Source organism: Pseudidiomarina terrestris (assembly GCF_030466375.1).
Lineage (GTDB): Bacteria > Pseudomonadota > Gammaproteobacteria > Enterobacterales > Alteromonadaceae > Pseudidiomarina > Pseudidiomarina terrestris.
This window is the reverse complement of sequence record NZ_JAGGJE010000001.1, coordinates 1-57,671: the sequence shown is the minus strand read 5'-3', so window position 1 is coordinate 57,671 and position 57,671 is coordinate 1. Positions and strand designations below refer to the sequence as shown.

44 protein-coding genes and 1 tRNA gene (1 of these 45 running past the window's edge) are annotated in these 57,671 nt (G+C 53.5%); 21 read left to right on the top strand and 24 right to left on the bottom strand.

The genetic code is table 11. The features are described from left to right. Together J6J28_RS00220 and J6J28_RS00215 are read right to left on the bottom strand one after the other, a co-directional pair. Window positions 1-69: the start of a hypothetical protein gene (locus J6J28_RS00220; RefSeq protein WP_301719242.1), read on the bottom strand. 867 nt of this gene lie to the left of the window's left edge; 69 of the gene's 936 nt are visible here — the first part of the coding sequence; it begins with the start codon at window positions 67-69; its stop codon lies beyond the left edge, outside the window. 339 nt (window positions 70-408) lie between these two features. Next, window positions 409-1,152, bottom strand: a complete 744-nt coding sequence (locus tag J6J28_RS00215) for a ferredoxin--NADP reductase (RefSeq protein ID WP_301719241.1) — start codon at window positions 1,150-1,152, stop codon at window positions 409-411. A gap of 92 nt (window positions 1,153-1,244) precedes the next feature. On the opposite strand from J6J28_RS00215, the gene J6J28_RS00210 reads away from it, so the two are divergent. Next, window positions 1,245-1,922 (top strand): hypothetical protein, encoded by a 678-nt coding sequence (locus J6J28_RS00210; RefSeq protein ID WP_301719240.1) that lies wholly within the window; start codon window positions 1,245-1,247, stop codon window positions 1,920-1,922. Here the strand turns inward: J6J28_RS00210 and J6J28_RS00205 are convergent. Then, window positions 1,919-2,164 (bottom strand): accessory factor UbiK family protein, encoded by a 246-nt coding sequence (locus J6J28_RS00205; protein WP_301719237.1) that lies wholly within the window; start codon window positions 2,162-2,164, stop codon window positions 1,919-1,921. The genes J6J28_RS00210 and J6J28_RS00205 overlap by 4 nt on opposite strands. Before the next feature lie 117 nt (window positions 2,165-2,281). On the opposite strand from J6J28_RS00205, the gene rep reads away from it, so the two are divergent. After that, window positions 2,282-4,291, top strand: coding sequence for a DNA helicase Rep (gene rep / locus J6J28_RS00200; RefSeq protein ID WP_301719236.1), 2,010 nt, complete (start codon window positions 2,282-2,284; stop codon window positions 4,289-4,291). On the opposite strand, the gene J6J28_RS00195 is transcribed toward rep, so the two are convergent. Beyond that, window positions 4,284-6,842: a sensor domain-containing phosphodiesterase gene (locus tag J6J28_RS00195; RefSeq protein ID WP_301719234.1), complete on the bottom strand. Its 2,559-nt coding sequence runs from the start codon at window positions 6,840-6,842 to the stop codon at window positions 4,284-4,286. The two genes, rep and J6J28_RS00195, sit on opposite strands and share 8 nt — an antisense overlap. Window positions 6,843-7,056: 214 nt before the next feature. Further along, a complete protein-coding gene (locus tag J6J28_RS00190) occupies window positions 7,057-7,506 on the bottom strand; it encodes a c-type cytochrome (RefSeq protein ID WP_418055157.1) in 450 nt (149 codons plus the stop codon). Window positions 7,507-7,580: 74 nt separating this feature from the next. Between J6J28_RS00190 and dinB the strand changes: the two genes are divergently transcribed. Then, complete coding sequence (dinB, locus tag J6J28_RS00185) at window positions 7,581-8,663, top strand: DNA polymerase IV (protein ID WP_301719232.1); 1,083 nt, start codon at window positions 7,581-7,583, stop codon at window positions 8,661-8,663. Here dinB and J6J28_RS00180 read toward each other — a convergent pair. The 3 genes from J6J28_RS00180 to J6J28_RS00170 all read right to left on the bottom strand — a co-directional run bounded on the left by J6J28_RS00180 (window position 8,660) and on the right by J6J28_RS00170 (window position 12,742). Beyond that, window positions 8,660-9,700: a PepSY-associated TM helix domain-containing protein gene (locus J6J28_RS00180; protein ID WP_301719231.1), complete on the bottom strand. Its 1,041-nt coding sequence runs from the start codon at window positions 9,698-9,700 to the stop codon at window positions 8,660-8,662. The two genes, dinB and J6J28_RS00180, sit on opposite strands and share 4 nt — an antisense overlap. Next, window positions 9,700-11,805, bottom strand: coding sequence for a TonB-dependent receptor (locus J6J28_RS00175; RefSeq protein WP_301719230.1), 2,106 nt, complete (start codon window positions 11,803-11,805; stop codon window positions 9,700-9,702). Before J6J28_RS00175 ends, J6J28_RS00180 begins: the two co-directional genes overlap by 1 nt. A 91-nt stretch (window positions 11,806-11,896) precedes the next feature. Further along, window positions 11,897-12,742, bottom strand: coding sequence for a MurR/RpiR family transcriptional regulator (locus J6J28_RS00170; RefSeq protein ID WP_301719229.1), 846 nt, complete (start codon window positions 12,740-12,742; stop codon window positions 11,897-11,899). A 119-nt stretch (window positions 12,743-12,861) separates the two neighbouring features. On the opposite strand from J6J28_RS00170, the gene J6J28_RS00165 reads away from it, so the two are divergent. The 5 genes from J6J28_RS00165 (at window position 12,862) to J6J28_RS00145 (ending at window position 19,578) form a co-directional block, all read left to right on the top strand. Further along, on the top strand, window positions 12,862-14,235 hold the full coding sequence (locus J6J28_RS00165; protein WP_301719228.1) for a Na+/H+ antiporter NhaC family protein: 1,374 nt from the start codon (window positions 12,862-12,864) through the stop codon (window positions 14,233-14,235). An 18-nt stretch (window positions 14,236-14,253) separates the two neighbouring features. Continuing rightward, window positions 14,254-15,843, top strand: coding sequence for a serine hydrolase (locus J6J28_RS00160; protein WP_301719227.1), 1,590 nt, complete (start codon window positions 14,254-14,256; stop codon window positions 15,841-15,843). A gap of 3 nt (window positions 15,844-15,846) precedes the next feature. Next, window positions 15,847-16,950 carry an alanine racemase gene (alr, locus tag J6J28_RS00155; RefSeq protein WP_301719225.1) on the top strand — a complete coding sequence of 368 codons (1,104 nt, stop codon included), beginning with the start codon at window positions 15,847-15,849 and terminating at the stop codon, window positions 16,948-16,950. A gap of 96 nt (window positions 16,951-17,046) precedes the next feature. Next, window positions 17,047-18,465 (top strand): SH3 domain-containing protein, encoded by a 1,419-nt coding sequence (locus J6J28_RS00150; RefSeq protein ID WP_301719224.1) that lies wholly within the window; start codon window positions 17,047-17,049, stop codon window positions 18,463-18,465. 12 nt (window positions 18,466-18,477) lie between these two features. Then, entirely contained in the window at window positions 18,478-19,578 is a 1,101-nt protein-coding gene (locus J6J28_RS00145) for a dipeptide epimerase (RefSeq protein ID WP_301719223.1), read from the top strand. Between the two features lie 16 nt (window positions 19,579-19,594). Here the strand turns inward: J6J28_RS00145 and J6J28_RS00140 are convergent, their stop codons facing one another. The 3 genes from J6J28_RS00140 to J6J28_RS00130 all read right to left on the bottom strand — a co-directional run bounded on the left by J6J28_RS00140 (window position 19,595) and on the right by J6J28_RS00130 (window position 22,714). Beyond that, window positions 19,595-20,029, bottom strand: a complete 435-nt coding sequence (locus J6J28_RS00140) for a YqaA family protein (RefSeq protein WP_301719222.1) — start codon at window positions 20,027-20,029, stop codon at window positions 19,595-19,597. Between the two features lie 2 nt (window positions 20,030-20,031). Beyond that, complete coding sequence (locus tag J6J28_RS00135; RefSeq protein ID WP_301719221.1) at window positions 20,032-22,110, bottom strand: S9 family peptidase; 2,079 nt, start codon at window positions 22,108-22,110, stop codon at window positions 20,032-20,034. 103 nt (window positions 22,111-22,213) lie between these two features. Beyond that, a complete protein-coding gene (locus J6J28_RS00130; protein WP_301719220.1) occupies window positions 22,214-22,714 on the bottom strand; it encodes a TIGR00645 family protein in 501 nt (166 codons plus the stop codon). A gap of 177 nt (window positions 22,715-22,891) precedes the next feature. On the opposite strand from J6J28_RS00130, the gene J6J28_RS00125 reads away from it, so the two are divergent. Together J6J28_RS00125 and cydB are read left to right on the top strand one after the other, a co-directional pair. Next, window positions 22,892-24,295, top strand: coding sequence for a cytochrome ubiquinol oxidase subunit I (locus J6J28_RS00125; RefSeq protein ID WP_301719219.1), 1,404 nt, complete (start codon window positions 22,892-22,894; stop codon window positions 24,293-24,295). A gap of 2 nt (window positions 24,296-24,297) precedes the next feature. Then, the gene (gene cydB, locus J6J28_RS00120; protein WP_301719218.1) at window positions 24,298-25,299 is read left to right on the top strand and encodes a cytochrome d ubiquinol oxidase subunit II; all 1,002 of its coding nucleotides are present in this window, start codon (window positions 24,298-24,300) and stop codon (window positions 25,297-25,299) included. A gap of 103 nt (window positions 25,300-25,402) precedes the next feature. On the opposite strand, the gene J6J28_RS00115 is transcribed toward cydB, so the two are convergent. Further along, window positions 25,403-26,236 (bottom strand): prephenate dehydratase, encoded by an 834-nt coding sequence (locus tag J6J28_RS00115; protein WP_301719217.1) that lies wholly within the window; start codon window positions 26,234-26,236, stop codon window positions 25,403-25,405. A gap of 144 nt (window positions 26,237-26,380) precedes the next feature. Here J6J28_RS00115 and J6J28_RS00110 point away from each other — a divergent pair, with 144 nt between their 5' ends. Next, entirely contained in the window at window positions 26,381-27,775 is a 1,395-nt protein-coding gene (locus J6J28_RS00110) for an amidohydrolase family protein (RefSeq protein WP_301719215.1), read from the top strand. 2 nt (window positions 27,776-27,777) lie between these two features. Here the strand turns inward: J6J28_RS00110 and pbp4b are convergent, their stop codons facing one another. The 3 genes from pbp4b to J6J28_RS00095 are packed head-to-tail and all read right to left on the bottom strand — an operon-like array spanning window position 27,778 to window position 34,656. Next, window positions 27,778-30,237, bottom strand: a complete 2,460-nt coding sequence (gene pbp4b / locus J6J28_RS00105; protein ID WP_301719214.1) for a penicillin binding protein PBP4B — start codon at window positions 30,235-30,237, stop codon at window positions 27,778-27,780. After that, a complete protein-coding gene (locus J6J28_RS00100; protein WP_301719213.1) occupies window positions 30,234-31,799 on the bottom strand; it encodes a tryptophan halogenase family protein in 1,566 nt (521 codons plus the stop codon). The genes pbp4b and J6J28_RS00100 overlap by 4 nt, the downstream gene beginning before the upstream one ends. Window positions 31,800-31,821: 22 nt before the next feature. Further along, complete coding sequence (locus J6J28_RS00095) at window positions 31,822-34,656, bottom strand: TonB-dependent receptor domain-containing protein (protein ID WP_301719212.1); 2,835 nt, start codon at window positions 34,654-34,656, stop codon at window positions 31,822-31,824. Window positions 34,657-35,160: 504 nt separating this feature from the next. Between J6J28_RS00095 and J6J28_RS00090 the strand changes: the two genes are divergently transcribed. Further along, window positions 35,161-37,026, top strand: coding sequence for a glycoside hydrolase family 3 protein (locus J6J28_RS00090; protein ID WP_301719210.1), 1,866 nt, complete (start codon window positions 35,161-35,163; stop codon window positions 37,024-37,026). On the opposite strand, the gene J6J28_RS00085 is transcribed toward J6J28_RS00090, so the two are convergent. Both J6J28_RS00085 and J6J28_RS00080 read right to left on the bottom strand, forming a co-directional pair. Next, complete coding sequence (locus tag J6J28_RS00085; RefSeq protein WP_301719209.1) at window positions 37,023-38,180, bottom strand: M14 family zinc carboxypeptidase; 1,158 nt, start codon at window positions 38,178-38,180, stop codon at window positions 37,023-37,025. The genes J6J28_RS00090 and J6J28_RS00085 overlap by 4 nt on opposite strands. After that, window positions 38,177-40,960 carry an FAD-binding and (Fe-S)-binding domain-containing protein gene (locus J6J28_RS00080; RefSeq protein ID WP_335342736.1) on the bottom strand — a complete coding sequence of 928 codons (2,784 nt, stop codon included), beginning with the start codon at window positions 40,958-40,960 and terminating at the stop codon, window positions 38,177-38,179. Before J6J28_RS00080 ends, J6J28_RS00085 begins: the two co-directional genes overlap by 4 nt. 70 nt (window positions 40,961-41,030) lie before the next feature. Between J6J28_RS00080 and J6J28_RS00075 the strand changes: the two genes are divergently transcribed. Next, the gene (locus J6J28_RS00075; RefSeq protein WP_301719208.1) at window positions 41,031-41,879 is read left to right on the top strand and encodes a MurR/RpiR family transcriptional regulator; all 849 of its coding nucleotides are present in this window, start codon (window positions 41,031-41,033) and stop codon (window positions 41,877-41,879) included. A 6-nt stretch (window positions 41,880-41,885) separates the two neighbouring features. On the opposite strand, the gene J6J28_RS00070 is transcribed toward J6J28_RS00075, so the two are convergent. The 4 genes from J6J28_RS00070 to J6J28_RS00055 form a co-directional block, all read right to left on the bottom strand. Then, a complete protein-coding gene (locus J6J28_RS00070) occupies window positions 41,886-43,055 on the bottom strand; it encodes an exo-beta-N-acetylmuramidase NamZ family protein (RefSeq protein WP_301719207.1) in 1,170 nt (389 codons plus the stop codon). Further along, window positions 43,052-43,984, bottom strand: coding sequence for an N-acetylmuramic acid 6-phosphate etherase (gene murQ, locus J6J28_RS00065; protein ID WP_301719206.1), 933 nt, complete (start codon window positions 43,982-43,984; stop codon window positions 43,052-43,054). The genes J6J28_RS00070 and murQ overlap by 4 nt, the downstream gene beginning before the upstream one ends. 8 nt (window positions 43,985-43,992) lie before the next feature. Then, entirely contained in the window at window positions 43,993-45,573 is a 1,581-nt protein-coding gene (locus J6J28_RS00060) for a sodium:solute symporter (protein WP_301719205.1), read from the bottom strand. Between the two features lie 113 nt (window positions 45,574-45,686). Continuing rightward, window positions 45,687-46,997 carry a hypothetical protein gene (locus J6J28_RS00055; RefSeq protein ID WP_301719204.1) on the bottom strand — a complete coding sequence of 437 codons (1,311 nt, stop codon included), beginning with the start codon at window positions 46,995-46,997 and terminating at the stop codon, window positions 45,687-45,689. Window positions 46,998-47,121: 124 nt separating this feature from the next. Here J6J28_RS00055 and J6J28_RS00050 point away from each other — a divergent pair, with 124 nt between their 5' ends. From J6J28_RS00050 to J6J28_RS00025, 6 genes are all read left to right on the top strand, one after another. Further along, window positions 47,122-48,018, top strand: a complete 897-nt coding sequence (locus J6J28_RS00050) for a glucosamine kinase nucleotide-binding domain-containing protein (protein ID WP_301719203.1) — start codon at window positions 47,122-47,124, stop codon at window positions 48,016-48,018. Then, entirely contained in the window at window positions 48,015-49,007 is a 993-nt protein-coding gene (nagB-II, locus tag J6J28_RS00045) for a glucosamine-6-phosphate deaminase NagB-II (RefSeq protein WP_301719202.1), read from the top strand. The genes J6J28_RS00050 and nagB-II overlap by 4 nt, the downstream gene beginning before the upstream one ends. After that, window positions 49,007-50,131, top strand: coding sequence for an N-acetylglucosamine-6-phosphate deacetylase (nagA, locus tag J6J28_RS00040; RefSeq protein WP_301719201.1), 1,125 nt, complete (start codon window positions 49,007-49,009; stop codon window positions 50,129-50,131). Before nagB-II ends, nagA begins: the two co-directional genes overlap by 1 nt. 1 nt (window position 50,132) lies before the next feature. Next, entirely contained in the window at window positions 50,133-51,410 is a 1,278-nt protein-coding gene (gene gluP, locus J6J28_RS00035; RefSeq protein ID WP_301719200.1) for a glucose/galactose MFS transporter, read from the top strand. 62 nt (window positions 51,411-51,472) lie between these two features. After that, a complete protein-coding gene (locus J6J28_RS00030; RefSeq protein ID WP_301719199.1) occupies window positions 51,473-52,627 on the top strand; it encodes a GGDEF domain-containing protein in 1,155 nt (384 codons plus the stop codon). Between the two features lie 81 nt (window positions 52,628-52,708). Then, window positions 52,709-54,244 (top strand): serine hydrolase, encoded by a 1,536-nt coding sequence (locus J6J28_RS00025; protein ID WP_301719198.1) that lies wholly within the window; start codon window positions 52,709-52,711, stop codon window positions 54,242-54,244. Between the two features lie 5 nt (window positions 54,245-54,249). On the opposite strand, the gene J6J28_RS00020 is transcribed toward J6J28_RS00025, so the two are convergent. Both J6J28_RS00020 and J6J28_RS00015 read right to left on the bottom strand, forming a co-directional pair. Continuing rightward, on the bottom strand, window positions 54,250-54,717 hold the full coding sequence (locus J6J28_RS00020) for an ion channel (protein WP_301719197.1): 468 nt from the start codon (window positions 54,715-54,717) through the stop codon (window positions 54,250-54,252). Window positions 54,718-54,725: 8 nt separating this feature from the next. Beyond that, window positions 54,726-56,309, bottom strand: a complete 1,584-nt coding sequence (locus J6J28_RS00015) for a leucyl aminopeptidase family protein (protein ID WP_301719196.1) — start codon at window positions 56,307-56,309, stop codon at window positions 54,726-54,728. A gap of 164 nt (window positions 56,310-56,473) precedes the next feature. On the opposite strand from J6J28_RS00015, the gene J6J28_RS00010 reads away from it, so the two are divergent. Together J6J28_RS00010 and J6J28_RS00005 are read left to right on the top strand one after the other, a co-directional pair. Then, window positions 56,474-56,550 (top strand) — tRNA-Arg (locus J6J28_RS00010). Window positions 56,551-56,714: 164 nt separating this feature from the next. Beyond that, window positions 56,715-57,110, top strand: a complete 396-nt coding sequence (locus tag J6J28_RS00005) for a hypothetical protein (RefSeq protein WP_301719195.1) — start codon at window positions 56,715-56,717, stop codon at window positions 57,108-57,110. A gap of 450 nt (window positions 57,111-57,560) precedes the next feature. Here J6J28_RS00005 and J6J28_RS12725 read toward each other — a convergent pair. Continuing rightward, a partial coding sequence (locus tag J6J28_RS12725) for an integrase core domain-containing protein (protein ID WP_418055168.1) occupies window positions 57,561-57,671 on the bottom strand: 111 nt, incomplete at its 5' end.

The window sequence follows — 57,671 nt, the reverse complement described above, 5'->3', positions numbered from 1 at the left end:
AAACGCCTCAGCCTTACCGACAAGTAGAGCATAAGCAATAGTCAACATTAGAAGAAAAAACAACCTCATAGCGAATTAACTCCTACCCCAAGAAAAAGTGCGATAGTAATAATTTAAAATTAATTAAACTTTTTATACATTTTACAAACAAAACACTCAAGCTTTAATTAATAATATTTATACAATTCCCTGAGTACCAGCGTGAAGGATGTTCAATATTCTGTGTCAACGAAGTTTTCATAAGTCGAGGTAGTCATCCAGTCGATCTTAGAAGTGGGTGGGCGGCTGGATTCGTAGCTCATATTTGGATGACGTGGTTGTGGCTGCAAGCTCGTTGCTCGCCAGTCAAGCGAGCTATATTGTCGCCTTAGCAACTGTTGACGATAGCTTGGCTAAACGCGATGTGGCTTACCAGTAATGTTCCACAGTCACGTTGCCCGGCTTGCGACGCAGGTTTTTTGGCAGGCCTTTGTCGGCGAGTACTTGCTTGGCGTCGCGGATCATCTCGGGGTTGCCACATAACATGACCTGCGCGTTTTCGTTGAGCTCATCGCCCAGAGCAGCTTCCAGCTGGCCGTCGACAATAAGGGATGGAATTCGACCACGCAGCGCGCCGGTGGCGTCTTCGCGGCTTACCACAGGCTGATAATGAAGTTGCCCGGGATGGGCAGCAACCCAATCCAGTATTTGTTGCTGATAGGCTAAGTCAGCCTCGTATCGCACCGCATGAATCAGATGGATCCGCGCAAAACGTTCGTATGGAATCGTGGTCGTCAGCATAGACAGATAAGGGCCAATGCCGGTACCCGTAGAAATCAGCCACAAGCTCTCGCCTTCCGGCACTTCATTCAGGGTAAAGAAGCCAGTTGGAGGCTGACTGACTTCGATCGACTGGCCGGCGCGTAAATCATGCAGCCGCGGTGAGAAATCGCCGTCATGCACACGGTTCACCAGAAAATCGAGGATCGGATCATCGGGACCATTGACCAGTGAATACGCACGCTGAATGCGCTGCTCCTCAGTGTGCAAGCCTAAGCGCACAAACTGCCCGGCGATAAACTCAAACGGCTTAGGTACCCGCACCCGTAAGCTGAATAACTCATTGTTCCACGCATGATTCTCAATCACTTCGCCAGTCATCCACTGTGCCATGGGTACCACCTTTCAAATTAATAAATTGACGTCACTAACCTTATGCTAGCATTACTGGTAGAGTACGCGTTTCTTAACTACAGGGCTAGGTTATGGTCAGCAAATTCTACTTTTTGGCGTTCGTCTTTCTGCTTGCTGTGGCAGGTTGCAGTGATGCCTCTGATAACCAGCAACCGCAAGAGCCTGTGCTGCGTTACAGCCAGCTGAAAGTTTGTGAGTTTGCCGAAAATCTAGCTCAGCTTGATGTCTCAGCGCCAAGTGCAAAACAGCTTCGTTTCCTGAATGAACAGTGGCGCACGCTGCAACAGGATAATGCATTACGCCCCGCCGAAGCTGAACACCTGCAACACGTCATGAGCGCCCTCAATTACCATTTAGCTCGGGACTCGTTAGCACGAATTCAAGAGGTGCTCGCTCATACTGAGCGAACCTATGAACAAATCGAAGGATTGCGCCGCTTTAGTTCGAATCCGAAAGAAATGAAAGTGCCCGACTCGATTATCCGTAATCTGCGCAATGCTGTGCAGGATTGCTGTGCAGACGCGTTAAGCCGTAACGCCAGCGCACTGCTGCGCGAAGATGAAGAATCTGCGCGGTACGCGATTGGCCGCCGTGCCTATTTTATCCAACGCGACGTGAATCGTATTCTCAATAATGAGCTGACGTTCACTGCCTATCGTGAACGCCTGCAACAAGCAGCTGCGGAGCTTCCTGACGCACCGGCGCCGATCGATGTCTCCGCATCCTGGGTAACGTGCCGCTCGACTTAAAGCTCTTTATCTTGCTGCAATGCCTGCACTTGTTTTTCCAGCTCTTCAACACGCTGGCGTAAGCGCAATAACAGTTGTTGCTGGATATCCAGCTCTTCATGAGTGACAACGTCCAGCTTACTCAGCTGCTGTTGCAGGATTTGTTTGGTTCGCTGCTCCATGCTTCCGGCAAAATCCTTCATGCCAGCTGGGATGCTGTCATTGATTTGCTTGGCGATATCTTCAATTTTCTTCGCGTCCATCTCAAACTCCTTGGGCGAATTAGGGAATAGTCTTTTAGCTTAGCAGGAGTTTACGGTAAAATCTGCTCTTCAGTTCGCTGCTACAGCGCCATTTTCCCTCACTTTAACAGGACAATCATGCAGTTAAATCCTCGCCAACAAGAAGCAGTCGAAGCCATCGGTGGTCCGGTGCTGGTACTCGCTGGCGCGGGCAGTGGCAAAACGCGCGTGATTACCGAGAAAATTGCTTACCTGATCACCCGCTGTCAGTATCAGGCTCGTCATATAGCCGCCGTGACCTTTACCAATAAAGCCGCACGCGAAATGAAAGAGCGCATCGGTAAGACGCTGGGGCGCCATCAGATCCGTGGTTTAACCGTATCGACGTTTCATACCCTGGGGCTGAGTATTATCCGCAAAGAGGTCAAACATCTTGGTCTCAAGTCTGGTTTTTCACTGTTTGACGACCAGGACAGCTTTGCCTTACTTAAAGCCCTTACCGAACCTGAACTGGACGGCGATAAAGACACTCTGAAACGGCTCCAGAGCCAAATTGGTAACTGGAAAAATGCCATGTGGACACCACAACAAGCGCTGTCCCATGCAAAGACACCAGATGAAGAAGAATTTGCCGAGTTTTACCGTCGCTACCAGCAAAATATGCGCGCCTGCAATGCCTTAGATTTTGATGATCTTATCTTGCTGCCGACGCAACTGCTGGCCAGCGACCCGGCCGTCCGCGAACGTTGGCAGAAGAAGTTCCAATACTTATTGGTTGATGAATATCAGGATACCAATACCTCGCAGTATCAGCTGGTCAAGTTACTGGTTGGCGAGCGTGCGCGCTTCACTGTGGTAGGCGATGACGATCAGTCCATCTATTCCTGGCGCGGCGCGCAACCGCAGAACCTGGCACTTTTGCAACAAGACTTTCCCCAGCTGCAGGTGATTAAGCTTGAGCAAAATTATCGCTCCCATGGTCGTATTCTTAAGTCAGCGAATATTCTGATTGAGAACAATCCTCACGTATTTGAGAAAAAGCTGTTCTCAGAAATGGAGTACGGGGTGCCGCTGCGGGTGATTTATGGCCGTAATGAAGAGCATGAGGCAGAGCGTGTGGTTGCTGAAATTGTACGGCGCCGCTTTTTAGAGCGCACCCCCTACTCCCATTTTGCGGTGCTGTACCGCGGCAACCACCAGTCGCGCATTTTTGAAAAAGCCTTGCTGACCAACCGAATTCCGTACCGCATGACCGGTGGCCAAAGCTTTTTTGCCCGGGCCGAAGTCAAAGACATCATGGCCTACCTGCGCTTGCTCATGAACCCGACCGATGACACGGCCTTTATTCGGGTCGTCAATGTCCCTAAGCGAGGTATTGGTCCGCATACGGTGGAGCGCATCGGCGAACTGGCCCACGAGTTACACACCAGTTTGCTGGAAGCCGCACAGCATCAAGCGTTAAAAACACGGTTAGGAAGCCGCGAGTATCAATCGGTACAGCTGTTTACTCACCTGATCAGCCAAACCGCACGGCGTTGCGATCATAGTCCCGAGGTGATGCCAGCACTTTACCATCTGATCAAAGAAATCGGCTATGAGGAATGGCTGTACGAAGCCAGCCCCAGCCAGAGCGCGGCGGAAATGCGTTACAAGAACATCAGTGAACTGCTGCGCTGGGTCGGGGAAATGCTCAAGGGTGACGACGACCACGAACCGTTAAACTTTGAACAAGCCGTCGCCAAGTTATGTTTACGCGACTTAATGTCGCGTCATGAAGAAGAAGAGTTTGGCGACCAGGTGCAACTGATGACCCTGCACGCCTCCAAAGGTCTGGAATTTCCGCATGTTTTTCTGGTGGGCATGGAAGAAGGCTTATTACCTCACCAATCGAGCATCGACGACAATATGGTCGAGGAAGAACGCCGGCTGGCTTATGTCGGTATTACCCGCGCCCAGCAGTCATTAATCTTTACCATGGCGAAAGAACGCCGCCAATATGGTGATGTACTCAGACCGGAGCCGAGCCGTTTCTTGTTTGAGTTACCGCAAGATGACCTGGAATGGGAAGGTAAAACGCCAATTACGCCTGAACGGGAAGAAGAATCACGCAACGATGGCTTGTCGATGTTGCGGAATGCGCTTAAATAGCTTCTTGCTTTTGTTTTGTTTCAACCCACACGGGTTCACCCAGTTGCTTGCCAACGCCAATCTGTACCCCTGCGTCCCGTAACGCCTGCAACTGTTCTTTGCTATCAATGCCGGCAGCTGCAATGGTGATCGACAGTTCGTTACACAGGTTGACGACGTTTCTGACCATCACTCCCGCGCGTTCGCTATTTGCCGTTTCTTCGACAAAGCGGGGATCCAGTTTCACGTGGGTGAACGGATAATTCAGCAAGTACTGTAAAGCTCCTGAGCTACGGCCGAATTCATTCAGGGCTAGCCCAACACCGGCATCAGCCAGGGTTTTGAGGGCAGTAAGCTGACGTTTTGAATTATCGCTCAGCTCCGTCTCGCTGAACTCGAAGACCAGTTGCTTAGGCGATACGCCGGCGCTTTTGATAATGCCCAGCAGAGCTTTGACATCGGCCAACTTGTACAGGTGTTTGGTAGATAGACTTACATAAATGGGGACGTTGCTCTTGCCCTCACAGAGGATTTCGCAGCAACGGGTCAGCATCCAGTGATCGAGCGACAAAATCATGCCGGTCTTTTCGGCCACGTTCAGGAAACTTTGTGCCGTCAGCAACTGATCACCGCGCTGCCAGCGCACCAGCACCTCACGCGCCTTGGGCTTACCGTCGACTAACGAAACAAGGTCGAACTGCTGGAGCAGGAAGTCCTGATCAAACTGCGCATGCCGCAGCTCGCTCTCACGATGTAATGACGCCACCAGATCTTTATGGATACTCTCGTCGAACACTACGAAGCGGCCACGGCCCATGCCTTTGGCCTGATACATAGCCGCATCAGCGTCCCGCAATAAGCGTTCTGCTGAATCATTGCGCGATTTGCATTCTGCGATACCCACACTGGCACCGGAATAGTGTTCAGTCTCACCAAACTCAAAAGGTTGACGCATATGCTCGATGATCCGCGAAGCAACATCTTTGGCATCATCTATGTGGTGAATAAGATTCAGTAAAATAACGAATTCATCTCCACCTAAGCGCGCCACAGTATCATTGTCACGCACGCACTCACCGATACGCCGGCTGGCCTCAAGCAAAAATTCATCGCCCGCCGAGTGGCCCAACGAGTCATTGATATCCTTAAAGCGATCGAGATCGACAAACAACACGGCAAAGTTATGGCTGGGGAAACGGCGCTTTTGATTGAGTGCCTGCTGCAAACGCTCGGTAAACATAGAGCGGTTCGGAAGGCCTGTTAACGCATCATGATGCGCATCGTAGAAAAGTTTTTCTTCGATCTTCTTACGGCGCTCGATTTCGTTGACCAGCTCTTCGGTGCGCTCGGCAACCTTTTTCTCGAGGAAGGCATTCACCCGGCGCACTTCATCAGCATTACGGCGTCGCTCAATCGCTACAGCGACGTGCTGAGAAACAAAGTTCAGCAGTTCAAGGTCGTCTTGTTTGTAGCTCACATCGCCATTATAGGTCTGTACTGAGAGTACGCCGATAACCTCGTCGTCCACTAACAGAGGTGATCCTAGCCATTGTTTGGGTCGGGTTCCATAATATCTGATGGGGCCCTCGACCTTGCCTGCTGCGACGAGTTGTTCATAAGCCTGCTCATCAATAAAGACCGCTTTCCGGGTCGAAATGACATACTCCGTCATACCTTTGCCCAAGGGGCGTCGATCGACTAACTGGCTGTCACGTTCATCCACGTAATAGGGAAACCGGATATGTTTGCGGTCGTCATCGAGCAAGGCGACGAAAAAGTTGTCATTGTTCATCAGCAAGCCAATTTGCCGATGTAACTGAGTAAAGAAGTTGTCCATGCTCTCGGAGGTATTGGTCAGTTCAGAAATACCGTACAGCACAGCAGAGAGTTTTTCGGCGCGTTTGCGCTCAGCGACCTGCTCTTCAAGATTTGCATTTATGTCGCGCAGATTAGCCGTTTGCCGATCGATTTCCTCGCGCATAAACTCACGCTGACGAATCCGCTCCAGGGCGTTAACGATGTGCTGAGAAACGAACATGAAGAGCTCTTTATCGGCACGGGTATAGCCATCACCATCCGTGTAGCTTTGTACCACCATGGCCCCGATAACGCGCTCGCCGCTACAAAGTGGTACCCCTAGCCAATCGATCGGTGGCGAGCCTAAATCAGAGACTTCGCCTGACTCGACCAAGGCACTGAAATTTTCTTCATTGAGCAAAAAGGGTTGGGCTTTACGAATCACATAACCTGTCAGACCTTTTCGCAAGACTTCCGCGGGAAATTGCTCGTTACTTGGCACATCGTCGTATTCATCGGCGAAGTACACAAATTTTACGGTGTCTTGTTGTTGGTCGAACAAGCAGACGAAAAAGTTTCTGGCCACCATAAGTTCATCGATAATGGCATGCAGAGCGGGATAGAACTCTGACATATCGCGTGCGGATGAGGCAAGTTCAGAGATTCGGAAGAGTGCTTTTTGGACAACTTCGGACTGCCGGTACTTTAGAGCGATGCTTTTCAGACGTACTACTGCCTTGCGCAAGCGCGCAATGTCGCGAGAATCTGTAGACAACTGATGTTGGTTTGGCATCGGCTTTGAAAAGCTCTAGTTGGTTATTTTTTCGTCGTTTATTGAGTTTTTGTATGCTTTTTTGTGAACGAACTTGCAATCGATTATATCTTTACATTCCTGTACAAGAAAGGCTTTTGCTGGATTTTTCAGCTATTTTTAGGCAAAAAAAAACCGCCGAAGCGGTTTTTATCATTTAAATCAGTTGTTTCATCACTTAAATGTCAGCGATCATGTAATCGATTGCCGCTTGAATCTCATCATCGCTACAATCGCCACAGGTCCCTTTCGGTGGCATCGCGTTGTAACCTTCAATCGCGTGCTTTAACACTGTGTCCATACCCTGAGCCAAACGTGGCTCCCAATCTGCCTCGTTATTGAGCTTCGGTGCGCCTAATACACCGCCGGTGTGGCAAGCTGCACAAAACTGGTTGTAAACCGCTTCACCTGAGCGTGCTGCAGTACTACCGGAATCACCACCTGGGGCTGCATCCGCACTACCTGTGCGCACTTGACCGATAGGCGCAATACGCTTAGCAATATCTTCATTCTTGTCTTGTGGCAACATTGTCGCGCCAGCGCTACCGACCACGAAGGCCAAAGCGGCGGCAAACAAACGACCCGATTTTACAGCTTTCAATACGTTCACAGTGGACTCCTGTTTCATTGAGTTGAGCTTGCACGCTCACTTAGTTGTTGCGATTATAGCCAGATTCCGTCCAAGGTTAAACATTTCGTTTTATGTCCCAGCAATCGACCTTTAATACGCGCAAAATTGCGCTTCTGGATCTTGATGCCTTCTTCGCCAGCGCCGAAGTCTTGCGTGATCCGAGCCTGCGCGATCGGCCGTTTGCCGTCGGTGGCGGCAGCGAACGTGGCGTAGTAGCGACCGCGAACTACCTGGCCCGTCAATTCGGTGTTCGCAGCGCAATGTCCGGTGCCCACGCCCGGCGTCTGTGTCCCCACTTGCACTTCGTTAGCCCTGATCATCGCTATTACCGTGAGCTTTCCAGACAGGTACTGGCCGTCTTGCAGCAGGTAACGGATCAGGTCGAACCCGCTTCGATCGACGAATTCTACCTCGACCTGACGGAAAATAAGGATTATCACGGCAGCGCCTCGTTAACCATGGAAGCCATACGCGGGGAGTTGCGTAAACTTGGCTTGACAGCATCTGCCGGTATTAGTTGTCAAAAAATGGTCGCCAAAATCGCTAGTGAGGAACAAAAACCTGATGGTCAGTTTGTCGTACCTCCGGATCAGGTGGTGCCCTACATCGCCCAACTGAGCCTGAAACGCATCCCAGGGGTCGGACCGAAGAGCCTTGAGCGGTTGCAACATGCCGGTTTTTACACCGGCCTTGATATTCAGGCCGCCAAACTGGAGCGCTTGCAGCGCTTATTAGGCGAAAAAGCCGGCTGGTTATTACAACAACGTTGCAATGGTATCGACCAACGCCCGGTCGTTACCGAACGCACCCGCAAAAGCGTCGGCTGCGAGGAAACCTTGCGGCATGACTTTCAACAGTTGCGCCAGCTGGAGAAGTTTCTTGATGAAGTTTTGCTGCCCCAACTGCAAAAACGCCTGGGACAAAGCCGTTGGCAGGACACCCACATCAAAAGCCAGACAGTAAAACTTAAGTTTAGTGACTTCCAGCAAACCACGGTGTCCCGCACCGCGAAAACCGCTTCACCCAGTTTGTTTTACCAGTTACTGCGCGAGGCCTGGGATCGTCGTGACCAACGCGGCGTGCGCCTGGTCGGCCTCAGTGTGGCGTTGCCTGACCCAGATGAACAGTTGCAGCTGGAATTGGATCTGGACTAGTGCGCCCGCTGCCGGCGCTTTACCCAAAACCAGACGCCAGTTACTGGCAATAGCATCAGTACCAGACCGCCCAGCAAAGTTACCAGCAACCAGATGATGCCACCCACCGCAGCGACATGCAGCGGATAAATAAGCTGCGACAACTGAAACCCTAAAGCTTTATTGCGTACATCGTCGGCACTGATGAGTGGCCCTTGTGCGGCAAAGGTCAGGTAACTGCGGCCGTTTGGATGCCACTCGTCGCTATACTTTAAGCGCATCCGATACGCGCCTTCCGCATTAGCTTGTAAGTACACCAGCCGTGGCTTTTGATCGGGCCAGAAGCGCTCAGCAATGGCAAACCGTTGCTGCCAGTTCGTCGCACTCGCGGTGGGTAGTTCCGCGGTTGGCCGTGTTTGGGTTTGCGGGAACATCGCGGTCAATGTGGAATTTACCGTCGCTGCATACATGATGGCAGTACCCGTCAGCAACAGCACCGCAACCGGCACCAGCGCCAGCACCCCCGAGGTGCGATGCAGTTGCCAGAGCGTTGCCCGAAACTGCCGCGAACGCGGCCCATGCCAGCGCACGCTGAAAACACGCCAGCTCCAGTTTCGTGGCCACCAGCGGACCATGCCGGCAATGACCAGCAACAGGCTTAGCAATCCGAATATGCCCATCAGATCTTTACCCAGCTCGTCCAGCAGCAGGTGATGATGAAACTCAACAAACCAGGAAATCCAGTCGCCAAGGTGGGGTCGCGCCAGTACCGCAGAGCCAGCGGCATCGAAATAATGGGTCACACCCTCAGCATCGACGACCTCGATCCAGGGCTTATCTGCCCGCGGCAGATAGGCGTAGCCCGCCTGGAACCGATCAAAAACCCTGGCAGCATCGGCAGTTGACGGGACTTCAGCCAGCCGTAGTTCGGGGTACTGCAGTTGCAGCAGTTCAGTCTTATACAACAGCAGAGTGCCCGTTAACGAAACGAGCACCACCCAAAGACTTAATGTAAGGCCGAGCCACTTATGGACCCGGCCAAACCCATGTCGCCACATCAGAAGCTATAGTTCCAGTTCAGGCTTAAGGTACGACCGCGACCAGTGAAGTTACGTGAGTCCGAACCTGCCGTCTGCGCATAGTAAGTGAAGTAGTACTCATCCAATAAGTTCTCAACACCGACGGTGAACTGGCCATAATCCATGGTCTCGATAAGGACCTGCAGATCCAGAGTCTGGTAACCATCAAAGTTATTAATGGCTTGTGCGCCACTGTAAATGTCGCGATCAAACAGCATGTTGTACTGCAAACGGCTGCTGACTAATGCGCCCCACTGCTGCTCCCAGTAGAGATTGGCACGCTCCGGAGCGATGTTACGACCGCCCAGTTCGCTATCCACCCGGTCGTCGCCGTCGCTGTCGTATTCACCATCGGTTTTGGCGTAGTTCATGCCAAAGCTGGTGTAGGCCGACCAGGCATAGTTCGCGCTCAGTTCGATACCACTGATTTCCGTGCGCTCACGTTTGACGCTGTAGAAACCGTCGGCGTCGGCTTGTAAGCGGGCACCAAGGTCAGAGTCTGAGGTGAAGTAGCTGGCACTCAGATTCAGTGCGTTACCGCGGTACTCAATGCCAATTTCCTGATTGTCAGCAATCACCGGCTGCAAATCCAGGAAGCTGGCTACACTCAAGTTGGGCTGGCTGATGCCGCGTAGTACGCGCCCCACATCAGGCATACTGAAGCCTTCTGAGTAGCTGGCAAAGACACGCCAGTCTCCGGTCAATTCGTAAACCGCGCCGACATTTGGCAACAGCTCGTTAAACGACGGTTCACCGCCTTCCACGAAAACGCTGCCGTAGCTGGCCAGCGTGGTGAAATCGTCCACGTTCAGCTTGCCGTATTCGTAGCGCACGCCGCCACTTAAGGTCAGCCCCTGGTTGCGGTAGCGCACTTGCGCAAACGGCGCCCAGTTGTCAAAAGTGGTTTCCGGTACCCATTTACGCCCGGTTTGTGCCAGTTCCTGAAAAGTACTGTCGCGCAAATAATCGACCCCGCTGCTCACGGCAATGGGTAAGTCCGCCACTTTGTTCCAGTTCATGGTTAAGCGTGAGCCGTATTTCTGTGAATCGTTACGCGACTGATCAAAGATGTTGTCGCCGTAAGCCGGATCCTGGAACGTGGCATAGGTGCCACCCCCGTAAAGGGCCGAAAAGTCCTGTGAGAACAGCTGCCAGTTTAAGTCGGCGCCTAACACATCAGTGTTACGGTAAGTGACTGTTGTAGTCGTCACCTTATTGCGCGGTGCTTCACCTGCGGCAGGCTCTTCCACTGAGAGGGTCGGCTCACCTGTACTGCGATCGCCACCCACGGACGAGTAGTCGCCGTTACCTTCCATATCGAAATGGTTCAGCATAACCTCAAGGCTTTGGTTGGCATCGATGCGATATCCCAGCTTGGCAAACACATCGTAGCTTTCCGAGTCCATGGTATCGCCTTGCGCCATATCAACACCGATCAGCTGACCGTTGCCGTCCACATACATGCCGGTGCTACGCAGTTGCACACCCGCTACCGCAGAGACATCACCAGAAGCGCCACGGAACAGATAGCCGGTGCGGTAACTCAAACCTTCACTGGTTTCGCTGGTCGGCGCGGTGATGCCCGCGTTGACTTCATGGCTGGCGCCCTGCTCGGCAGACTTAGTGACGATATTAATGATACCGCCGCTGGCGCCCATGCCCTGGATGGCGCTGGCACCGTGAATAATTTCAACCCGCTCAATCATTAGTGGATCTATGGTATAAGACGCCCGCGCGCCGTTACGCAACGGATTGGACTGCGGCACGCCATCAATCAGATACAGTGGCTCACGACCGCGCAGGGTCTCACCGGAACTGGTTAGCTTCTGCCGCGAAGGGGAAAACGCCGGGACTAAATTGCCAAGTACATCAGACAGCGTGTCGGCGCTGGCCAGTTGCTGGCGCAGGTCGGCACCATCAATCACCGTCACTGTCGCGGGAATAGTTGCGGTGGTTTGTTCGGTACGGCTTGCCGTGATTTTAATGCGTTCGTCAGCTTTAACGACCTGACTGTCTTGTTCCTGTGCGACAGCAGGTGTCGCGAGAAGAGTGGCAATACTCAAACTCAGCATGGTTTTTTTCATAACTACGAATCCTATGTGCGCGATGTCTAAAAAATTTGCGCTAATGATAACGATTCGTATTTAAGATTCAATACCTAAATGGGAATAGTTTTCATTTGGTATCTAACAGATTGTGTGAATTCATACTTTCTTCGATTAAACTATCGACTTTCAGGGTTTGGCACAGCTGCACATAGAGCATATGGCACAAGTGCTGCATCCCTAACTGCATCAGCACACTGTCCATGCGCATATGGGTATCGCCGCCCAACGCAAATAAGCTGATATCGGCCAGCACACTGGTTGGATTATTACCATAGCGGGTCAGTGAGATGACCTTCGCACCTTTGCTTTTTGCCTGCCGCACAATCTTCAGTACATCGCTGTTCTGGCCGCCGTCGCTTATGGCAAACAGTACGCTGCCCTCACTGAGGGTCGTCGCCATCTGTACCTGCAACGCCGGATCAGTGCTGCTTAAGGTCACTTTACCCATCTGCATTAAGCGCAGCACAAAATCTTTCGCCACGATCGCTGATTTGCCAAAGCCCATTACCTGTATGGTTTCGGCAGCGGTGAGCACGCGCAACGCCTGCTGCAGTTTTTCGACTTCGTTAATGTCAGCTACACCCTGCATGACGGCATAGTTTGCATCGCGCAACTCGGCAAAAGTTGCAGCGATGGAACGCTCCTGAGAAGGATGGCTGGCTTGCGTTCGCGACTGACTGGTAGCAGACACTACCGCTTCGTTGACGGCAAACTTCAGATCCGGGTAGCCACGATAGCCAAGCTTTTGACTGAACTTGACCACACTGGACTGGCTCACGCCGATGGCATCAGCCAGCTGCTGTGAGGAGTAATCGCGCAACAGATGGGTATTCTCAAGAATAAAATCCGCCAGCTTGCGCTCGATTAACGACATATCTTCGCGCATTGCGCGTATTTTTAATAAACAGGACATAGGTGCTGTCTTTCTTCATAATCTATGAAAGTTGGACTCCCATATTGAATAATTTATTACTGATTGGCAATATGGACGTCAAAAATCCGCCACCAACTATTCAAAACAAGGTCTCATTTATGAGCTGGATGTCCGTACTACCGCCGCTAGTGGCCATTATTGTGGTGTTCTGGCGCAAGGAAGTTATTGTTGCCCTGCTCCTTGCCATCGTTACTTCAGAACTTCTGCTTACCTGGCAAGGTGGTGAACCACTGGTCTACACCTTCGTGGCGACCATTGAACGCATTATTTCTGTATTCGGCTCGCCTGGCAACACGCGAATCCTTATTTTTAGCCTGATGGTGGGTTCGCTGCTGGCCTACATCCGCGAATCCGGCGGGGTCGCGGCAACCGTTGAAGCCCTGCTTGCGCGCGGCCTCGGTTCCACCAAGCGCAGCGCCAGTCTGATGACCGTCTTTACCGGTATCTTCGTGTTTATCGAGTCTAACTTAAGCGTACTCACCGCCGGTATTCTTTCACGTGGCCTATTCGAGAAACTGGGCATGAGCCGCGCGCGTCTGGCCTATCTGATCGATAGTACCAGTGCCCCCATTTGTATTCTGATCCTGCTGAACGGCTGGGGCGCCTACGTGCTCGGAATGCTCGATCAGCAGGACTTACCCGGCTCCAGTGTCAGCACCTTATGGAGCACTATCCCGTTTAACTTCTACGCACTGGTCACCCTGAGTATCGTTTTTTATACCGCCATCACCGGTCGCGTGTTTGGTCCGATGAAAAAAGTTGAAGAGCGACCGGTCGAGCATAAAGACATACCTGAACATGTACCAAGCAACAGTAAAGCACGCTATATGTTAGTGCCACTGACCGTCATGGTTGTCGGTATGGTTGCCTTTATGTTTGGTACCGGTGGTGGCGACATCACCCAGGGTGACGGCTCCAAGTCGGTACTTTACGCGACTGTGCTGGCCTGTGTCGTCGCTTACTTCATGCTCATTATCAGCCGTCGTAAAACCCACCAGCAGCTTGTGAATCTGGGCTTTAAGGGAATGGGCGAGCTGCTACCGCTGGTCAGTATCGTGTTGCTTTCACTTGCCTTAGGCAGCAGTTTGCGCGAGCTGGGCACCGGAATTTTCCTGGCCGGACTGGTCGGTGAGTTCCTGCCACTGTTCCTGATCGCCCCGATGCTGTTTATCGCCGGTGCTTTAATTTCTTTTACCACGGGTACTTCGTGGGGCACCTTCGCGATTTTGATTCCGATCGCCGCGCCGATGATTATCGCGCTTGATCTGCCCGCGCCATTATTACTGGCCGCGGTGTTAGGGGGTGGCGTCTTCGGCGATCACTGCTCCCCTATTTCAGATACCACTGCGGTGTCAGCACTGGCATCCGGCTGTGATCTGCTCGAGCACGTGCGCACACAGCTCCCTTATGCCCTGACAGGTGGTGCCATCACTCTGGTACTCTATGTCATCGCTAGTCTGATCATGATTTAACCGACGAGACTAAGAACCATGATGCATAACTTAAAATTACTGACCCGGCCTGCTGTCGCCTTAGCCGCCGCCGTGAGCCTGGGCTTAAGTGCTACAGCTCAGGCAGAGCCAAGCAAAATCAGCAGCGACAAGCTCAATTCAACCGTCCAGGAAGTGATGTCGGTCTACGCCGTGCCCGGTATGGCCATCGCTATTGTCGAGGGTGACCAGGTGGTGTTCGAAAAGGGCTACGGCGTGCAGGAGATCGGTGAACCGCGCCAGGTTTCGCAACGAACACTATTTAAAATTGCCTCGGTGACTAAAAACTTCACCACCGCGGCGCTGGCTCTGCTGGTGGATCAGGGCAAGATCAGCTGGGATGACCCGGTCATTGACTACATTCCCGAATTTCGGGTGCAGGACCCCTGGATCACGCGCAACTTCACGGTGCGTGACTTGCTGATCCATAAAAGCGGCCTGAACCTGGGCGCGGGCGATCTGATGTTCTGGCCCACGCCGAATGATTTTACCCGAAAAGATATCCTCCATGGTCTGCAGTACTTGCCTATGACAGGTGGCTTTCGCACGCAATATGCGTACGACAATATCCTTTATGTGATCGCCGGTGAGCTGACCGAGCGGGTCACCGGGCAACGCTGGGAAACCTTTGTTGAAGAGAACCTTATGCGGCCGCTGGGGATGGAGTATTGCTTTGCCGGTCCAGTGCCCGAGGCTTACAAGCAGTACCTTGCGCAGCCACATGGGTTCTTAGATGAGCAACCGACGGTGGTACGCCGTGACTTTGCCGCGGACTACCTGACTTCGGCCCCGGCGGGCGGCATTCGTTGCAGTATTCAGGCCATGACCAAGTGGATGAAAATGCACATCGCCCGCGGTGCCTATACCACCGCCGAAGGTGAACAAAAACAATTGATCAGTGCCCGCCAACATGCGGAGATGTGGTCACCACAAACCATCATGAACGTGGGCTCCCGCGCCTCTGACTGGGACAACACGCACTTCGCTGCCTACGGTCTTGGCTGGCGTATGCACGATGTCGATGGCTTATTACGGGTACACCACACGGGTACCTTACATGGCATGAACGCTTACTTGTCATTCTTTCCCGAGCTTAATGTCGGCTTCATGGTACTGATGAACCGCGCGCACAGCGATGCTCGCACCGCCATGATGCAAACCATGATCAAAGCCTACACCGACAGCCCCGACCGCGACTGGATTATGGCCGTGCAAAAATGGCGCGAGCAAGCCAGCGCCAGCCGTCAGGCAGCGTTTTCAGAGCCTGAGACGCATCCCGTCACTGCGGCAGTGGCCGCGCGTGTAACAGGTGAATATGTCGACCCCTGGTTCGGCAAAGTCACTGTCAGCTGGCAGGATGGCGAGTTGCGCTGGCGCTCGCACAGGTCTGAGCGGATGGTAGGCGAGCTGTTTCATATTAAAGGCGACACCTTTGCCGCGCGCTGGGACGACCGGACCCATCATGCGGATGCCTACGTGCGTTTTACCACCACCATGCAGGGCGATATTCTGGGCATGCAACTGGCCCCGATTGACCCTGCCGCTGACTGGAGCTTCGACTTTGAAGACCTTAATTTTACTAAGCAGTAACCGATGAACAACGGCTTACATTTTCGTCCAACCCGTGCCGAAATTTCGATGACTGCGCTGCAACACAACGCCGAGGTCGCCCGCCGCGAGGCCGGCGACTGTAAACTGTTAGGCGTGATTAAGGCAGACGGCTATGGTCATGGTGCTATTGCCGTGGCACGCGCCATCAATGGCGCCGTAGATGCTTATGCCGTGGCCTTCATTGATGAGGCGCTGCAACTGCGCGAGGCGGGTTTCACCCAGCCCATAGTGCTGCTGGAAGGCTGTTTTAGTGAGGCAGAACTCCCCGTGTGTGCACATTACAATCTGCAGCCGGTGGTTCACCATCAGGGGCAAATTGATGCCATCGCCGGCGCGCGCCTGGTGAAACCCCTTGCGGTCTGGCTGAAAACCGATACCGGCATGCACCGCTTAGGGTTTGCCCCGGCCGCCGTCGAAGCTGCCAGTCGTGAGCTGGCCAGCCTGAAGCAAGTGGCAAGTGTCACCCTCATGACCCACTTTGCCAATGCCGATCGTGTCGATCACGACCTCAATACGCTGCAACAGGAACGCTTCGCCGAGCTCTGCGCGTCAACCTCACCTACCGCCGCGATTAGCAGCGCCAACACCGCAGCTTTGATCAGTAGCGCCATCGATTTAGGTACCGACGCCAATCAGTGGTGCCGCACGGGAATTTTGTTGTACGGAGTCAATCCCACCACCACGGCGCAAACAGAGCAGCTCCAGGCCGCTATGCGCTTAACCGCACCGGTCATGGCGTTGCGCGAGGTTGCCCCGGGTGAGGCCGTCGGTTACGGCAGTCGCTGGCGGGCAGAACGAGCCAGTCGTATTGCAACTCTGGCCATTGGTTACGCAGATGGTTACCCGCGCCATGCCCCTGACGGTACGCCTGTCTGGCTGAATGGCCAACAGGTGCCACTGGCCGGGACAGTGTCCATGGATATGATCACCGTGGATGTCACCGGGTTAAACGAAGTGGCCATAGGTGACGAAGCGGAGCTTTGGGGCCCGAATTTGCCGGTGACCACAGTCGCTGACGCAGTAGGTTCTATCAGTTATGAGCTGTTGTGTCGCGTCAGCCCGCGTGTACCCAAGCATTACAAATAATTTATGCCTAAAAAACTTGTTGTTTGGAATATTATTCCAATTTAAGATGGAGAGCAGGTACATTCACAAACTTCATCAGCCCACTAGGGAGAAAGCGTGAAATATATTGCGTTAGCTATTAGCCTCGCGACCTTAGCCGGCTGCCAGCCGGCACCAACAGAGGCACCTGAAACCACCACTGCCGTTGCCTATCAGTCGTTACCTGGTTACCAGCACGATGTCATTGGCATGCAGGAACAGTATCTGGAGCCTGAGTTCTGGGTACAGCGTCTGCAACAACCGCACGCAGCGGTGCTCACTCCTGCCCAGATCACAGCCTTTAATCAGCGCTCTTATGCAGTGCAGGACGAAATGGTGCTGCTTGACGAGTATCCAACCGAGTTCCGTGCGGCAGAGCTGATTGATAAAATCAACTCGATCAGCAGCCTGCCCGGTTATCCGCGCTTTTATGCCACCGGTGAGCAAGCAACCACGGCCCAGTTAGAGGGCTACCGGAGTGCTGCTAACCTTGCCGCGGTCGAGGCGGTTAACGCCGTTCGCTTCGGACTAGTGGTGAAACGCTCTTCGATGCGAACCTTCCCGACATTGGATAAGCTCTACAGTGACGACCTTGATCTCGACATTGACCGCTTTCAGGAAACCGGAGTCTTTCCAGGTACGCCATTAGCGATCCTGCACACCAGCACAGATGGTAAGTGGTACCTGGCGCAATCCTACCATTACCTGGCCTGGATCCAGGCCAGCGATGTTGCCATAGGTCCGCGCGATGAAGTGCTTGCCTTCGCTGACAAAAAACCTTTTGCCGTCGTCACTGAAGCCAAAGTCGAAACTAACTATACCCCGAGCTTCGCCCCGGTCTCCGCAGTACAACTGGATATGAGTACCCGTCTACCGTTGTTAAGTGCAGCCGATACCGGGCATGATGTGCATGGTCAGAATCCGTTTGCCAGCTACACGGTGCAACTGCCGATTCGCGACGCTGAAGGTGCACTGGCCTTCTCGCCAGCGTTAATTGCGCGTCATCACGACGTGCATGTCGGTTACCTTCCTTATACTGAGGCTAATGTGATTCGACAGGCATTTAAGTTCCTGGGCGAACGCTATGGCTGGGGTCACGATTACAACGCGCGCGACTGCACTGGCTTTGTGCTGGAAGTGTATCGGAGTATGGGCATCGATATGCCACGTAACTCCAGCCAGCAAGGTTATGGCGAGTACGGTGACACTGTCGTGTACGATGAAAACAGCAGTAACGCAGAGAAACTTGCACGCTTAGCCAACGCTAAAGTTGGCGATTTGATTTATTTACCCGGCCACGTGGTCATGTATATTGGCGACATCGAGGGGCAGCCCTACGTCATTCACGACGTTCACGGACTGAATTACCGCGATGCGGAAGACCAGCACTACCAAGGCACTTTAAATGGTGTCTCGGTAACGCCGCTGATTGACCTTGGCTTTAATGCCAATGACACTTACCTGGATCGCATCTATGCGATCAAATCGGTACGCTAAACAGGAACTGATATGAAAATTACTGACATCAAATTCGCTATGCTCCGCGTACCGTTAAAAACACCATTTAAAACGGCGCTGCGTACGGTCGAATCGATAGAAGATATCGTCATTATGGTGCATACGGATACCGGTCACGTCGGCTATGGCGAAGCGCCAGCGACCGCCGTCATTACCGGTGACACCCATGGCTCGATCATCGAAGCTATCGATCGCATCATGAAGCCGAAGCTGGTGGGTCAGGACGTCTCTGATCTGAACCACCTTATCGGTATTATTCAAAACGGTATCATCCGCAACTACAGTGCTAAAGCTGCTGTGGAAATGGCGGTTTATGATCTGTGGGGACAACTTTACGACGCCCCGCTTTACAAAATGCTTGGTGGCGGCGTGCCGACCATATCGACGGACATCACCATCAGCGTCGATTATATTGACAAAATGGTGGCCGACTCACTCGAAGCCATCGACCGCGGTTTTGAAACCCTGAAAATCAAAGTCGGTAAAGATATCGGCGTGGATATTGAGCGAGTCAAAGCTATCTACGCGGCGGTGGAGGGCAAAGCCCTGCTGCGCCTTGACGCCAATCAGGGGTGGACGCCAAAAGAAGCCGTCTATGCGCTGCATAAACTCGAAGGTGCCGGTGTGCGTCTGGAGCTGGTGGAGCAGCCGGTAAAAGCCCGCGACATCGATGGCATGAAGTACATCACCGAACGCGTGCATACGCCGGTCATGGCCGATGAGAGCAGCTTTGGCCCACGGGAAGTGATCGAGCTGATTAAGATGCGCGCCGCCGACATCATTAACATCAAGCTGATGAAGACCGGCGGTATCTCCAACGCAATTAAAATCGCAGATATCTGTTCGGTGTACGATATGCAGTGCATGATCGGCTGTATGCTGGAGTCCAGCATCAGTGTCTCAGCCGCGGTGCATCTGGCGGTGGCAAAGTCCAACGTGATTACTAAGATAGACCTGGATGGTCCGTCGCTGTGTGCCTTTGATCCCGTTGAAGGTAGCGTCCGCTTTAACGATGCGGAGATTTCAATTAATGATTCACCGGGGCTCGGTATTAAGTCCGTGGCCGGACTGGAAGAAATTAAGCCGCGTTAAACTGCGCGACGTTGAGCTAATCGAGGATGGGTGCAAACCACATCTGCAGCAGACCTAAAAGCAGGGCATAACGCCCTGCTTTACTGATCCAGACAATCACTAAGAACTCCCAAAAACGCAATCTCAGCATACCTGCAATAAAGGTTAGTGCGTCGCCAATGAACGGCGCCCAGGCCAGCAACAACGACCACTTACCGTAGCGCTCAAACCACCAATGCCCGCGTTCTAACGACTTTCCTTTAAAGGGAAACCAGCGACGGTGCTGGTACTGCAACAGAAAACGCCCTAAGACATAGTTCACGACACTCCCCAGGGTATTGCCAAGAGAAGCACTCAACCAGATCAACCAGACGTTGTAGCCCATTTGCTGGGCGCTGACCACCAGCACTTCAGACTGTGCTGGTAGCAGCGTCGCCGCCAGGAAGGCGACCAGAAACAGGCTAAGGTACACGCTTACTCTTTATGGTAGCGTTTGAACCAGGCCAGAGCATGCTCAACTTTCGCCACGATCCGCGACGGCTTAGCGGTGACCCCATGATAGGCATCTGGCACGCGGACCAGGACCGTGTCGACATTGCGCAACTGCAGCGCCTGGTAAAATTGCTCGGTTTCCGCCATCGGTGTACGGCGGTCCAACTCACCGGTGAACAATAACGTTGGCGTTTTCACGTTACCGACCAACGAAAGTGGTGAGCGTTTCCAGTAGTGCGCTAAATCCTCCCATGGCATTGCCGGGAACTGGTTCTGGATCTGGCCTACCGAACTGTCTGCCGTCAGCGTCTTGCTGACCCAGTTGATCACCGGGTTAGTCGCGGCGGCTGCATTAAACCGATCCGTCAGGCCCACCGCATAAGCGGTAGCGATACCACCGGCAGAACCACCGGCAATATAGAGGTTGTTGGCATCGGTAATACCCATGTCAATCAGCTTATCAAGACCGGACATATGGTCGGCGAAATCCCGCTCTGAGGAATAAAAGCCATCCAGCAAGTTGGCGAACTCCTTCCCGTAAGAGGTGCTGCCCCGGTAGTTGACGTAAAGCACAACATAGCCTTCCGCTGCGTAGCGCTGATGCTCGATACCAAACACCGGCCCATAAGACGCATGCGGGCCACCGTGAATTTCAACGATAGTCGGGTAGGACTTACCGGCTTCATAGCCTGGCGGCAAAATATACCAACCCTGGATTTCGGTACCGTCGAAAGACGATTCATAAGTAATTTCACGAACTTCGCCAAGCTCGCGATAGCCAAGCACGTCACTGTTAAGATCCGTGTACTGATGCGTAGCACCGTCCATATTTACCGCAACATTGGCAAGGTCATAAGCACTGGCATGGGTATAGGCAACCGCGCCCGTTGCCGGGGCAACTGAATACATACCACTGGTGTAAGGTCGGCTGACGTAGGTACCACCAAGACTGCTGACACGATCCTTCATTTCACCGTTGAGGTTCACTTCAGCGACCTTGGTTAAACCACGATCCGTGTACTGAACGGTCAAGCGCTGATTATCAATCCACAGCGGTTGCTCCAGTGAACGGTCGAGATCGGTTTTGACTTCACTCAGGGCACCACTTTCCATATTTAAACGATGCAAGGTGGCATTGCGATAAGGAACCGGCGCATTGTCGCCGTGCAAGAACGCCAGCTGCTCGCCGTTCGGAGACAGGCTTGCACTGTATTCATCACCGGGCAGATCCGTCAGTTGCTCCAGGCTGTTATCGGCAAGTGTTACGGCCCACAGATCGCTTTCGCGGGTCTGGTATTCCCAGTCTTTGGTACGGTTGCCAGAGAACACAATCCGTTGATCATCCTCAGCCCAGACCAGCGGCCCACGATGTTGGAAAGGCCCATCGGTGATCTGGCGCGCGCTGCCGCCATGACTTGGCACGACAAAGACCTGATTGTAGGCTGACTTCACTACCCCACGGCCATCACGCTGATAAAGGGTGCGTTCTACAATAAGCGGAGTTTTTCCCCACTTTGCTTTTTCCGGCTTACTCGGCGTGTGGACGCTCTTGGCAAAATCAGACTTCGGTTCTTCTACTGACATCATAAATGCCAATTGCTCGCCATCACGGGACCACGCCATTTGACTCGGACTATGGGCCACTTCAGTAACGGGCGCGACGCGCTGCTCTTCAACCCAGAACACATGGATCTGGTTGCGCCCGGAGCGATTCGAGGTAAACGCCAGCCGCTTACCATCAGGCGACCAGGTCGGGTTGCCGTAGCTGTGCTGATCGGCAAATAGCGGTGTGTGCTGCCCGGTGCTGGTGTTGATGACCCAGAGCGCTTTGCGGGTGCCATCGGTCATGATGTCAAAGCTGTTACGGACGTATGCAATGTGGCGACCATCAGGAGAGATCTGCACATCATTGGCATACTCAAGAGCAAATACATCCGCCGCTTGCAACGGCATTTTCAACTTCGGTGTGGGTTGCTCATCCTGTGCCATAGCAGGCGCCAGGAAAAGCGCCGAAGCAAGGCATAGGCTTACAGCTGTAGGTGTTAATTTTTGCATTGTCATTGGGCTTCTCGTTGGTCTGTGAGTTTTACTCTAGTACCAACGAGACTACCCAAAGGCAAGGGGGAATAGCAACTTAACTAGACCAAACTCTCAGTTTTAGAGATTAATCGTTGCCGCTTTTACGGGTCAGTTTATCAAGGTAACCCATGGCAAAGGCCGAACCGACAAAGGTCAGGTGGATAAGCACGTACCATTTAATCTTATCGATGCTAATATTTTCCGCATTCATGAACACTTTCAATAAGTGAATCGACGAGATGGCAACGATCGAGGCGGCGACTTTATTTTTTAAGCCCCCTGAATCAATCTTACCCAGCCAGGCCAGCTTTTCAGTGTCACCACTGATATTAAGCGTGGAAACGAAGTTTTCATAACCACTTAGCATCACCATCACCAGCAGACCGCCAACCAGCGCGATATCAATCAGCGTCAGGGTCAACAAAATCAAGTCGACTTCGGCCATGGTAAAAATCAGTGGGATGGCGTGGAACAGCTCCTGAAAGAATTTCACTCCCAGCAGCATCACAGCGATACTCAGGCCAAGATAGATCGGCGCCAGCAACCATCGCAAGCTATACATTAAGTTTTCAACGATACGTTCCATGATGGGTCCTGTCTGTCATCTTCAGTCTGCAAGTTTAACGCGGGCAAGCAGGACTTGCCATACTTGAGGTAGGTCAATCGATAAATAATCGTCTTACAAAATTCATGGTTTTAGCCTGTCAATTCCTCTGAGACTACCTACAATTAAGTAGATCCTAAAATAACTGGAGAGTCTGGCATGATTGAAAGTCTTTTCTCCGATGCGGATGCACTCCTGTTGGCGCGTATTCAGTTCGCGTTCACTGTTGCTTTTCACATCATTTTCCCAGCGTTTACCATTGGTATCGCCAGCTACTTAGCGGTGCTTGAAGGGTTGTTTTTAAAGACTCGTAACCCCGTTTACCAGAAGCTGTTCCGTTTCTGGCTGAAAATATTTGCCGTTGCATTTGGTATGGGCGTGGTCTCTGGCATCGTTATGAGCTATCAGTTTGGTACCAACTGGGCTGTATTCTCAGACAAGGCCGGCCCGGTGATTGGCCCCCTGATGGGTTACGAAGTACTGACTGCATTCTTCCTTGAAGCAGGCTTCCTCGGTGTCATGCTGTTTGGTATGAACCGTGTGGGCGAGCGCTTACACTACTTCGCCACCCTTATGGTGGCGATTGGTACTGCCATCAGTGCCTTCTGGATACTCTCCGTCAACAGCTGGATGCAAACCCCGGCAGGCTTTGCCATGAATGATGTGGGTCAGTACGTCGTCGAAGACTGGCTGGCGGTCATCTTTAATCCCAGCTTTCCCTATCGCCTTGCCCACATGCTGCTGGCAGCCTACCTGACAACCGCCTTTGTGGTGGGTGGTGTTGGTGCCTGGCACCTCTTGCGTGACCGCAGTAATGCTGCCGCGCGCAAAATGTTTTCCATGGCCATGTGGATGGCACTGCTGGTGGCTCCGCTACAGGTTTTCGTCGGTGATTTACACGGCTTAAATACTCAAGAACATCAGCCGGCCAAGGTGGCGGCGATGGAAGGCCATTTCCAATCGGAAGCACGCGCCCCGCTGTATTTATTTGGCCTGCCGAACGAGGAGACCGCCGAGGTGGATTACGCACTTAAGATTCCCGGACTCGCCAGCGTCATCCTCAAGCACGATATCAATGCCGAAGTCACCGGCCTGGATGCCTTTCCGCGCGACGAATGGCCGCCGGTCACGATAGTTTTCTGGGCCTTTCGAATCATGGTCGGACTAGGCCTGCTTATGGTGGTGATTGGCCTCTGGGCTGGCATTCAGCGCGCCCGCGGTAAACTCTATCAAACTTCATGGCTGCATAAATCGGCTCTGCTGATGGCGCCATCGGGTTTTGTTGCGGTCATCGCCGGCTGGATTGTCACAGAGGTTGGCCGCCAACCCTGGGTCATTTATGGCTTGTTACGCACCCGTGATGCGGCATCTCCAATTGCCGCCGAAGGTGTGGGTGGCAGCTTACTGGCCTTTATTGTTGTGTATTTTCTGGTATTCGGTGCGGGCACCGTGTACATCCTCCGGAAAATGGCAAGCGACCCTGAGCAGGTTCACATTCCCGACTACGCCAAGCCTAAAGCGGCGGGTATGGCGGCTGAACGACTCATGCACGAGGAGGACTAACCATGGATTATGCACTCATCTGGGCAATTTTAATTGCGGTAGCGGTGTTCGCCTACGTCGCGCTCGATGGTTTTGATCTTGGCGTGGCAATGCTCTTCCCCTGGTTCAAAAAAGAGGAAGATCGCGACATCATGATGAACACGGTGGCGCCGGTCTGGGATGGTAATGAGACCTGGCTGGTGCTCGGTGGCGGTGGCTTACTGGCGGTGTTCCCGCTGGCTTATGCGGTGCTCATGCCAGCCCTGTACATGCCAGTCATTGCCATGTTGCTGGGCTTGATCTTCCGTGGCGTCGCCTTTGAATACCGCTTTAAGACCAAAACCAGCAAGCATCTGTGGGATCTGTCTTTTATTCTGGGCTCACTGGTTGCCGCCCTTAGCCAGGGCATTATGCTGGGTGCCATGTTGCAGGGTATTAAAGTCGTTGACCGCTCCTATGCCGGTGGCTGGTTTGACTGGCTAAGCTGGTTTTCAGTGTTCTGCGGCGTTGCGGTGGTCATCGGTTATGCCCTGCTCGGCTCCACCTGGCTGGTCATGAAAACTGAGGGCCAGCTGCAACAGAAAAGCTATCAATTAGCTTTTCGCTTCGCGCTGGGTTTAGTCGCCTGTATTGCCTTCGTCAGTCTATATCTGCCATGGCGCGACGCGGCTATCGCCGATCGCTGGTTTAGCTTCCCTGCCTCCCTCTGGTTATGGATATTGCCGGTGGTGTTGGGGTTGGTAACCTTTGGCCTTTTGCGCGCCTTGAAAAAACAGCGGCATGTCAGCCCTTACCTCTGGTCGCTTGGCCTTTTTCTGGTGGCGTTTCTCGGGTTCGCCGTCAGTATCTTCCCTTATCTGGTGCCGCGTGCAATTACCTTATGGGAGGCCGCTGCGCCCGACAATAGTTTAATATTCCTGCTGGTCGGTGCTGTCATCCTGTTGCCCATTATCTTTGCGTACACTGGCTACACCTATTGGGTCTTTCGTGGCAAAACCCGCGCTGATGCAGGGTATCACGACTGATGCAAAGGCAAAGCTGGCAACGCCTGGGCTGGTTCATACTGCTGTGGTGCCTCGGCGTGGTCGCCGTCACCGCGGTTGGACTGCTGATCCGATGGGCGCTGCTCTAAGCGGCGCCCGCATCCGGATAACTGCCCAACACCATAACTTTATTGCGCAGCTGGATCAGGGTCAGCGCTGCGCGAATGGCGCTGTCGTCGCGATGCCCTTCACATTCAATATAGAAGTGGTACTGGCCAAACTTCTGCCCAGTAGGCCGTGAAACAAGTGAGGTCAGGTTCACCCGATAGGCCGCGAAGACCTGCAAATGTTCCACCAGAAGACCCGGATGATCGGTATCGTCAATAATTAATAATGAGGTTTTGTAGGTCACCTGCGGCTGCCGCAAGCTCTCCTGCAGTCCCGGCATGCGTACGGCAACAAAACGGGTTTCATTATGGGCGTAGTCGGTAATGTCATGTTCAACATGGACAAAGCTATGTTCGCCCAGACAATGCTCCGGCACCACTGCCGCAGCCGGTTCACGGCTTTGTTCCAGCAACTGTAAGGATTCGCTGTTACTGGCGGTATTCATAATGGGTACGTTATAACGACTCAGACACTCGCTGCACTGACCCTGTGCAACAAACTGGGCGTAAATTTTGGTGGGCATATCGTGATTGGCTACGAGGGAAAAGCGCACCGGAATACTCAGCTCATCGATGATCTCCAGCGGCCGCTTAACGAAGGTATCAATCACCGGCGACACCATCCCCTCCACGATATTTTCAATCGGCACCACCGCTATATCTGCATCATCAGGCAGCGCCTTTAGCACCCGGCCCAGTGCAGGATAGTACTGCAGAGTGTAGTTGGGTAACTGCTGCGCATACTCAAGGGCTGCCAGTTCCGAAAAAGTACCTGCGGGGCCAAGGGTTGCGATTCGTGCTGCGGTTTTCATAGTGAGCGGTGTCCTCCTGATTTCACTTGTTAAGGTAAACAGGAATGGCCACCTTTACTAGTGCTTCGTGGCAAAAGCATGAATAATTGGTGACCAGCGGTTTATGTAATATGCTGAACAAAACCACTCAGGTAAGGACCCATCATGTTGCGCATGTACAAAACTTTACTGCTTAGCTTTAGTCTTTTGCTGTTGGGCTGTTCCGAAGCGGCTGATGTCGCCCAGTCACAGCCGGCGAATGGACAGTCGTCAGTGCCTCCAGATACGCTCGTGACCAATGTGCAGGTGGTGATCTGGCAGGAACAACAGGCACAACTGCTGCGCAACGCCAGTATTGCGATTAAAGACGGTGTCATTGTCGATGTCACTAGCCAGCCCGACCCGATGTTGACCGCTGCCGCTACAGAGATCATTGATGGTAAGGGTGCCTATGCCCTAGCCGGCTTTACCGAAATGCATGGCCATGTACCTGCTGCAGTCAATTTTGGCGGTATGCCCGAAACGTACGCCGACGACATGTTGTTCCTGTACATTGCCAATGGCGTTACCACGGTGCGCGGCATGTTGGGCTACACCCGGCAATTACAGCTAAAAAAAGATATCGCTTCCGGCCAACGCATCGGTCCTAACTTATTTCTCGCCGGACCAAGCTTTAATGACAGCACCGTTGCGTCACCAGAGCAGGCTGCTGCGCGCGTGCGCGAACATGTTGCTGAAGGCTGGGACTTACTCAAGATTCATCCTGGTCTGGAACTTGCTGAATACCGTGCTGTGGCGGCCGCCGCACGCGCCGAGGGAATTGACTTTGCCGGCCATGTGCCGGTTGCGGTAGGGATTGATGTGGCCATGGCCGAAGGCCAGCGCACCATTGATCATCTTGATGGCTATCTGCGATATGTCGATGCCAGCAACCGTCCGATCACTGCCAGCGAGCTCGATGCACTGGTCGAACTGACACTGGCACACAATACCGCCGTGGTGCCTACCCAAGCGCTATGGGCAACCTTAATTGGTGCAGGTGATGCCGTTGCTCTGGCCAACTATCCGGAGCTGGCACTGGTGCCTGAACGCGTCAGAGAGGGCTGGTTAGACTACTACCCGAGCCGTGGCTCGAGTTATTTCAACACCGACAACGCGGCCGTGCAACAGGACAATCGCCGCCAGCTGCTGCAAGCGCTGTATGAGGGCGGCGCCACCATTATTTTCGGCACTGATGCGCCGCAGCTGTTCAGTGTACCCGGCTATTCTATTCATCATGAAATCCGCTATATGCAAGCTGCGGGAATGCCGTTAGAGGCCATTTACTACAGTGCGACAGTGGCCGCTGGAGACTACTTTGGCGACGATGACAGCGGCACCAGAATCGGCCATATCGACAGCGGCTATCAAGCCGATTTCATGTTGCTTAAGGACAATCCGCTGGCTTCAGCCGCAGCCTTGCAGGAACCACAAGGTGTGATGGTGCGCGGTCAGTGGTTTGACCGCGCTACCCTTGATGCGCGCATTGCAGAAATACGCGCACGCTATGCCAGTCCTTAGGCTTATTTCGCTTCGAGAATAGCTTCGTAAATGGCAGTCATCAGGCTGCCATAATTTCCCGTCTCAAAGCTTTTGCCGAGAAATTCAACGGCGCCGTCGACTTCCGTGGTCGGGCTGTGCCGCGCATTGGTCAACAAGATAATGCCTAGGTCGAGGGCAGGGTCGACCACGGTCGCAGTGCCCGTCCAGCCGGTATGACCAAAGGCCTGATGACTGGCATAAGGACCAAAATGCCAGCGTAACTGGCCATCGGCCGCGCGTCGCCAGCCCAAGCCAAAGGTGCGCTGTTGCTGATGCGGCTTGGTAAAGGCATCCAGTACCGAAGCTTCAAACAGATGCACATCGCCGTAGCCGCCGCCATTTAGCAAGGTTTGTACCAGTACCGCTAAATCCGGCGCGGTGGCAAACAAACCGGCATGGCCCGCCACTTCGTCCATAGCATAAAAGGCTTTCTCATCATGGACCTCGCCCTGCAGCGTATAGGTCCGCACCCCAGGGAAATCGACCACGCCACCACGGGTATTGCCTTGCAGCTCGGTAGCAGCAATCTCACCCGGACGACGACCTTTGCGCAGCGGCGCGAAAAGTGTGTCATGCAGACCTAAGGGGACATAAATGTTCTGCTCAACGTACTGATCCAGCGGCATTCCGGTAATCCGCTCGATGATGGTACCCAGCAACATGAAATTGGTGTCACTGTAGGTCGCGCGGACACCATTGCCGACATCAAAGGGCACCTTGGTGGCCATCAGCCGCTGCGTTTTTTCTTTTTGCAGCGAATAGAAGCCTTTACCAAGCTTGTTCTCCGGATCAAAGAAATGCACCTGCGGGGCATAGCCAGAGTGATGGTTGAGTAAATCTTTTACGGTTCGTGCTTCACGTCCATCGCCGCGGTATTCAGGCAAGTAAAAGTAAATCGGCTTATTAACATCCAACTGCCCACGCTCGACCAGTTGCATCATTGCCATCGAAGTTGCAAAAGCCTTGGTATTTGACGCCACATCAAACAAGGTACCCGGCTGCATTGGCGTCGGCGCAGCCAGTAACTGACCCTGCTCATCGTAACGGCGGGCATAGCCATAGGCGCTTTGTTTAATGATTTTTCCGTCTTTCACTACGACCAGTACCGCACCCGGAAAACCTTTGGCGATGTCGGCTTCAATCAGCTCATCCACCTCATCAAACCTGCCCTGATAGTCTGCTGTAGCATCAATCAGGCGCGGATAAGGAATTCGCACCTCCAGCGTCGCATCCGCCGGTTCAACAGCTTTGACATGGAAGGTGTTGATACCGTCCTGCGTTCGCCGATGCAGCGAATAATCGTAAGTTTTTCCGGCCCGCAAAGGTGTGGCGATATTCAATGTTTCACCGTTGACCTCGAGTACTGCGGTCAGATCCTGCTCCGCGGACAACAGCAGCTCACCACGCCCGCGGTAGCTCTTGAAGCCGGCCTTGTCATTCACCAGTTCACGACTCGAACGCTGCGCCTCTGGCTCTGGAAAACTGGCATCAATCTGGCCATGCTTAGGCTGCCAGCGTGGAGCGGGCTGCGCGGTAAGCTCCGCCTGATAACGCGTCCACAGCTGCTCCAGTTTTTCCGGGAAATACTTCTCCAGTAATGCGAACAAAGCCGCACTGGTCTGGCTATCAGCTTTACCGTTCACCAGCCAGGGTAAGAAGTGCATTTGAAACGCCGCTACCGTGCTTGCGGTGGTCTCATCGTAAACACCCGTCTCGGTCAGTCCGTAACCGTAGGCATGCAACGCGGCCTGTAACAAACCGGTGTTCAACGGCTGCTGATTAAAAATCTTCCAGTATTTGCTTAAGGTATCCTGCTCGTACCAAGCGCCGACGCCATGTTGGTAGAGCTGATACCAGGGGAAGCGTGGACCTGGATCGTTTTTACGGGTGGGGGTGATATCCGAATGCCCCACTACAGCAGTTGGGTGAATGTCCGGATGGCGCTCAAGAATATCCTGCGCTAGCTCAATCACCTTTTCGATTTGCGCAGGATCGTAGTCCGGGAACACACACAGGCGGTTTTCGCCGTGCTCCGCGCGGGACGGTTGTGTGCTGGTATCCCATTCGCACTGCGGTACGTTGACGATTTCAATGCCAATGGACTGATCATTGAGGTCACTGCGGCCCTGCCAATAGCTTGCGCCGGCGTGCCAGGCCCGCTCTGACTCGTCCACCAATTGGAAGACCTTAAGCTCATCATGCGGATAGCTTGGATCACCAGACTCCGGCACCAGATAATGCGAACTTAGCCCTTTTGGCTCTACCAATACCTGCACGCTTTTCTGATAGTCGATGGCCGTGTAGTGCATCACCAGAACTTTAATCCGGTGATCGTAATTCGCCGACGGCATCTGTTCATAGTCTGCGAAGCTGCTGCAGCTATTGACGGTAAACAATGCCACTAAGGCAACGCTAAAGGGTTTGATAAAAGTTCGGATCATGGTGCCTTACAATGCTTCTGAATAAATTGTTCATGAGTCGGAAGTTGCGCGACAGATTGCGCAAAGATCCGCTGGACCGTTTGCAGGTGCTGCTGCATTTCCGCTGCTGGCATCTGCTCTGCTAAAGGATGCACCTGGGCGGGCCGGAGCCCCTGGCCCTGGAACATGGAAAACCAGCTGATTTCGTTAAATAGCTCGTTATTACTGTTTTTAAATACGCTGGCGTTCTCGCGGTACAGGTCAAGCCGCTCCTGCAGGGAGTCCGGCACTTCCATGTCACGGCAATAGCGCCAGAACTCCGAGTCATCCCGCTCAGTCAGCTTATAGTGACACATGACAAAATCACGAATGTTGGTGATTTCCTCCGCGGTGTACTTATTAAACGCTGCCGCCCGTTCGCTGAGTTCACCTGGCCCCGGTAACAAGCTGATTAAGCGCATAATGCCTGACTGAGTCAGTTGTAACCCGGTCGACTCCAGCGGCTCAATAAATCCGGCGGACAAGCCGATGGCAACACAGTTATGACGCCAGGCCTGGTCGCGACGGCCATTTATCCAGCGCAAATGATTAGCTTTACTGTCGTGATTGCCGATGGTCTGGCGAAAATCACGCTCGGCTTGCTCCGTATCCGTGAAGCGACTCGAATACACCCAGCCCTCGCCAGTGCGGTGCTGCAAAGGGATCCGCCAGCGCCAGCCCTCATGATGGGCGATCGAGCGTGTATACGGCAGAATAGCATCGTTATGGTGCTGACCGGGTAAGGCGACAGCGCTGTCACACGGCATCCATTTACGCCAGTCGTGATAGCTGACGCCCAGAGCTTCACCAATCAGCAGCGCTTTAAAACCACTGCAGTCAATGAAAAAGTCGCCGTTAAGTTCGCCGTGCTGCTCGAGCATTAAGGCATCGATTGGGCCTTGCTCGACGCGTTGCTTGGCACTGACCATGCGGTCTTCCAGGGCGACAACACCCCGCTGCGTGGCATAGCGCTTAAGATAGTGAGCGTATTTCAGCGCATCAAAATGATACGCATATTTGATGTGCCCCAACGGACTGCGTTTATCTGCAATGGGCCGGCTAAACTTGTGTTCGATGGCGGCACGCCATTCTAAATTGAGATCGCTAAGCGGGATGGCATTGGCCTCGCCCTGCTCGCGAAGGTGGCGTAAGTAATAATGATGAAAAGGCACGCCGTTTAAGGTAACGCCATAAGGACCAAACGGATGCATATAGAAATCACCGATGTTCTGCCAGTTTTCAAACGCAATGCCCAGCTTGAAGGAGCCATTGGTTTCCCGCAGAAAGTCATCTTCATTGATTTCAAGAAGTTGATTGAATTCCCGAATGCCCGGGATGGTGGCTTCGCCGACGGACACGGTGCCGATAGCTGCCGATTCCACTAAGGTGATTCGGTACTTTTGCCGGTCAAGGACTTTGCTTAACGCTGCAGCAGTCATCCAGCCTGCCGAGCCCCCACCTAAGATAACGATTTGATACGGATGCGTCATCGAATTGTTCATCAGAGGACCAAAATAGATGCGGCCAGCCGAAGCTGACCGCATTGTTTCATTTTCACCGTGCGACTTAGAAGTTGTAAGTCAACTGCAGGGTGTATGAACGCCCGCGTGGATCTGCTACGCGAGGGTCAAACGCTGCACCAGGTGAATAATCGTTCTGGTGTGCAGTGAACGGTGGATCGCGGTCAAACAGGTTCTTGATGCCGAAGGTCACATCAAGGTCTTCCCACGCCAGGTAGCGAACACTGTAGTTGTAGATTGTATAGCTACCAACTTCACCATCGTAGTACGCAGGGTTTGCGATACCTGAACGAACACCTGGTGGTGTTTCATCATCGTAGCTATGACGATAAATCTGCGTCAGGTTATGTGCAAAGTCGCCTTTAGCGTAGTTGAACATAATGGTGTGCTTCCAGCGCAGAGGAATGTTACCGCGTGAGTGGGTACCCACCAGGTTGTCACCCCATGCTGCGTTGTCGAGCAGTTTCTTCTTATCTTCAATCAGATAGCTACCATTGAAGTTCACGTTCCAGAGACCACCGGCAAGTTCACCGTTGCTCTGAATACCCACTTCAATACCGCTGGTTTCACGTTCACCGGCGTTGATGTAACGGGTATCGATGGTTACCAGTTCGCCAGCTTCATTACGGATGAAGTTCTCTTCGAACAGCTCGTAGTTTTCCAGCAAGTCGCGGAAACCTGGAATCTGAATGGTGCCGTCGATGACGATGCGCCACCAGTCGACATTCATTGAGAAGCTATCGGTCGGTGCATAAACGACACCAAAGCTTTGTTGCTTCGATTCTTCTGGACCCAGATCTTCTTTACCACCGAATAAACGGGTTGGCGTGATAGGTGTATCACAGTTCGGGTCGCTGGCGTCGACTTCACCACCTGGGCAGTCACGCGGATCAGCAAGATCCTGACCTGTGTAAGGTTGCTCAGAAACGCCGTTAAACAGTTGGTTAAATGACGGTGTACGGAAGCCAGTACTGTAGGCACCACGTACTAAGACTTCCTCCACTGGGGTCCACACTAAGCCTACTTTCGGGTTAGTGGTGCCACCAAAACCATCGTAATGGTCATAGCGAACCGCTAGGTTCATTTCAAACGTCTCAACTACCGGCACCAGTGCTTCGGTAAATACCGCTTTTACAGTGCGGTCAACATCGTCAAGCTCGTTGGCGTTGTCAAATGGCGCACCATAAATTTCCGGACGATCTGCAGCTGCACGACGGTCACCGTTGAATTCATAACCTTCGTTACGAATATCAACACCACCGGCTACATAAACGTTATCGCCACCCCAACCAAGGCTCCAACCTGTATCACCCGTGATCGACGCATCGAACTGGGTCATCGTGGTTTTACCACCGTACAGGATAACGCCTTCAGCAGAAGCTGCGGCTAAAGCATCCATACCGGCTTGAGTTTGTGACTGGTCCGGCAATAAGAATGGGTTAATCGCGCCACTACCAATGCCTTGTGCAAGCATTGAGGTGTAGTGATAACCACCGCCAAGCTGCGACTCGGATTCGTTGGTAGCATGGCCTAAGCCAACACGGTAATCCCAAAAACCGATAGTGCCTTCAACACCGAACTGAATCTTCATTGCTTCAGTTGTGGTTTCGATTTCACGAGGTCCACAATCCATACAACGCCAGCGATACGCAATCGGGGCGCCGATGTTTAACTGATCGGCGCCGTAAAACGCTGATAGCGCATCAACAATATAGTCATAAGACGCACCAGTACTTGGGTAATACCCCTCAGAACCGATTGACCATGGTGTGATCTGGTTTGGCTCAAAGACTTTTTGTGAAGTCACTTCTGAACCCAGAACTTCTACAAAACCTTCAGCATTATCGCCCAGAACCATAGTTCCGCGTGCAACGAAATCAAAACTGTCGACCGGCTGCTGCAATGCTGCGGCACGCGGATAATCCCATGCACAGCTCACACCTGAGTTACGTTCACGGTTCCACAGTTCCGCTGCATCAGGGCCCATGTTCGGATAGACATCACAACCGGGCATACCAGGGAGAGCAAGCACGTTGAGTACGTCATTAATCCGATCAGGGTCGCCCGGGTATTGTAAACCGGTACCGATCAAGTTGTAGTTTGGTGAGTTAGGATCATCACCGCCTGGACGGTTGTTCAGTGATGCGAATGGCGTACCACGCGTATCTGGTGACAAACCACTTTCTGGCTGGAAGGTGTTGGTGAAATCACGATCGACACCGCGCAGGATTTCTGCTTTACGATACGAGAGTGAAGCCATCACATTGTAGCCATCAGAATATAAATCGCCTTTACCTGCTAAGACGTTGAAACGGTAAATGTTACCGCCGCCGTTCTCAGTATGATCTGCGAAGGCGCCAACTTGCGCGCCCTGAAAATCTTTTTTCAGGATAAAGTTGATAACACCACCGATTGCATCAGTACCGTATACGGCAGAAGCGCCGTCACGTAATACTTCAACTCGCTCGATGGCAGAGAAAGGAATTGAGTTCAAGTCAACTGAACGCCCCTGGAGGCCGTGAGTTGCAGTACGACGACCGTTCAAAAGAACCAGTGTCGACCCTGAACCTTGTTGTCGCAAGTTAGCTGTTGAAGCACCGTTGTTACCGCGCTCTTCACCACTTACGATACCTGTGTTACTGGCCAGGTTGTCATTTGAGTTTGAAGCAACGTTAAGTTGTAGCAATAACTGTTCAGCAGTGGTAATACCCTGTGCATCAATCTCGTCACGCGAAATAACGGTCAGCGGTAAATCGCCTTCCATCGCTGTACGTTTGATACTTGAACCTGTTACCTGAATTCGTTCAACTTTCTCTGCTTCTTCGTTTTGCTGTGTGTTCTCTTCTTGATCGACATCTTGAGCATAAGCGAGGCCGCTCATACTTGTAGTCAATCCCAGCACGAGTGCTATTTTATTGAGTTTCACTTTGCAATCTCCGCTCGTTGTAAGAATCTGATGCGTATCGTGACTACGCTTTCTTTTTATAATCTCTGCCGCTAATCGACGAGTTACCACAACCGATGAAAAAATCCATCATGAGTTGAAAGTACCACATATTCTTATAATGTAAATAATAAATTATTCCAAGTTGTTTAGTGAGTAATTTTTATGCGTCAGGTCAAGAGTGCTGTTTTTACACTCAATTTTTATGATTAATTACCGCCGCTTATGGGTGTCAGCCAATTTTGTTGCGGAATGTTTCTTGCGCCAGAAGCGTCAACTCCCGCGCCTGTTATGTCAATTTATTCTAACAAATGGTGCTTTTATTCAACTCCTGAGATGAGATAAATCCCTTTACTAAGGAATAATTTATTTTTCGGGGCAGCTGAAGTAGGATAGCTGACCAGAAATCTATCACCCGAACTTAATTTAAAGAGTGTAACCATGTTTCGTACCTTTGCTTTTCTTGCTGCGACCGCGTTTGTGATTGCCAGTATTGCCGCCTGTTCGCCGCAAAGCGAGCCGCCAACGCCAACCTCGGAGGTACGACAGCTGCTGGGTCAGAAGCTGATGCTGGACTTCCGCTACTTTTGTGACGATGGCACCGCCGCGGAAAAGTGCCAGCAAGCAGTGACGGAACTTCCTGAAGAGCTGGCCGAAGTGCTTCGCGAGGGTGTGATCGGCGGCGTGATCGTGTTTTCTGAAAACCTGCAAAGCGTACCGCAGATCATGACTCTGATTGATGAAATGCAGGACGTCATGCGCGCAAGCGGTCACCCGCCACTCTTTATTGCCTTGGATCAGGAAGGTGGCCGCGTGGCCCGCTTACCTGATGACATCGCCACGCGTTTTGCCGGCAATATGGCCATTGGCGCAACTTACCCACAGCGCCAGACCGAATTTGCTGAGCAAGTAGGCGCTGGCATTGGCAAAGCTGTTAAATCACTGGGCTTTAACGTGAACTTTGCCCCCACCGTCGACGTTAACGTGAATCCGGAGAACCCGGTCATCAATGTCCGCAGTTACGGTGAGGACCCTGAGCTGGTGGCCACACTTGGCATGGCCACGGTCAAAGCCATGCAGGCACAGGGCGTGATGAGTGCGCTTAAACACTTCCCGGGGCACGGCGACACCCATGTGGATAGTCACACCGGCTTGCCCCGCGTCGATCATGACCGCGCCACTATTGACGCAGTTGACTTGCTACCATTTCAGCGCAGTATTGCCAGCAGCACGCCACCGGCGATGATTATGACCGCGCATATTCAATACCCGCAATTAGATGACACCACCTTTGTCGCGAAAGATGGTCAGGCCACGGTCGTGCCGGCCACCATGTCGCAGAAAATTTTAACCGGCGTACTGCGTGATGAACTTGGCTATCGCGGTGTCATCATCACCGACGCGCTCGACATGGCAGGAATTGCTCATTACTTTGAACCACTGGCGGCGACCATTCAAACCTTCAACGCCGGTGCCGATATAGCATTAATGCCGTTCACTATCCGTAACAATGCGGATATTGATGCCTTTTGGCAGTATTTCGAAGGGTTGGAGAGGGCTGTTCAAGCTGGGCAACTTGATTTGGAACAGCTGCGCGTGTCCGGCGCCCGCATCGCCGACCTGAAACAGCGCTATGGACTTCTGTCATCAGCATCTCTGCCGCTGGCTGAACGAATTCAGTATGTCCAGAATAAGCTGCCCCTGGCGGCTAACAAAGAGCTTGAACGCAAGCTGGCAGCGGCTTCTGTTACTAAGGTCTGGGACAATGCCCTGCTGCCGATAACGAAGAAAACCTGGCAGCTGGTCATGCCCGATACACTGCGTTGTGTTGCTTTTGAACAAGCTATCTTTGAACAACAGCCTGGTGCTGAAGTGAACTGTGTCAGCTTGAGCAAATTACCTGAGGGCCAGCCATGGCAGGACTGGAATCCGAACGCGACACTGGTCATCGGCGATATAACCCCGCACCACAGTCTCGCAGAGATGGGTGGGATGGACGATTTGGCGAACTGGCGCGAACGGCCCAGTAAAGCAGACCAGTACCTGTGGCTGGAACAGGTACTCGCTGTGGCTAAGCAGCGTCAGCAACCTACTGTGCTGGTCGCCCTGCGCGCTCCTTATGTGCTGTCACGTTACCGGGACGTCGCTGATGCCGCGCTTGCCAGTTACGACTACAGTGCGCATGGTTCTGCAGACAGCAGCGCACGGATTCATAGCCCCAGTATCGATGCCATCGTCGCCGTTTTATTAGGCGAGCAGGCACCGGGTGTGCTGCCGGTGACAGTATTCCCGTCTGCGCCTAACTAAAGGCCCGCCTGTACAGGTTTGAGTGACGCAACCAGTTCGGTTGCGTCATCGCCGATGTTGATAAGCTCCGGCAGTTGCTGCTGCCGGGCGTCATATTCAGTAAAGCCGTGGATACCACGCGCATCACCGATAAATTCCACCCGTAGCAACTCATCACCTTTTTCCCGTGACAAACAGATATCCGTTTGAAAAGGCGCATGAGTACCATCGTCGATGGTCACCTGACAGATCTTTATGTCGCAAAAGCCATCCGCCGTATTGGCTGGAATAGCGTAATAGTCAGCTAACGTATAGTTTCGGTGTGCATCGGTAAACAGGGCCTCCAACGCCACCTGCAGCGCAATCACATTCATACGCCGGGCAACTTGCCGGTGCGGATCCTGACGGTGTGCACCACTTTCGATCAAGATGGTACTTGCTCCTGTACCGGCAATGTTGTCGCCAAACGAGCGTTCTGAATAGCTGTCGTCGTACCGGGCAATGCCGCCTGGCAGCCAGTGCGACAACATTTGTCGCATGTGGGCAATCATCTGTTTGGCTTGTAAGCGTGCACTATCGACATGTTTGTCCGGATGATAAGCAGGCGCCAGAAAAGCAACGGTCGCCGGTTCCGCGCTGTTCCCCACCGCATAATAAGGGTTCTGATCATGCAGATTAAACGCCAGCGTCGGCTGTAAGCTCTGCACTTGTTGCCATAATAAACGCCCTTCCGGGCTTTGCCTGGCCAGTGCATCGCGGTTGATGTCGATGCCTTGGGCATTCTGCCGTGTGCGTTGCGCCGCTCCGTCGGGATTTAGCATCGGCACCACATGCAAGGTGAGCAGCTGCTGCCAGTCGTTGGGTAAGCCCGACAATTGCTGCGTCAGCAGCAACTGCAGCCAATCCAGTACCGCTGCTGTTGCCGTGGGTTCATCGCCATGCATCTGCGTCCACGCCAACACCACCAGAGGTCCATTGCCAAGGGTGAGCCGGCGAATCGGTGTGCCCAGGTAGGACGCGCCGATATGAGTCACTCGCAGTGCCGCATGCCCGGCCAGCTCGTCCATAACCGGAGCGATATCAGCATAGGTCAGGTGCTTGCGATCAAGTTGTGGCCACTGCACAGCGCTAATTTGCTGCTCCAGTTCAGCAATGGCAACGTTGGGATGGGTCATGACGAAACTCCTTTAGAACTGTCTTTTTGCTGGCTGATGGCATCGAGTAGAAAAGCAATATGCTGATAGTCCAGGCCACTGTGCTGCGCGAGGCCTATTTCACAGGTGCGGCTATTGCTGATTGCGGTCTTACAGCCGCTGGGTATTTGGCTTGCCAGGGGGCCGAGCGCATGCTTGTTCAAGTCGGGTAAGGTAAAGCCTTTATCGCCGGCAAAACCGCAGCACTGAATACCGTCCGGTTCTATCACCTGCTCACTGCACAGCTGCGCCAACCCGCGCAACGTCGCGCCCCCATCAATCCGGCGACTACTACAGGTGACGTGCAGCATCACCGGCTCCTCAGTAGGCCGAATATCAAGCGCAGGCGCTACCTGTCGATAGAGAAAGTCACTCAGTTCCAGCACCTTGAGATCTTTGGCATCACTCAACTGTAATGCACATGGACTAGCGTCGAGCACCACTGGCCAGAGGCCCTGCTCACTGGCCTGCCATAATAGCTCCAGCAGACTGTTTTTACGCTCCCGCGCCTGTTCCGGATAGCCTTTGCTTTGCCAGGGCTGCCCACAGCAGGACTCACTTGCGGTATCTGGCAAAATCACCTCGATGCCGGCCTTATTGCAAAGTCGGATCACCGTATCTGGCAAGCTATCTCCGGCGCTCTTCTGATAACCAAACAGACGATTTGGACAGGTCACCAGGTACACCACTTTGCTGGCGGCCTGGCGAGCTTTTAAAGTAACCTCGCCGGTTGCTACTGGCGGTAACGCCGGCATTCCCCGGGGGCTAAATTTTTGATACAGGACCGGGGCTAGCCTGGCGACATTGCGCGCTGCACTCATCCCAAACCTTGCGATCTGCAGGCTACCTTTCAGATGTTGCGCGGACCAACGTGCCAGACGCGGATGTCGAGCCTGCTCTGCGCGCAACTGCTGCACCCAGGTGCCGGTGTTGATGCCGACCGGACAAGCACTGGCACACAACCCTGTCGCCGCACACGAATCAATGCCTAAATGCTGAAAGTCCTGTTCAACGGTGCGTTTATCCGCCGCATTGAGGTGCTGCGCACGTCGCATCAGCGCAATTCGCTGGCGCGGTGACAGCGTGTAATGCAACGACGGGCACTGCGGCTCACAAAAACCACATTCAATGCAGGCGTCGACAATGGGATCAACCGCAGGCAGTTGTTTCAGGTCCTCAATGTGAGCTGTCGGACTGGCATTAATGATGACGCCCGGATTTAAAATCCCAACCGGGTCGATCAGTTGCTTTAACTTTTGCATGACGGCAAGCCCTGCCCCACCCCATTGCGCATAAAGGTAAGGCGCCATATTCCGGCCGGTGCCGTGCTCTGCTTTCAGGGTGCCGTCGAAACGTTCGGTGACCAGCGCCACCACTGCGGCCATAAAGTTGGCATAGCGCTCAGTTTCGGTGGCCGTCGCGAACGCCTGAGTAAAGACGAAGTGGACGTTGCCATCCAGCGCATGTCCAAAAATAATCGCCTCATGGTAGCCGTGCTCGATAAATAATTCCTGCAAGGCGCTGACCGCTGCAGGGAGTTGAGACAAGGGAAATGCCACGTCCTCGATGATGACCGTGGTGCCGCTGGCCCGCACGGCCCCCACGGCGGGGAATAAACCCTTACGGATCTGCCAGAGCGCCGCCACGGTGGCAGGATCATCGGAAAATTCACACAAGGCCCGCACACCCGCTACCCCGGCGAAACACTCTTCAATACTTGCTAAGGCTTGGTGCAGTTGGGCGGAGGAGTCACGGCCCACATCGACCAACAAGGCGACCGCATTGCGATCAGGCAGGGCGCTGGTGTGGGCTGCCAGTAGGTCACTCACCGACGCCAGCGAGCGGCCATCCATAAATTCCACAGCATTCACGCCAATCGCTTTTAGGTCAGCGATTACCGCGCAGGCAGCGTGACTATCTGCGAACAGATAAAGCCCCGTCGCACTGGCTTTGGGAAGTGCTATGGTGTGGTAGGTAATATCCGCGATAAAACCCAGCGTGCCCTCAGAGCCAATCAATAAATGAGTTAAAATCGCCACCGGATCCTGGTAGTCGAGTAAGGCATTCAAACCATAGCCCATGGTGTTTTTCAGGCGGTACTGATGGGTGATTTTGCTGCTGAGATCGGCGTCGTCGCGCACCTCTTGCGCCAGCTCCGCGAGCGCCTGCAGTAACTCGGCATGACTCGCGCGGAACGCTGCAACCGAAGCCGCGTCGCTGGTGTCTACCCGGGTGCCGTCGGCCAGCACAAAGGTGAGTTCCTGCAACGTATGGTAACTGTTGTGACGCACGCCACAGCACATGCCTGAGGCATTGTTGGCGGCAATGCCGCCGATTTTACAGGTGTTAATTGACGCCGGGTCCGGGCCAATTTTACGGCCATAAGCCGCCAGTTTACGGTTGGCCTCAGCGCCAATCACGCCAGGCTGCAAACGCACGCGCTCGCCTTTGTCCAGAATCGCAATATCCTGCCAGTCACGGCTCAGCACCACCAATACTGAATCTGAAATCGCCTGCCCGGACAAACTGGTGCCCGCAGCGCGGAAGGTTAATGCGACTTTATGCTGTTGCGCCAGGCGCAGCAGCTGCTGCAGTTCCGCAACATCGACAACCTCCACCACCAGCTGCGGCACTTTATGGTAGAAGCTGGCGTCGGTGCTATGCGCAAGGCGACGGGTCAGATCCGTCATCCGTCGCTCGGGCGGAAGCAGCTCCTGAATACCCTGCATAAAGGCATTAGTTAGCGCTGAGGATTGAGGCACCAGAAACTCCTTTTGATATTCGCGTCAACTCGTTTATATTTGAATAAATAATTCCACAGGGTAGGGCATCATGTCCGCATTTGCGAAAATAAAAGCAATACAACATTCATTATCGGCCAGCGAAGCTAAGCTTGCGTCGTTTACCCTTACCTCGCCGAGTGCGATGCGTGATATGTCATCGTCGCAATTGGCAAAAACTGTTGGCGTCAGCCAGTCCAGCGTGGTCAAATTCGCCCAGAAGCTTGGCTATAAAGGTTATCCGGCATTTAAGCTATCCGTTGTTGATGCACTCAACAAAAAAGCGCACCAAGCCGCCCGCTTACATGGCGAAATCACCCTCGAGGATGATTTCAACGACATGGCGGATAAATTACTGGCCGCCAAAATCAATGTGCTCAGCGAAACCCGCAACCTGAATGAGAAAGAATCTTTCCGTGACGCTGTTCAGCGAGTATTGGCTGCCGATCGCATTCTTATCAGTGGCATTGGCGGCTCGGCCCTGGTCTGCAAAGACCTCTGCTACAAGCTGCAGAAACTCGGCTTGCAAGCTCAGGCCGATGCCGACAGTCATATCCAGCTTGCTATCGCGGCCACCCTGAGCGCCAACGATGTAGTAATTGCCATCAGTGAATCGGGCACCACCCGCGAGGTGACCCGGGTCATCAAAGAAGCGCAGCGTCATCAGTGCCAGGTGATCTCCATCACCCGTTACGGTAAAACTGCCGTCAATCAGTTAGCCGATGTAAAACTCTATTCCGTTGCCGAAAGCGAGTCGACGCGGCTTTCATCTATTCACGCCCGCACCGCACAAAACTTGATTATCGATCTGCTCTTTATCGCGTTGATTCAGGCATCGGAAGCGGGCCGAACCACACTGGCGCAGACCAACAAAGCTTTTCAGCGGCTGCGCGGCAACTAAACTGGATCACGGGTACAGCAAATACGGCTGACGTCGCGCTTTAAATCGCGTCAGATCCGCTTGCCAGGAGGCCCGTATTTCTGCCTCGGACTGCCCTGCCTCGATGGCTTTGCGCAAAGCGTCTGTGCCACTTAGTTTATCCATAAAATCGGGCGCGGTGAAAAAGGTCACGCCCGCCTTCGTAAAAGCTTGGTGCGCACTTATCAGTAAACTCAGATCCAGTCCCTGCAGATCACTGTCGCGCAGGTCTTGACCATAAACAATCTGACCTTCGAGTTTCGGTGACGGCGCGCTCTTCGGCATGCTGCGCGGACTGAACTTAAAATCGCCTAAGTGCACTTCATCATGGCCCATGACCTGAAATGGGAAATCCGTGCCGCGACCAATGCTGACCGCTGTGGCTTCGAACAGACACAGGGACGGATACAGTTGAATCGCCTGATCATTGGGCAAATTTGGACTCGGCGCGACTGGCAACGAATACGCCTCCGTGCGCGCATAGTCCGCCACAGGAATAACTGTCAGACTCAGGTCCTGCGCCTGTTGAATCCAGCCTTCGCCTTTAATCATCAGCGCCAGCTCGCCAACGGTCATGCCATGCAACAGAGGAATTTCGTGCATACCCACAAAGGACTGAAAGGCAGGTTCCAGTACCGGGCCATCGACAAAAGCACCATTGGGGTTCGGCCGATCCAGTACCATCATGGCGATACCCTGCTCCGCCGCAGCTTCCATCACGTAATGCATGGTGCTGATATAGGTGTAAAAGCGTGCGCCCACGTCCTGAATGTCGAAAACGATGGTATCGACATCCGCCAGCATTGCCGGTGATGGTTTTTTGGTTTTGCCATAAATCGATAAGATCGGCAGTCCGGTGCGCGGGTCAATAGCATCAGTAATGGTTTCGCCGGCACCAGCGTCGCCGCGAAAACCATGTTCAGGGGCCAGCACTTTGACCACCTCTATGCCTTCGGCTAAAAGGTAATCGACCAGGTGCTGCTCACCCACGCGCGAGGTTTGATTAACCACCAGCGCCACGCGCTGGCCGCGCAAAGAGGGTAAGTACTTACTTGCTTGCTCTGCAGCAACACTGGTCGCCTGTGCCTTACCTGGTAAGGCAAAGGCACTGAGACTTAGCAGGCAAATGATAAGCGTCAGGCGCTGCCAAAGATTCATAATTTTTGCTCCACCGCACGGCGCAGGAAACCATCTTGCTGGTCCAGCAGCGCTTCAGCTTCCGCCAGCTCGGCACCGGTTAAAATCATTAAAATGGCGAGCTTGGCACGGTTCTTAGCCGCTTTTAAGGCCGCTTCTGCCGTTTCACGGGAACAGTCTGTGGCCTGCATGACAATTCGAATCGCCCGCGCGCGCAGTTTTTCGTTACTGGCGTTGACATCGACCATCAGGTTTTCATAGGTTTTGCCAAGGCGAATCATGCTGGCGGTGCTAAGCATGTTGAGCACTAGCTTTTGCGCCGTGCCCGATTTCATGCGGGTCGAACCGGTCAGAGCCTCAGGCCCCACCACCGGACAAATGCCAATCTGCGCAGTGGTCATCAGTGGTGAGTCAGGATTACAGGTCACCGATACCGACACACAACCGATGGCATTCGCATACTCAAGGGCTGCGACCACATAAGGCGTGCGGCCACTGGCGGAGAGTCCTACCAGTACATCCTTGCTGGATAAATGAACGGCTTTGACATCGGCAATGCCCGCTTCGCGGTCATCTTCGGCGCCTTCAACGGCGAACTGGATAGCGTGCTCGCCCCCGGCAATGATGCCCTGTACCAGATCATCGGGTACGCTGAACGTAGGCCGGCACTCTACTGCGTCGAGAATGCCGAGCCGGCCGCTGGTGCCGGCACCAATATAAAATAGCCGGCCTCCGGCTTGCAGACGTTCGACAATGGCGTCGACAGCCTCAGCAATGCTGGGGATTTGGGAAGCCACCGCGGGTGCGACGTGCGCGTCTTCATGATTGAGCTTACGCAAAATCCCCTCACTGGAGAGGATATCGATTTCCATCGTCTCTGGGTTACGTCCCTCTGAAACGATTTTATTCAGTTGCGCCAGCAGTTCGGCAGTGCGTTTTGAATCTTCCATAAGTACTCTTATACGTTGCGCTCGTTGCCGTTAGCTTCCTTAGCTGACGAGCCGGTCAAACAAATCAGGGTTGAGATGGCAGTGCCAATCATCAATTGCCAGGTAAAGCCGATATCGGTCACCCACGCCGTGGGCCAGATGGCGTCCATGACATAGGGTTGCATCAGCAGTGGCACAATAAAGCCAATCACCAGCGCTGCGGCGACAGATGCCGGGCTACCGCGCTTACTAAACAAAGTCACAAAGTAGACGCCCAACAGACCACTGTAGGAGAACACCATGACACTTAAGGCAAACTGCAGCAACGGCGTGTCCGTGTACTGTTGCCAGTAATAGCACAGGCAGGCCATCAGTGCTAAAGCGGCCGCGACCAGGGTCATACCTAACTGACCGGCACGCACGAAGTGCTTTTCGCTGGCATCGGCGCGCCGACGCAGCTTCCAGGGCCGGTAAATATCCTGGATCAGGACGCTGGACATGGAGTTCAGGCCCGAGTTCAGGGTCGACAATGCAGCGGCAATAATACCTATGGTGACCAAACCACGGACGCCCGCAGGGATTTCCGTGAGCACGTAATACATGAAAATGGTGACCGCTTCGCCGGCAAACGTTGGCACCGGTCCATCGCCCTGGCCACTGGCCATGATATCCGGACGCTGATAGTAAATGTAAAGCAGCAGGCCGATGACAATAAAGAGCAGCATGACCGGGATGACCATGACCACCGACATCAGCATGGCTTTACTGCCTTCTTTGGCATTTTTACAGGTCAATACCCGTTGGGTCATGTCCTGATCCAGACCAAAGGCCGCAATATTAAGTAGCACGAAGCCCGTTAATACTGACCAGATGTTGAAGACGCCCGCGCTGCTGAAATCCATTTCCGTATCAATCAGCTGCAGCTTCGAGGGAGCCCCCGGTGCGGGATTCTGCAGGGCACTGACCAGCTCACTAAAACCAATCGGAATCGCATTATAAAGTACGATGATGACCGCGATGGCGGCACTGACATAAATAACAGCCTGCAGGACATCCGAGTAAATAACCGTACGGATCCCACCATAAACTGTATACAACAGGCCAGCTAAGGTGATGATGAGCGTCGCCGCGATCACACTGCTGGCAGCGAAGTCGCCAAACAGAATCATCGCCACGGCAATCGCCGCCATATACAGCCGCGCCCCGCTGGCAAAGATACGTCCAAACAGGTACATGACCCCCGCCTGACGCTTCGCCGCCGCACCAAAGCGCTGTTCCAGTAACTCGTAGACGGTGTAGACCCGGAACTGGTAAAACTTGGGGATCAGGAAGATGGCCACAAAGCCAACCGCGATAAACGCACCAATGTTGGTCGCCAGATAGGTTAAATCACCGCGATAGCCCTGATCCGGGCCACCCAGGAAAGTCGCCGCTGACTGTGACGTCGCCAGTACCGAAATCGCCACCACCCACATCGGCATTTTGTTGCCGCCAAGGAAGTAATCCTGCGTTGACGCATTACGACGATTAAACAGCCAGCCGCTGCCCAGCAGCACCAGCCCATAAGCAATAAAAACCAACACGTCTGCAAACGAATAATATCCGAGCATAAAGTCTTTTCGGGTTAAATGATTTACCAGTTAGAATAGATTATTCCAACTTTAATGTATACCAGGAATATAAAATGGAAAAAGGAAGGGCTGCCCTTCCTTTTGCCAGCCCGCTAGTTTGCGGGATTTGTGAGAAGTGTCTGTACGGTTTCGGTCAGCAGGCGCTCAAGTTTTGCGCCAGCAATGCCTACGTTTTCATAGCTGTTGCCTGCGACTGAGGCTTGTGCGGCGACGGTAAATTCGCGGGTGCCAGAGGCCAGTGGCAGGCAAACGTGCGCCAACGCTACGACTTCACTGGTACCGCGAGTTTCACTGGGACCGGCACCAAGTTTATGGAAGATCCGCCAGTTGCCTGCGGTTGCCTGATCGAGAACTTGCTGGGTGCTGAGTTCCGCCAGTTCTGGCAAGTGGGTTTTTAATGCTGCGGCGATGGCCCGATGCGGCATCAGGCTGGCTCCAGCCATCATCCCGCCGGCGTTGGCACTGTTAGCACTGTGTCCCGGACCGTAAAACAACATCATCACGGCATCATCCGACAGGCCCGGCATACGCGTTTCCGGTACGCGTTTATGGGTCGCCAGACGTTTGAGAAACTCAGCCGAGACCAGTGTCGTCATAGGTTTATTGCCGGTCAGCCCGCAGTCCTCACAACGATAGCCGAGCATGCCGGGGTCACTGTCATAGGGCACAAAAGCCGCACTCACTGAGCGCGACGGTGTTCGCCAAAAACGATCGACAGGGGCATAAGCTGCAGGTCCGTAGGCACCGCGGAACTTGACCTGGGGCTGGCCGATGTGCAGCCAGGCGTCATGGAACAACGCAGTTAAGTAATCGCGCCCGGCGAGGTTAGCAAGGTAATAGGCGTAGGCGTTGGAATTTCCATCTGCAGCACCTGAAGCCTCGTAACTATGCACGCTGGTGATTAAATCCGCTAGTTTAAGGTCGCCCACAGTAGTATCAGGCTGCGCAAAATTGTCGCTCAGCAGCGACAACGCGCCGCTGTACGCCATAATTTTTGACGAGCTCCACGGCTCATACAGATCATCATGGGTCTGCGCATTGGCAAGGTAGCGAAACGCCAGTTCCTCGCCCTTGCGGGCATAATCGATCACTAATACTTTGCCATCCTCGGCACTGGCATCAAAAAAGCTCCAGTCATGCACACTGCGCTCCACCCAGCCCTTGCTCACCCCGCTTTCCCTAACCGTTTTGTAGGAATCACTCGCTGGCGCAATCGCCGGAGCACAGGCCTGCCAGCGTTGCTCGGCGTTTGCTGGTAACAATGGCGGGGCGCCCATTACCTGCTCGTAATAGGCTTCCCCCTGCGGACCTTCATTGTTGGCGATGGCGGTCCCGGCGAAAACCGCGGCGATAGCAAAGACACTCGCCACCGTCGTAGAAATTGAATTTGTTGTTTTTTTCATCGATCGATTCCTTGTTATTCCTGAAACAAGAATAAAGTATTACAACTCATAGAGCAAAGTATGGCAGTATGTTGTGCATTCGCTGGCACAAGAATTGAAATTTCCCAAACGAAAAAGTGAGGCCATGAAGCAAGCAACCTCTTCTCTTTATTATGTGGGCGTAGATGGCGGCGGCACCAAATGCCGCGCCGAGCTCTACAACGTTCAGGGCGAACGGCTTGGCGCTGGTATAGCCGGCTCGGCCAACATTGCCCGGCAGGGCAATACCGCTCAACAGTCCATTCTTACCGCGGTAAGCAATGCGTTTGCCGACGCCTGTCTGAGTCAGGAACATTTTGCCGAGACCACGGTCTGCGCCGGTCTGGCCGGGGCTAACTTGCCCTTTGCTGCCGCGCAGTTACGTGCCTGGCCGCACCCTTTTAAAGCTTTTCACTTCACCTCAGACCTGCACACTGCTTTATACGGTGCCCATGCCGGCGCGAATGGGTCGGTGCTGGTCATGGGCACAGGTTCCTGCGCTGCCGCTTTGGTTGACGGCAAACTGGTGCAGTTCGGCGGGCATGGTTTCTTACTTGGCGATAAAGGCAGCGGTGCCTGGCTGGGCAAACAAGCCGTGATGCATACTCTTGAAGCCCTCGACGGCATTGTTCCCCGTGGCGAGCTGGCAGAGGCAGTGTGCCGTCACTACCAGTGCAGCACCGCGACGGACATCGTTGATCGACTGATTCAGGCCGCTCCCGGTGAGTTTGGTCAAATCTGTCCGAAAATTTTAGAGCTTGCCAGTCAGCACGAAAGTACCGCTCTGGCCCTGGTTGAACGCGGCAGCAGTTATCTCAGCGCCATTGCCCGCCAAGCTCTGCAACTTAGCGGTGGCAAGCTGGTGATCGCCGGCGGTGTCGCCGCCGCAATGACCCCCTGGCTTGATGACGATATTCGTACTGCGCTTCAGGACACCCAATTTGGTCCTGAATGGGGCGCAGTGCTACTCCACCAAAACGGCGGCCTGGGAGACGTATCATGAGCCAGCAAATGTTTGACGAAGCCACCTCAGCCCCTGACATTATCGCCCAGCAGCTGCACAATAACGCTGCCCGCTGCGAGGACATTACCAGTCAGCTCAGATCGCAGCCGCCGCGCACCATCATGATGATCGGCCGCGGCACTTCAGATCATGCCGGCGTGTTCGCCAAATACCTGTTCGAAGTGGGCTGTGGTATTCCAGTAGTTGCCGCCGCGCCCTCCGTTGCGGGGGTGTATAAACGCACCCTGAACCTCGAGGGTTGTCTGGCGATTTGTATTTCGCAGTCCGGGCAAAGCCCTGACATCGTGCAGCAGGCGCAACTGGCGAAAGCTGGCGGTGCGCGTCTGCTGGCGCTGGTCAATGTGGTGGACTCCCCACTAGGTCGGCTGGCCGACGAAGTCCTGCCGCTGCATGCTGGCCCCGAACTTGCTGTGGCAGCGACCAAAAGTTACCTGGCCAGCCTCAGCGCACTGTGCCAGCTATGTGCGTACTGGCAACAGGATCGCGACTTACTACAAGCGCTGGAGCAATTGCCGGAGGCCCTGCGCGAGGGCCAGCAACTGCCCGCCCAACTCGAGGCCACGCAACTCGATGGCTTAAAGCATTGCGTGGTGTTGGGCCGCGGCTTTGGTTATGCCATCGCCCGCGAGGTCGCGCTGAAGCTGAAAGAAGTGCTAAGTATTCACGCCGAAGCTTTTAGCAGCGCAGAATTTCTGCATGGCCCGGTAACACTGGCAGAAAAACAGCTATGCATTATCGACCTGCAGATTGATGATGAAGGCGGCCCTACTCATCAGGAACAAATGCAGGGTATTGCCGCACGCGGCGCCCAACTCATTCGTATGCACGTTCCGGTTGCCCCCCATCCGCGGCTGCAACCTCTGGTACTGATGCAGCGTTTTTATTTAGACATCGAACGGGCTGCGAGGCAGCTGGGCCTCGACCCAGACTCTCCTCCGGGCCTGAAAAAAGTAACGGAAACCCGCTAATGTTTGTATGCGATCAGGTACTTACGCCACAAGGTTGGCGCCAGAACCAACTCATTGAAGTTGCAGCCGGGGTGATTACCGCGATCAGCAACGCCCCCGCCCAGCATAATTATCCCAGCTACCAGGGCCAGTTAGTGCCGGGCTTTATCGACGTGCAGGTGAATGGCGGCGGCGGTGTGTTATTCAATCAGCACCGCAGCGCCAGTGCCTTAGAGCGCATTATGGCCGCCCATCGCGAGCATGGCACTACCGCGCTGCTGCCCACCTTGATCACCGATAGCTACAGTGCAATGCATGATGCTGCAGCCGCCATGAAAGCGGCAAAAGCAGAAGGAATTCCAGGCATCGTCGGCGTCCACTTCGAAGGCCCCTGGCTGAGCACCGCCCGCAAAGGCGTGCACAGCGAGCAGTTTATCCGGCCACCGAGTGCGGATGAGATCGCCCTGCTAAGCGACCCTGCGCTGGGCACTGTGATGGTGACTGTGGCGCCCGAGAATGTATCAGTCGAGGTGATCAAAAAGCTGAGCGCGGCCGGCATTAAGGTCTTTCTAGGTCACTCGGATGCCAGTGCCGCCCAGGTCAATGCAGCACTGGACGCCGGCGCTATCGGCTTTACCCATCTATACAACGCCATGTCTCCGCTGCAGTCACGCGCGCCTGGCATGGTCGGCGTTTGTCTGGCGCGGGACTGTTATGCCGGCTTGATTGTTGATGGCTATCACGTGGATCCGCAAGCCTGTCAGGTGGCCTTCCGCGCCAAGGGTAAAACACAAATGATGCTGGTGACTGATGCCATGGCGTTAGCGGCGACAGACGCCACCGAAGTACCTTTCTTCGATACCCGTATTGTTCGCGATGGTGACAAGCTGACCACGCCTGACGGCACCCTCGCCGGCTCCTGCCTGACCATGATCGATGCTGTACGTAACACGGTTCAGCAGTGCGCTGTCAGTCTCGCAGATGCGGTTGAAATGGCCAGCATTACTCCGGCCCGAATGCTGGGTCTGGACCACATGCTCGGGAGTATAGAGGTCGGTAAGCAGGCCGACTTTATGCTGCTCGACTCTGAACTTAACATCGTGCAACTGTGGCAACAGGGCACCCCGATTCGAAAGGACGCCTGATATGCGCACCCTGATCCCCATGACCACCATAGGTATCTTGTTTTTTATTTTCGGCTTTGTGACCTGGCTTAACGGCGCGTTGATCCCGTTTCTGCAGATCATTTCCGATCTGAGTGAGTTTCAGGCACTCTTGGTCGCCTTCTGTTTTTATATCGCTTACGTGGTCATGGCTTTGCCCATGTCGTGGATCCTCGACCATACCGGCTACAAAAACGGTATGGTGTTAGGCCTGGCGTTGGTAGGTCTCGGCTTGTTCCTGTTCGTACCGGCTGCGAAAACTCACTATTTTAGTATTTTCCTGTTTGCCCAATTTGTGGTGGGCTCAGGGCTCACACTTTTGCAGACCGCCTCCAACCCTTACATTGTGCGCATTGGTCCACATGAGTCAGCGGCCGCGCGTATCGCCATTATGGGCATCCTCAACAAACTGGCTGGCGTCTTTGCCCCGCTGTTTTTCACCTGGCTGGTACTCGCCGACTTTCCAAATGTGAGTGCGGCGAGCATTGCCGAGCTAAGCGCGAGTGAGCGCGCAGCACAGGTCAGCGCCATGGCAGCGAACATCATTCCGCCCTATGTGGGCATGGGGATCGCTATGTTTGTGCTGGCCCTGGGCTTATTCGGTATTAAGCTTCCTCATATCCGCGAAGAAGCGCCTTCCGGTGCTGATGTTCACACGTCGGTACTGCGCTACCCGCAACTGGTGCTGGGCGCCATGGCCTTATTTTTCTATGTCGGTGTGGAAGTTATCGCCGGCGATACCATTGGTATGTACGGCTCACGGCTGGGCCTGGCCAATTACTCCAGCCTGACCTCCTATGTCATGGCGGCCATGGTGATCGGTTATGTGTTGGGCCTGTTGCTCATCCCTCGTTTACTCAGCCAACAGCAGGCGCTGACGGCGTCAGCTGCGCTTGGCTTGCTGTTCAGTGGCGCTTTACTGATGAGCTCCGACACCAGCACCGCCATTGCCAGCCTGTTGTGGGGCTGGAGCAGCGTTCCTGTGGTTCCCAACTCCGTTGCCCTACTGGCGCTGCTGGGCCTTGCCAACGCCATGGTCTGGCCGGCCATCTGGCCGCTGGCACTTGCCGATTTGGGTAAGTTCACCGCCCGCGGTTCCGCCATACTGATTATGGGTATCGCTGGTGGCGCCGTCTTGCCACTGGTCTATGGCGGTCTTGCCGACGCCTTCAGTGCCAAACATGCCTACCTGTTACTGCCAGTAGGCTATGCCGTGATTGGCTGGTACGGACTGGTCGGACATAAGAAGCGGAGCTGGTGAAATTCGTGCTTTCACGCTAAGCTGATAGCTAATAAAAACTATAACGAGAGTCGACGACGCGCGTGCCATTTCACTTACCTACGTTGATCATTACTGTCATCAGCCTGAACCTCATGCTAGGCGGCCTGATGCTGGTGATCTACGAGGTTCGTAAAACCCAGAAATGCTTCTTTACCTGGGGGATTTCCTGTTTCATTTTTGGCATCGCCGTCGGACTCGCCGGCATGCAAACGTACTTTGATCAGGCATGGCTGACCATATTTGTCGCTGACGTGCTGATTATCCTGACACCGTTGTTGTTGTTACATGGGTTGCGTCAGTTCCAGATGCAGCGGCCTGTTTCCTACAAATTAGTAGCGCTGGTACTGAGTTATAGCGCGCTACCGCTGGTGCTACTTTATACCGCCCCCATACATGCCCAGACCTTCACTGCTGTGGTCTGTGCAGCAATCTTTTTGTATGCCGCAATTTACATACTGACCATCCAGCAAGCACCCACCCTGATGCGTTGGATGCTGTTCTTGCTGTTTCTTGCCCACGGCGCGCTGATGCTGACCCAGAGCGGTATGTTGGTACAGAATTTGGCGTTAAAGAATGTGCTCATGCTGCCCTCATCGTTCGAATGGCTACTGATAGGTCACCTGGCGTTAACCACAGGGACCGCGACTCTATTTCCGCTGCTCGCCTTCGCGATGAGTGAGAAACGCCTGCTTGAGGTCACAAATTTTGATGAGTTAACGCATATGCTTAACCGTCGCGGGTTTCTTGAGCGCACTGGACTATTGTTGGCCAAAAATCGCATTCAGCGACGGCCATTTTGTGTGTTAGTGGTTAATCTTGACCAGTTCAAAAACATCAATGCCGACTATGGCGACGCAACTGGCGAGGAGTGCCTGCGTCAAGTCGCTGATATTATTCAGGGTCACCTACGGGAACATGACGTTGCCGCGCGCATCGGCGGTGAGGAGTTTGCCGTCGCTTTAGCGGATGTTGACCGCAACCAGGCTGAACTGATTAGTTACCGCTTGTGTGATCGTATTGGCAAAGCAACCTTAAGCATTCAGGGCGAGATCTTAAAGCTCACAGCAAGTATAGGCGGGATACACAGCCGCTCGAGCCGCTGTGAATTAGACGATTTATTACGAACCGCAGATGAAGCCCTTTACCGCGCTAAATCAACTGGCCACAATCGTTTTGTACTGGCGACTCAAGCTTAACCTACAGGTTTAATAACTGTTGTGATTGGCCGTCATTTAATCAACGCGATCGCAGCGGTTACTATCACGAGGACTGTACTAATGAACAAATTCCTAAAGGTGTTGAGCTTCGGCGTACTCAGCGCAACAACGTTAATCAGCGCGGCCGTGGCAGCGCAAACGGCAGAAGATATCCGCGCGACCGCCAGGCAAACCCTCGAAGCGTTTAATATTCCTGGTATCGCAGTAGTGGCCGTCAAAGATGGCGAAATCATTTTGGCCGAAGGCTTTGGCGTGCGCGATGTTGCCACCGGCGAACCCGTGACCGCTGACACTTTATTCGGTATCGCCTCCAATACTAAAGCCTTCACCTCAGCCGCGATTGCAACTCTGGTTGAGGACGGCAAGCTCGACTGGGATGACAAAGTCATCGACTATATACCCGAGTTTCGCTTAGCCGACGAATCGATCAGCAACCAACTCACCCTGCGCGACATGTTAAGCCACCGGTCCGGTCTGGGCTTAGGCGCGGGCGATTTGATGGTCTGGCCCGACACCGACAAAGGCATGGACGACTTAATCAAAGGACTGGCGAAAGTGCCAGTGCGGGGAGCGTTACGCCAGGGATTTGCTTACAACAACCTGATGTTTATCCTGGCTGGCGAGGTCATCGCCCGCGTCAGCGGCATGCCTTATCATGAGTACATTCGACAAGAGTTCCTGCAGCCCCTGGGAATGGAGGCAACTGCAGTCGGCTATTCTAATATTCCGGAAGGTTACGACAATGTCGCGGTTGGCACCATCGAGTACTACGGCGAGCTCAAGCGTTTCCCTCTCGACTTTCTCGAAGACTTTAGCTCCGCCGGAGCCATGGCAAGCACCGTTAAGGATCTGAGCCAGTGGCTGCTGACCCAGCTTAACCAAGGCGTGACACCTGGCGGCGAGCGCTTATTCAGTGAAGCTTCGCAACACACCATGTGGAACGTCGCAACACCTTTAACCAGCAACGGTGACCCGGCCACGAACTTCCGCGGTGCCGGCCTGGGCTGGTTCGTGAAGGACTACCACGGCGTCAAGCATGTTTCTCATAGCGGTGGCATTCTCGGCATGTTGTCCCTGACCACCCTCATTCCTGAACACGACTTCGGCATGGTGGTGCTGAGCAATCAGCAAGCCTTTGGCGGCCTGACCGCTATCACCGAAGAGACGCTGGAAGATTTGCTGGCTCTGGAAGATCGGGACTGGGTGACGGAAGAGCAGGAGCGTTATCGGCAGTCGCTGCAAGAAAAAACCGACTTCGTGTTACAGCAGCCGACGACCACCCGCCCGGCACTACCGCGAGAGAACTATGCTGGTACCTATCGTGACCCCTGGTACGGCGACGTACTGGTAACACTGGAGGACGACCAGTTGCGCATCAACTTCACCCACACCGAATTGCTTGAGGGCCGGCTCGAACATTATAACGCCGATACTTTTGTGGTGCGCTGGGACGAGCCGCTGCTCGAAGCCGATGCTTTTATCGAGTTTCAGGTGACGCGTGACAACGATGTGCAAGGCGCGCGTATGGAAGCCGTGGCACCTTTTACCGACTTCAGCTTCGACTTCCACAATTTGCGCCTTGAAAAAGTGCAGTGAGCAGGTTACTTGTCCTGCTCCATGTTCTGCCAGTGATGTTGCATTTCAAGGAAGGATAGCGAGGCTGACCAAGTAATCATCATAAAGCCCAGCAGGCCCTCTGTGCCGTATAAAAAGCGCAAAGGGCCCATGGGATAAGCGTCAGCAAAGCCAACCGTGGTGTAGCTGGCAATCGACAAAAAGATAAAATCGAATAACTCAGGATTTGCCAGCGCACCGATACCACCCGAGGGCGCTAAGTCTGCATAATTAAATAACAGCCAGCCACCCACCCCAAACAGCCAAACTTCGCCAATGTGAGCGAAGAACAGCCCGATCAGCAAAACCATGATCCGCGCCCGACGCCGCAGCGAGCGATTTCGCTGCAGCAGTCTACGCAGTCGGAACGACGCTTCGTAGTGCATAAGAATAACAAGCAGCACCAACACTAAGGTGGCGACTGCGACAATCCAGTGAGCACCAGCGAGCATCATTCTCCCCCCTAGTTAGTGCCTGCAGCGCTTACCGGAGACGCTGAGTTGTAGTTCTCGACCCACTCGCTCAGCAGGCGCACGCCATAACCGTTGCCACCTGCCGGGTGAATGCCACTGGCACTGGTGCCGTAGGCATTGCCAGCCATGTCGATGTGAATCCAGGGCGTATCTTTCGCAAAGTGCTGGAGCAGTCGCGCACCGGCCTGAGCGCCCGGCGAGCCGACGTTCTGAATATCCGCCAGCCAGCTGTCGATAATGCCATCATAAGGCCCCAGTGGTAGCTGCCAGACCAGTTCACCGGTGCTTTCTCCCGCCGCTTTCATGGTGCTAATCAGAGCATCATGCTCGGAGAAGATAGCGGCATAATCGGTACCTAGTGCCCGCACTTTCGAGCCTGTTAGCGTCGCGATATCGGCAATCGCCCGCGCCTTCAGGCGATCGCGCGCATACCAGATACCATCCGCCAGAATCAGACGGCCTTCGGCATCAGTGTTGACCACTTCAATACGGGTACCGTCTGCCGCATGTAAAACATCGCCCGGTAAGGTCGCACTGCCTGAGATCAGGTTATGCGATAAGGGCACAACACCGGCAACATTAAGCTCGGCATCTTTGCCGGCAAGCGCCATAACCGCGCCAAGTACAGCCGCACCGCCGGCTTTGTCAGTTTGCATACGAACAATAGAGCTGCCCGAGGTTTTCAGGTTATAGCCACCGGTATCAAAGGTATTACCTTTACCGACCAGAGCAATTGGCGCTTCATTGCCGCCACCTTGGTACTCGACTACCAATAGATGCGATTTATGCTGACTGCCCTGGCTTACGCCATACAGCGCGCCCATGCCCATCTCTTTGACTTGTTCGGGTGTGTAGACCGTGGCTTTGATGTCGTAATTACTCACCGCAGTTTGCGCAATTTCGGCGATTGCCTTGGGGTAGCCATCACTACCTGGTAAGTTGATGATATCGCGCGCCACAAATACGCCGTGCGCCAGGGGCTGCGTATCAGCGTACGCTTGCGCTGCCGCATCGCTCTGATCGCTGTGCCAGTGGACGGTATAGTCGGGCCGCTCAGCTGGCTCACTCTTGTAGCGGTCGAAGCGATAATTGCGTAAGTCCATACCATGCGCCATCGCCGCGACCTGAGTATCACTGAACCCTTTCGCGTGCACGACAACAGTGTCAGCGGCCTCACCTACCTGCACCGCTACCTGTGCACCAAGCTTTTCAGCATCAGCACGCGTCATAGCGGTACCGGTGCCCACCACCCATAAACGTTTCGCATAAAAGCCAGGTAGGGCCAGCAGTTCAACCTGTTGCCCATGCTTACCGGTAAAGTCTTCCAGCGCCAAAGCGCTCTGAACAATACTGCGTACCTGTGGATCCCACATTTCCGGTAAGTGAATAGCGCCATCTTCCGTTTCGGATGCAAGCAACACCAAAACATCGGCGTCGTCCTTATGCTTATGCGCAAACTGATGCTGGGTCTTTACATAATCACTAAAAGCGGCTTGCGCCTGAACATCTGTGCTGAGCGTTGCGCCGCCTGCCAGAGCAGCAGTTAACAGCACCGCCGTTATGCTTTTTTTCATCTTCGGGTTTACTCCATGTTTTAATGATTCACTAAGTGTAAACATGCAACAGCGAGAACGCCAAAACAAGTGATTAATCGTTGAAGTGGGTAGACAATGCGGCGGTTTTTCCCTAGAATTCCCGCCTGCTTGTTCGCAGGCAGATTCATTTCCTAATTTAATGCGCACCCGTAGCTCAGCTGGATAGAGCGCTGCCCTCCGGAGGCAGAGGTCACAGGTTCGACTCCTGTCGGGTGCGCCATATCTCACCATAGATTGACAGTTAATAGACGCTAACACAGAATTGATTGTGCCAAACCTGTGCCAATTATTTGTCAGTTTTACTTGATTGATTTCAGAGGCATACTTGAAACTCAACTTTGGCTAACTGTCGGCACATTTCAAATCATAAAAGCAAGGGAAGCTATGACTAAGCACTTTCAAACCACGGTACTTATAACAGCAGCGCTATACACGGTTTTCTTCTTCATGCCGTACATTTGGCAACATATTTATGCTGAAGAAGTGGTTTATATCCTATCTGCCTCTGGTACAGGCGGAATGCTCGAACCGACGAATCCATTTCCATATATTTATTCAGTGTTATATGTAGTGAGCCTTCTTGGACTCTATACATTTAAGAAATTCGCTAAGTGGTTATTCAGCATTCTTATTGCCTTTAATCTGCTTGTTAGTCCATATGTCCTGGGAGTCAGCGTTTCGATATACCTAGATATGTCTATTGGGTATTTACTTACTCTCTTTGAAGGGGCGTTAATATTGATGCTCTTTAGTGATGAAATTAGCGGCAAGCTTAAATAAAAGAAACTCCCTTTGAGAGCTTGTAATCATCCTGCAAAATCGGAAGAGTCATCAGTAAAAATCTCAACACTCCAGTAAAACTGCAAGCTTATCCATCTGCAGCTGATAACCCTCTAGGTTCTCCGTTTTAAATTTTACCAAGTTCATCAGCTTCCATTTTACCGATGGAAATTGATGATAGTCATATACAGACCAATCCGGCTCTAATCGATTAAAGTCCAGTAGAAATTGTTTATCCGCCTCGTTAAAATTCCGATGTATCGCATCTATGAGTCTATCTCGCGTTGCTTCAAAATCGGCATAGCTAAATGCGCGGGTGCTGTCTATCCAACGCGGCACAGATTTTCCCACCGTAAAGCTGACCCAATGGCACCACCGGCATCGCGCAGAACACGTTGTATTGTGACAGGCCCCCATTATTAGAACCACTCGAAGAATGAATTGAGCTGTTCAATTTTCAATGGATGCCACGAACTGCAAGGGTGGCAGGTTATTTAAAGCCCGATGAGGTCGACTCTTGTTATAGTCATCCCGCCAAGCTTCGATTTTTAATTTAGCATC

Coding starts and splice junctions, on each gene's coding strand:
- J6J28_RS00205 (WP_301719237.1), bottom strand. CDS start 2,164: ATGGACGCGAAGAAAATTGAAGATATCGCCAAGCAAATCAATGACAGC.
- J6J28_RS00100 (WP_301719213.1), bottom strand. CDS start 31,799: ATGCGGTCAGCTTCGGCTGGCCGCATCTATTTTGGTCCTCTGATGAAC.
- cydB (WP_301719218.1), top strand. CDS start 24,298: ATGGATTATGCACTCATCTGGGCAATTTTAATTGCGGTAGCGGTGTTC.
- alr (WP_301719225.1), top strand. CDS start 15,847: ATGAACAACGGCTTACATTTTCGTCCAACCCGTGCCGAAATTTCGATG.
- J6J28_RS00145 (WP_301719223.1), top strand. CDS start 18,478: ATGAAAATTACTGACATCAAATTCGCTATGCTCCGCGTACCGTTAAAA.
- J6J28_RS00180 (WP_301719231.1), bottom strand. CDS start 9,700: ATGTGGCGACATGGGTTTGGCCGGGTCCATAAGTGGCTCGGCCTTACA.
- J6J28_RS00125 (WP_301719219.1), top strand. CDS start 22,892: ATGATTGAAAGTCTTTTCTCCGATGCGGATGCACTCCTGTTGGCGCGT.
- J6J28_RS00020 (WP_301719197.1), bottom strand. CDS start 54,717: ATGATGCTCGCTGGTGCTCACTGGATTGTCGCAGTCGCCACCTTAGTG.
- gluP (WP_301719200.1), top strand. CDS start 50,133: ATGCGCACCCTGATCCCCATGACCACCATAGGTATCTTGTTTTTTATT.
- J6J28_RS00160 (WP_301719227.1), top strand. CDS start 14,254: ATGATGCATAACTTAAAATTACTGACCCGGCCTGCTGTCGCCTTAGCC.
- J6J28_RS00005 (WP_301719195.1), top strand. CDS start 56,715: ATGACTAAGCACTTTCAAACCACGGTACTTATAACAGCAGCGCTATAC.
- nagB-II (WP_301719202.1), top strand. CDS start 48,015: ATGAGCCAGCAAATGTTTGACGAAGCCACCTCAGCCCCTGACATTATC.
- J6J28_RS00215 (WP_301719241.1), bottom strand. CDS start 1,152: ATGGCACAGTGGATGACTGGCGAAGTGATTGAGAATCATGCGTGGAAC.
- rep (WP_301719236.1), top strand. CDS start 2,282: ATGCAGTTAAATCCTCGCCAACAAGAAGCAGTCGAAGCCATCGGTGGT.
- J6J28_RS00085 (WP_301719209.1), bottom strand. CDS start 38,180: ATGACCCATCCCAACGTTGCCATTGCTGAACTGGAGCAGCAAATTAGC.
- J6J28_RS00055 (WP_301719204.1), bottom strand. CDS start 46,997: ATGAAAAAAACAACAAATTCAATTTCTACGACGGTGGCGAGTGTCTTT.
- J6J28_RS00190 (WP_418055157.1), bottom strand. CDS start 7,506: ATGAAACAGGAGTCCACTGTGAACGTATTGAAAGCTGTAAAATCGGGT.
- J6J28_RS00070 (WP_301719207.1), bottom strand. CDS start 43,055: ATGAATCTTTGGCAGCGCCTGACGCTTATCATTTGCCTGCTAAGTCTC.
- J6J28_RS00060 (WP_301719205.1), bottom strand. CDS start 45,573: ATGCTCGGATATTATTCGTTTGCAGACGTGTTGGTTTTTATTGCTTAT.
- J6J28_RS00095 (WP_301719212.1), bottom strand. CDS start 34,656: ATGAGCGGCCTCGCTTATGCTCAAGATGTCGATCAAGAAGAGAACACA.
- murQ (WP_301719206.1), bottom strand. CDS start 43,984: ATGGAAGATTCAAAACGCACTGCCGAACTGCTGGCGCAACTGAATAAA.
- J6J28_RS00050 (WP_301719203.1), top strand. CDS start 47,122: ATGAAGCAAGCAACCTCTTCTCTTTATTATGTGGGCGTAGATGGCGGC.
- J6J28_RS00210 (WP_301719240.1), top strand. CDS start 1,245: ATGGTCAGCAAATTCTACTTTTTGGCGTTCGTCTTTCTGCTTGCTGTG.
- J6J28_RS00110 (WP_301719215.1), top strand. CDS start 26,381: ATGTTGCGCATGTACAAAACTTTACTGCTTAGCTTTAGTCTTTTGCTG.
- J6J28_RS00015 (WP_301719196.1), bottom strand. CDS start 56,309: ATGAAAAAAAGCATAACGGCGGTGCTGTTAACTGCTGCTCTGGCAGGC.
- pbp4b (WP_301719214.1), bottom strand. CDS start 30,237: ATGATCCGAACTTTTATCAAACCCTTTAGCGTTGCCTTAGTGGCATTG.
- J6J28_RS00115 (WP_301719217.1), bottom strand. CDS start 26,236: ATGAAAACCGCAGCACGAATCGCAACCCTTGGCCCCGCAGGTACTTTT.
- dinB (WP_301719232.1), top strand. CDS start 7,581: ATGTCCCAGCAATCGACCTTTAATACGCGCAAAATTGCGCTTCTGGAT.
- J6J28_RS00130 (WP_301719220.1), bottom strand. CDS start 22,714: ATGGAACGTATCGTTGAAAACTTAATGTATAGCTTGCGATGGTTGCTG.
- nagA (WP_301719201.1), top strand. CDS start 49,007: ATGTTTGTATGCGATCAGGTACTTACGCCACAAGGTTGGCGCCAGAAC.
- J6J28_RS00025 (WP_301719198.1), top strand. CDS start 52,709: ATGAACAAATTCCTAAAGGTGTTGAGCTTCGGCGTACTCAGCGCAACA.
- J6J28_RS00165 (WP_301719228.1), top strand. CDS start 12,862: ATGAGCTGGATGTCCGTACTACCGCCGCTAGTGGCCATTATTGTGGTG.
- J6J28_RS00090 (WP_301719210.1), top strand. CDS start 35,161: ATGTTTCGTACCTTTGCTTTTCTTGCTGCGACCGCGTTTGTGATTGCC.
- J6J28_RS00175 (WP_301719230.1), bottom strand. CDS start 11,805: ATGAAAAAAACCATGCTGAGTTTGAGTATTGCCACTCTTCTCGCGACA.
- J6J28_RS00075 (WP_301719208.1), top strand. CDS start 41,031: ATGTCCGCATTTGCGAAAATAAAAGCAATACAACATTCATTATCGGCC.
- J6J28_RS00135 (WP_301719221.1), bottom strand. CDS start 22,110: ATGACAATGCAAAAATTAACACCTACAGCTGTAAGCCTATGCCTTGCT.
- J6J28_RS00170 (WP_301719229.1), bottom strand. CDS start 12,742: ATGTCCTGTTTATTAAAAATACGCGCAATGCGCGAAGATATGTCGTTA.